Source organism: Acinetobacter sp. 1207_04 (assembly GCF_052850415.1).
Map to the genome: position 1 here is coordinate 1 of NZ_VXCQ01000015.1, position 57,671 is coordinate 57,671.

Here is a 57,671-nt window from a genome sequence, read left to right on the forward strand (position 1 = left end):
ACAAGCAAATCATTATTGCATCGGGTGAAGGTGCGAAAGCGGCATTATCTGCTTTTGATTATATGATGCGTAATGGGCAGTAAGTGTTTAAGTAGAATGTAATTATTTCATTCTCTTTAAAGAAATTAAGCCCATATATAGCCTCCTATTTTAAATTATAGGAGGCTTTTTTAATGCGTGAATTTTAATCTACAAATTAAGATATATTATCCACTCGCAAATACTTTCGTATCCTTATCAATTAAAACTAAAGAACAAAATCAATCATTAAGATAAACCAATCATTAACAAATTTTTATTTTTATTTTTCGTATAACTTGTTTATATTAAATTGTCCATCGTGTTATGGATCACAATAATAGCTCAATAAAGGTAAAATAAATGAATAAGTTACTTGTTGCTTTAGGTCTTGCTGCTACTGTTGCGCTAGTAGGTTGTAACAAAGAAAAGGCGCCTGAAACAGGTGCGACAGCAGGTCAGCACTTAGAAAATGCTGCAACTCAAGCGGGTCAAGATCTTCAAAATGCTGCAAGCGATGCTGCGAATGCAACTGCAACTGCTGTAGATAACACAGCTGCTGCAACTGTAAATGCCGCAGATCATGTTGCAAATGCTGCAGATCATGCTGCAACAGCGACTGTAGATGCCGCTAAAACCGCAACTGCAACTGCTGCTGGTGCAGTTGAACAAGGTGCTGCAGATGTAAAAGAAGCTGCTAAGAACTAATTTTTAGCATTTTATTTTTTATTCATTCAAAATAAAAAAAGGCAAATCTTTATGATTTGCCTTTTTTAATGTATTCAATTTATCATAACTATATCAAAATGTTTCATTTAACTTAAAGCTTAGGATCACGCATTTGTACTAAAGAAGTATTGGCTTTCGCTAAGCTATCAACGACTTTACTCAATATCGATGGAATTAATGTATCTGCCATTTGTACTGCTTGTAGACCTAGCTTTTCACCCAAAGTTGGTTTACGGCGTGTTTGAATTACATACACATCATGTTGTGCCAGTAAACCCAACAAATATTCATCAGATGTTTTCAATTGATCCACAAGATTTAAGCCTTTTGCATCTTGCCCATACCAATGCTCACCTGTTGCCACTTTTTCAACATTCAATTGTGGACGGTATTTTTCGATAAAATGCTTAAATAAAACATGCGTTTGTTGCAATTCTTCTTCGAACTTAGCTTTACCTTCTTCAGTATTTTCACCGAACATAGTCACTGTACGTTTAAATTGCCCTGCCGTATACAGTTCAAAATCGACATGATGCTCTTTCAATAAACGATTAAAATTCGGTACTTGTGCAACTACACCAATAGAACCAACGACAGCAAATGGCGCCGAGATAATCTCAGTAGCAATACATGCCATCATATAACCACCACTTGCAGCAACTTTATCGACACAAATGGTCAAATGAAAACCTGCATCACGTAGACGTACCAATTGAGCAGCAGCCAATCCATAACCATGCACTGCTCCACCCGGACTTTCCAAGCGAACAACTACACGATCTTTACCTGCTTTTGCCGTGGCTAAAATCAGGGTAATTTCTTCACGTAAATTTTCTACAGCTGATGCTTGTATATCACCTTTAAAATCTAAAACATAGATTTTTTGGTTGTTCTTTTTACGTGCTCGAGCTTCCTTCGAAAGCTGTTGTGTTAATTGTAATAATTCAAATTTAGAAGCAGTTGTTTGTGCAATTTTTTTGCGTTGTTCATTAATACGCTCATTTAAATGACTGATGCGAATTTCCGCAGGAACTTTGGGTAAATGAAATAACATAGAATTTATAATCTCTAAAAATAATACACATATTTAATTTAGATTAGGTCAATGCAGAATTTTTTCAATAGTCATTTGTTTTTTATTCTGTTAATGCAAGTCACTTCGCTCTAGTGCTTGATATTGTCTGTTGATCTCTGCTGAAGCAAATAGTCTAAAGTATAGCCAAAAAACAGCATAATATAAAAGAGCTATCACCCCCGCGCTAATCGGCCACCATGCTTGAATGAATAAACCTCCCCGCCTAGAATTTCCACTCGGTACAATAAACGCGTAGATCATAATCAAACCTACAATCATCAGAATTAAAAATACTCTTTCCGACCACAAACCCACAAGATACTTTTTCTTTCCATGTTTCACAGCCAAATCATGTTTATATTTTTTAAATATTGCATGTGCTTTCACATATGTATACCAATGTTGTCGAACCTTATAATGCTGCATTTTGTGCTTAAAAATAAAATATAGTATTGGTCCCATGCAAGAACTAACAATCACAAAGAGATCATACAACCAACGATGATAATTACTCATACTTTTGCTTTGTGAAGTTGGGAATAACCCTATATATGGAATGAAAATCGCTAGACAAATACTCACAAAAACCATTGCTAAAGCGAAATACTCTGCAACGTATTTTGTCGAAAAAATAGAAATGTATAGGTTGCTTTGTGCTTCCCGCATAATATTCAATCTTTTTTGTTCTTCACTTATTGCAATCACTCTTGTTTATCGCCATGTCAGTAACTTATCCTAACAAAAAACAGAGCCATAAAGCTCTGTTTTTAAATATTTTTAAATTTAAATCATCTAGTGAATTTTTAAAACCACTATATCAGATTAACCAAAACGACCTGTAATATAAGCTTCAGTTAGTTGATGATCAGGAGAAGTAAAGACTTTTTCAGTCGCATTGACTTCAATTAAATCACCCAAATGGAAGTATGCAGTACGGTCTGAAACACGTGCAGCTTGCTGCATCGAATGCGTCACAATCGCAATGGTATATTGTTTCGACAATTCAGAAATCAGTTCTTCCACTTTTGCCGTTGCAATTGGATCGAGTGCCGAACAAGGCTCATCCATCAAAATGACATCTGGGCTGACTGCAATGGTACGTGCAATACATAAGCGTTGTTGTTGACCACCAGATAAACCTGTACCAGGTTGATTTAAACGATCTTTCACTTCATCCCACAAGCCCGCTTTACGTAAACTATTTTCAACAATTTCTTCCATGTCATATTTATCACGCGCAAGACCATGTAATTTAGGTCCATAGGCAACATTGTCAAAAATTGATTTTGGAAATGGATTAGGCTTTTGAAATACCATCCCTACTTGTGCACGTAGTAAAACAACATCTAAATTTGGATCATAAATGTCCTGATTATCTAATAACACTTTACCTGTAACACGACATGAGTCAATCGTATCATTCATACGGTTCAATGTACGTAGGAACGTTGATTTTCCACAACCTGAAGGTCCAATAAATGCAATCACTTCATGTTCATAAATCTGTAAATCAATCCCTTTAATCGCTTCAGCTTCATCATAATAGACATGTACATCATTTGCGCTGAGTTTGACTGTAGGTTGTTTTGCAGGCTGTGGTACAGGTGCATCAAACTGTGAAGCCAAAGATACACTTGCTTGTTTTTGTCTTGTTTCAGCCGAAGTAAATTGCGATGGATCTGAATTCACGTTGTTATCCTGTTCAAGCCTATTCGTATTACCCTGTTCAAGGGCGTTTTTAGTGTCTACGCTATTCATAATATGCTCTCATTTACCAACGAACTTCAAATTTCTTACGTAACCAAACTGCAAGACTGTTTAAGCCCACCATTAGTGCAAGTAAAACAATAATTGCCGCCGCTGTACGCCCTTCAAAGAAGTTACGTAGTTCATTGCCCTGCCATAAATACACCTGAACAGGTAATGCCGTTGCCTGATCCATTGGAGATACAGGAATATTTGCAACAAAGGCACTCATACCAATCAGTAACAATGGTGCCGTTTCACCCAATGCATGTGCGATACCAATAATTGCACCAGTCATAATTCCTGGCATTGCCAAAGGTAAAACATGATGGAAAGTTGTTTGAATACGTGATGCACCAATACCCAACGCTGCTTGGCGAATGGATGGTGGAACAGCTTTTAATGATGCTCGTGTAGTAATAATCACCGTCGGTAAAGTCATTAAACTTAAAACTAAACCTCCGACTAAAGGTGCCGAAATAGGTAAATGCATCCAACCAATAAAGATGGCAGCACCCAATAAACCGAACACAATTGAAGGTACAGCAGCAAGATTATTAATATTGACTTCAATAATGTCAGTGATGAAATTTTTTGGTGCAAATTCTTCAAGATAAATCGCACTTGCCACACCGAGTGGAATCGCGATTGCAATCACGATGAGCATCATAAACAGCGAGCCCATGAATGCACCTGCCAAACCTGCGGTTGCAGGAGAACTGCGAGAATCAGGATTAGTAAATAATTGAGTGTTAAACGTCCGCTCAATAATACCTTTGGCAGCCAAATCATCTGAAAGTTTACGAATTTCAGGACTTAATTGTTGCTGCTCATCGGGTAAAGTACGGTCAATATTTCCAGCGAGCCAAACATCAATATTGGCATCGGCAAGGAAATTGATATCAATTTTTTTCCCAATCATCGCAGGATCTTTCATCACCATATCACGGACACGATAGGCTTCTGAACTCGTATAAATTTCACTCAGCTCATCTCGTTGCTTTTCAAGTGCAGGATCTTTGGCAATAATACCATTCACAATCAAAGCATCCCAATCGACCATACCCATTTTGGTTTGCCAATCGACAAAGCGCTCTTCAAACTGTGCAGGACTTTCACCCACTTTCTGTGTCGGTCGTGGTCCAACATCAATTACAGCAGGATCAAAATATACAGGAACAGTCATACTTGCTTGCCAAAATGCAGGCATTCCCTTGTACATAATGCTAGTAAAGAGTATTGCGACAAATGCCAAACCAATAATGACCGAACTCAACCCTACAATGCGGAATATTTTTTCTGTACGATGACGCTTTGCCAAAGATGATGCAATTTTGGCTTTACGCTTTTCTCGTTGCTCTGCCGCAACACGTGGGTCAAATACCTGATCCACGGAAGATGTATTTGATGTACTCATTCGTATTGCTCACGGTATTTGCGCACGATGTACAGTGCAATAATATTCAGACATAGCGTAATCACAAACAAGGTTAAACCGAGTGCAAATGCGACCAATGCTTGCGGACTTGCAAAATCTGTATCACCAGTTAACTGTTTCACAATGGTCACTGTAACTGTTGAAACTGCTTCAAATGGATTGGCATGTAGTAAAGGGCTGTTCCCTGCGGCAAGTACCACGATCATGGTTTCACCGACCGCACGAGAAACAGCAAGTAAAAATGCCCCAGTAATGCCGGGCAAAGCCGCTGGCAAAACAACGCGACGAATGGTTTCAGACTTGGTTGCGCCTAAACCCAATGAACCATCACGCAGTGAACGTGGCACTTGGGTAATAATGTCATCTGATAATGATGAAACAAACGGGATAATCATAATGCCCATGGCAAAACCTGCAGTTAATGCACTCGTGGCATTAATTTCAAGTCCAACCGTTGCGCCCAATGCTTTAAATACGGGTCCAAGCACCATCATGGCAAACACGCCATATACAATGGTTGGAATCCCCGCTAAGACTTCAATGGCAGGCTTCGCCCATGCACGAAAGCGTGGAGATGCATATTCAGCCAAATAAATTGCAATCATCAAACCCAATGGCACTGCGACCAAAAGTGCAATCGCACTGATCATCAAGGTACCCCAAAGCAGGGGAAGCAAACCATAACTACCTTCAGCATTACCCGAGGTACTAAAACCAGGATTCCACTCTGTACCAAAGAAAAAGTCAATTGGACTAACAAATTTAAAGAAGTGCAATGCTTCAGAAAACATTGACATCACAATGCCAATAGTGGTCAAAATAGCCACGCTTGAACATAAAATTAGAGCGACATTAATTGATTTTTCAACCTGATTACGGGCACGATATTGTTGGGATATTTTTTTCTTTGCCCATAATAACCCACCAATGGCAACACAAATCACCACCGCAAATTTGGCATAATTACCAATCTGCTGAATGTTTGAAAGTTGTTGCGCCGCTGCAAGCTCATAAGCGGCAGGAGTATCGGTGACACCAAAACCTGAAGCAATCGCCTGAACACGATCAACCAAAACATTAACACCCGCTTCATCGAGTCCTGATGCAATAGTCGCAGGTACATTTTGTAAAATATAATGTTGTAAAATGCTCGGTTCAATAATGTTCCAAACCAACAAAATTAGAAATGCTGGAATACCACACCACAATGCGACCAAAGCACCATAGTAGCCTGGTCGTGAATGTAAAATTGCCGAATTATTTCCTTTGCCCGACAGGCTTAGACTTTTTCTCAGTCCAATTTGATATGCAACTGCCACCAAAGCCAGCAAAACACCAATGAGGAGCAGATTCATATATTCTCCACTATTTTTCTACTTAATGTTTTAATGACTTGATGCTTTAAATACGTCATGTCCTAAATACTCAAAGTTGAAAAATGCTACTTAGCAAAAAAGCTGATGGCTCATCATTCAACCATCAGCTTCGTTATTATTTCTTACTTCACGCCTTGACCCGCTTTAAACGCTGCAAGTACTTTTGCACGTTCTGCATCAGACATTGAAATTAGACCTGCTTTATCTAGTTTTGAACCTTTACCTGAAACCTTTTTATTTAAGAAGTATTCAGTGAACTGAGATAAGCCCTTAATTGATTTCAAGTGTTCACCTTTTACATAAAAGTATAAAGGACGAGATACAGGATAAGAACCATTCAAAATGGTTTGCTCAGAAGGAACGACATTATTCACTGTTGCCACACGTAACTTGTCACGGTTTTGATCATAGAAACCCAAACCAAAGACACCAACTGCACTTGGAGATGTTTTCAAACGTGCCAATGTTTCTGTGTAGTCCCCTGCAATTTCAATTACTTTACCGTCTTTACGGAAGTTTGAGCAGGCTTTCTTCTGTGCATCTTTATCTAGCTTTTTGAAGTAATCGTAAGATTCACATCCTGCTTCAACCATTTTTTCTTGGAACACTTCACGTGTACCGTGATTCGATGCAGGAACAACTAAAGTAATCGGTTCATTTGGTAATGATTTATCAATTTGATTCCAACGCGTATATGGGTTTGGAACAAGTTTACCATTGGATGGTAACTCAGCGGCTAAAGCTGCAAATACATGCTGTGGACGTAATTTATAGGCAGCTTTTGTTGAGTTCGATGCAAATACAATACCGTCATAACCAATTTTAATTTCTAAAATTTGATTCACGCCTGCTTTTTTACATGCTGCAATTTCAGTATCTTTAATTTTACGTGATGCATTTGCGATATCAATTGTATTATCACCCACGCCTGAACAGAATTGTTTCAAACCCGCAGAACTACCACCTGAGCCAACTACAGGTGCTTTAAACTGTGGAAATGTGTTACCAAATTCTTCCGCTACAATACTTGCATAAGGAAGTACAGTCGAAGAACCTGCAATTTGAATGGTATCACGAGCTGCATTTGCTGCAACGGTTACCCCAGAAACTGCCAAAGCAAGTACGATATGATTTAAGCGCATTCTTTTCTCTCTTTATCAATTGCGGTATTGAAGTACGCCACGAATAATTGTTGTGTACTTTTCCATGACCACATTTTGATTTTAAAATATGACAATTAAGTGACAGTTCTATGACGCTTTGATGATGGATTAATTTTTAAGATGACTATTGGATTTCTAAGACCAAATAAGATTAAAAAACAATCAAATAAAATCCATTGATATACATCACACTATGAAATATTAATATTTTAAATTACATTACATCTAACACTAAATAGTGTAGATAAACTAAATAAAAATATAGACCAACATAACTCATTTAATTTTTATACAATTAAATCAATAGTGTAAATTCAAACAAATATAATATAAAATTTATTTTTTAATAAAATTAAAAATATAATAAGTTATATTTGAAGTATATGAAAAAGCGTAGGTTAAACTGAGCATCGAGCAGATGTAATAATTAGTGTATAAACTTTCTTGTAAGGTCATACCATTATCGGCATTTTTTGGTCAACCCACTTCCAAAGCAGCACCAAAGATTGATTTTATTGAACTCTTAATCTCTGAAAAGTATAAAACTTCACCTGAATTTTTTAATGTTATGGATTTCACATTAAAATATGAAAATATTCATCCAAATAAAAAACTCATTAATAAGTTCAAACAAATTGGGATCATACTAGGGCAACTTTTAGCTAGTAAAAATAAATACCAACTGACTTCTTTAAAGGTCAGCTACCATCTACAAAATCATTTTGATCAATGAGCATGTACGCTATACTACAAAGTCTATTTATGCGAATGAACTGAATCATGATTTAATTAACTCATCTATGATTCCAAATCTGACAAGAAATATAGATAGCTCAATCACGCCATACTTACAAAATGAAGCACCAAGTTCGGATAAAAAAGCCCACTAGCTTCCTACAACTATTGGAGCATTTGCATCCATCATACGTATTTCTTGACCTGAGCAAAGTGTTATTGATGGCACATGGAAAGAACCATAGTTGGTAAAAATACCATAATCATATAGATCTTAATCTGATACGCTATAAAAAAAGGAGCTCTATAGAGCTCCTTTTTTATGTTCTAAAACAACAAAGACATTAATCTAATGCTGTCACATAAGTACCATCAGCAATTGAGCCTTTAATACGATCAGCCTCTGCAAGCACAAGTGCAAGCAAGTTTTTCACGTTATCTAAAGTTGCTACTGGGCTTAAGGTCGTCATTTTCAAAGATTGATTTTGACCGACCTTAGTCACACCAATGTTTGCTTCGCCACGAGCAAACAATTCATCTGCTACGTTTTGATTGAGTGTATCTAATAATTCAACAGGATAACCTGTAGGAATCACACGGAATAACACCGATGCAAACTGAGGATCAACGAGCATTTCTAAGCCATCTGTTGCAGTAATATAGGCTGCAACATCACGCGTTAAAGTTACACCATGATCAATCATTGAACCATAAAGCTCTTCACCTAATGCTTCCACCGTCATCCACAATTTCAACGCATCGAAACGGCGTGTTGTTTGTAGTGATTTCGACACAAGGTTCGGTACGCCATGCTCTTCATCATAAGCCGAGTTCAAGTACTCAGCTTCATAATGCATGAAACGATAGTTCGCTTCATCTTTAAGCAAGAATGCACCGCACGAAATAGTTTGGAAATAATGCTTATGGAAATCAAGCGTAATCGAATCAGAAAGTTCAATACCACCTAACATATCACGGAAATCATTCGATAAAATTAAAGCACCACCCCAAGCCGCATCGATGTGCATCCATGCGCCATATTTGTTGGTGATTTCACGAATTTCTTTCAATGGATCAATAGCACCTGCATCAGTTGTACCTGCAGTTGCCACTACACATGCCACAATCTTACCTTCTGCTTGAAGATGAGCCATGGTTTTTTCGAGTGCATCAACATCCATCTGAGCATTTTCGTTCACAGGAACAGTTACGACAGATTGGAAGCCCATACCCATCATCGCCATATTCTTTTGTACTGAAAAATGTGCATTTTCAGAACAAATAACTTTGACGTTACGCATTGCGTCACCTGGTACGCCATCACGCTGAACAGACCACGGATCACCGTTCTCATCTTTCCAGTTTTTTGCGATGCATGCATCACGTGCTAAAAGTACGCCCATGAGGTTTGACTGTGTACCACCCGAAGTGAATACACCTGCCTGACCTGCACCATAGCCTACTTTTTGACGTAACCAATCAATCAACTGAACTTCCATCAAAGAACCCGCAGGACTTTGATCCCATGAATCCATCGATTGGTTCGTCGCATTGATGAGTACTTCTGCGATTTGGCTCGTCACCATTGTTGGACAATGCAAATGCGCTAATGAATGCGGATGGTGAACCTTTAAACTTTTGTTTAAAAATAATTCCACCATACGATCAAGTGATTTTTGTACACCCATACCTTCTTTTGAAGGGTTAAATGCAATTGCACTACGTAGCTCTTTTATGCTACCACCAGTATACATTTTATCGTTTTGCAACCATGCAGAAACGGCTTTTACCGCCTCGCCCATCACTGACTGATAGTCAGCAATGGATTGTGCATCATTGCAGAATAACGCTTTACGATGTTCTGCAAAATCAACCATATTATGCGCCTCGAGTAGCAACTAGAGCTTCAGCAATTGCTTTCTTAAAGCGAGCCACAGCTTCTACACATTCATCATGTGTAATAATCAATGGGCAAAGTAAGCGAATGACTGTGCCTCCACGACCACCTTTTTCTAACAACAATTTGTTGTTAAAACAAGCTGTTTGAATCGCTGCTGCCAATTGTGAGTCACCTGGAAGTGAACCCATATGGTCTGCTTTTTGGCGCTCATCTACAATTTCAACACCAAGCATTAAACCACGACCACGAACATTACCAATACATGGGAATTCAACCGCTAATTTTTTAAATTCAGCTTGTAAGAAATCACCACGTTCTTGCGCATTTTGTGCAAGGTTTTGTTCTTGAATGGTTTTGATCGTAGCAAGACCTGTACCCATTGCAAGTTGGTTACCACGGAAAGTACCTGTATGGCCAGCAGGCTGCCAAGCATCAAACTTACGTTTAATTCCTAGCACTGCAAGTGGTAAGCTACCACCCACTGCTTTAGACATCACCACAACATCAGGCTCAATACCCGCATGCTCAAAGGCAAACATTTTACCTGAACGTGCAAAACCTGCTTGTACTTCATCAAGAATCAGTACGATGTTATGACGCTCAGTCACTTCACGGATTTTTTGCAACCATTTTACAGGTGCTGTTACCACACCGCCTTCTCCTTGAATCGCTTCAAGAATCACAGCTGCAGGTTTAGTTACACCGCTTTCAACATCTTCAATGAAATTTTCAAAGAAATACGTTAAAGCGTCCACACCCGCTTCACCACCAATGCCGAGTGGGCAACGGTATTCATGTGGATACGGCATAAACTGTACGCCTGGCATTAAACCATTTACGGCATTTTTAGCAGATAAGTTACCTGTCATTGCCAAAGCGCCGTGCGTCATACCATGGTAACCACCAGAAAAACTGATGACCGTGTTACGACCTGTATAGGTTTTTGCCAATTTAATTGCAGCCTCTGTACCATCTGCACCAGATGGACCACAGAACTGTAAGCAATACTCAGCTTTACCACCTGGCAATTGCTCAAGTAGTGCTTCAGTAAATGCATCTTTTAAAGGCGTTGTTAAGTCCAAAGTATGCAACGGTAAACCGCTTGCAAGTGTGTCTTGGATACTTTGAATTACCGCAGGATGATTATGGCCTAATGCCAATGTTCCTGCCCCAGCTAAACAATCGAGGTACGTTGTACCTTCAACATCAGTAACCCAACACCCTAAAGCTTTTGCTATGGCCAACGGCAATTTGCGTGGATAGCTACGAACATTGGATTCCATCTGACTTTGGCGAGTTAAATAGTATTCGTTAGTAGAATTAGGGGCAGGATTTACAGAAGAAACGCTCATATCGAATTACCATCTCTGATATGGGTTGAAAGAAATAAGTCGGGTGACTTGCGGTCCTTTGACTCGGTGCTTTATAGAGAACTTAGTTAAAAAATTTGTATGTTGTTTTTAACCAAGAGCGCGATGATACAGTTTTTTGCAAAAAAATAAATAGCATTTATCTACTTATCTCCCTGAACTTGATTGAAAAAAACATTCACTTCAAGCCGAACTCTCATTATCTTTTAAATAGATGACAATAGAACGAAAATATTAAAACAGAATATCTTCAACTTTTCACCTTCACAACTTGATCAATATTACGTCAATTTTAGAATAAACAAATGATTAAAAAGTAAATTTCAAATAAGTCATCTTTGCAAAAGAAGACCATTCTGAAACAAATTCACCACAAAATATGCATCGATCCACCTTCAATGCCAATTAATATTTCAATCAGTTTACTACGATTATCTGTGTATTTTTTAGGAAATTTTTTATGCGTTTACTGACTGCTTTCACTGCACTACTTAGCATTGTTACTGCAACAAGTGTTTTTGCCGATGACAACTCGCTCAATTACAATATCGCAAATGTTCAAGCAGATGCGACACGTCAAGTCTCTAATGATGAAATGCATGCTACCCTTTTTGTTGAAAAAAGCCATAAACAACCTGCCGAACTATCTGCTCAAATCAGCCAATTGATGAACCAAGCTACGGCTTTAGGTAAAAAATTTCCAACAGTTCAATTGAAAACAGGCTCACAAACCACTTACCCGATTTATGACAATGACAATCAAAAACTAAAAGAATGGCGTGGTCGTGCTGAAGTCCAAATCGAAAGTAAAGATTTCAAAGCTGCAAGCCAACTCATTAGTGAACTGCAACAAAACTTTCAAACAGCTTCAATTAACTTTACTGTTTCAGATGAACAGCGTAGCAAAGTTGAAAATGAGCTCATTGCAGAAGCATCAAAAAACTTTCAACAGCGTGCTCAGCTCCTAGCTCAAGCGTGGAATAAATCGGGCTATAACCTTGTCAGCATTAACCTAAATACAAGTAACTTTTATCCTCAACCGATGATGATGCGTGCAAGTATGGCGAAAATGGAAATGGCGGACTCAGTACCTGTACAAGATGTTTCTGCTGGAGAATCAAAAATTACCGTGAGTGCAAACGGATCTATTCAGTTTAAATAAAACAATACATAGCATCATTTCAGTGTATAGCTCTCTCTGATGTCAATATTTAAAACAAAGACCGCACAATATGCGGTCTTTGTTTGCTTTTAATGATAAAAAAATCAATAAGACTCTAAACTTATCGCTAATCATCGAGTTTTCAGTTAACTCAATCTAATTCATTAGGTTTTTCGCATGAATAATATTTTTAATGCTCGATTAAATCTATATAAGCTAAAGTAAAATATAGCATTGCTAGCTTTTTGCATAAAAAGTAACTAAATGACAAGAAAGTACAGTCATTATTTATAAATTGTATTGCCAAAAGCCTTTTTTATTTATATTATGGCGCCCATGGAAGCGTGGCAGAGCGGTTGAATGCACCGGTCTTGAAAACCGACGAGGGTGTGAGTCCTCCGTGAGTTCGAATCTCACCGCTTCCGCCAAATTTAAAGCAAAAAAGCCCTGACAATGTCAGGGCTTTTTTGCTTTAAATTATCCTTTAATTCATTTATACATACTAATTATTATTATTTTTTTTATAAATTGATCACAAGAATATTCAAATGACCGTCTTAATCCATTTCTATAATAAAAAAGCCACTTTCAACAAGAAATCATTAAAAGTAGCTAAATATTTGAAAAATGTTTTACTTTTTAAATGGAAAGGCATATTTCACAATGCGACCAAGAACTTGACCATACTGCTTAAATAAACTCGCATTGTTATAATTCAATCCATATTTTTCACATACAGCTTGCACTTTTGGTGCCATTTTACGGTAACGACGTGCAGGAACTTCGGGGAATAAATGATGTTCAATTTGATGACTCAAATGACCTGTCAAAATATGAAAAGCTTCCGAACCTGTAAGATTTGAAGAACCTCTAATTTGACGCATATACCAATGCCCACGACTTTCATTTTGTAAAACAGATTTAGGAAAAACCTCGACATCTTTGGTGAAATGTCCACAAAAAATAATACTAAATGTCCATACATTCCGTATGCCATTGGCAACCATATTCCCCGTCAAAACAGGTAATGCTGCGGGACCTGCAATGAGTGGGAAAAAGAAATAATCTTTAAAGAATTGTTTACCAATTTTCTTTTGTGTTGGTTTCCATTCTTCTTTCAATTGCGCCCAAGTTTTACGTTTGTAAAAAACTTTACCAATTTCTAAGTTTTGAATGGCAACCCCCCATTGGAACAACAAGCAAAATGGAATGGCATACAAAGGTTGCACCAAATACCCGGGCTTCCAACGTTGTTCAGGAAATAATCGTAGCAATCCATAACCAATATCATCATCCATACCTTTAATATTGGTATAGGTATGGTGTTTAAAGTTATGGGTTTGACGCCAATTGTCTGCTGTACCGACAATATCCCACTCATAATTAGTACCATTAAAACGTGGATCATTCATCCAATCATACTGTCCATGCATGACATTATGACCAAGTTCCATGTTTTCCATAATTTTAGCAAAACCGAGTAAACCCGTACCTATAATCCATGCTGGTGGGAACCAACCTGCAAATAAACATGCACGACCTAAAATACTGCTATAACGGATTGCAGCATAAACTTTCTTAATATATTGGGCATCTTTTTCGCCAATATCATCTAAAACCTCTTGCTTAATAGCGTCCAACTCTCGTGCTAAGCCGTCTAACTCAGACTGAGTGAGCTCACGATTTTTAGGATTGGTAAAATATTGAATTTTAACTGGCATATTCATGATAAAGCTCGCTTAACTTTATAAAATTAAATATCGATAACTAAATCGGTTTGTGCTGAATTCACGCAAATTCTGAGCAAATTGTTGGGTTCCATATTTTCCTGACCATTGACTAGATTTTTCGTTGAACCCTGTGCTTTATTACACGCACATTTATTGCAAATACCCATGCGACAACCGTGCTGTGGTTTAATATTTTGCTGCTCTAAACCTAATAAAATGGACTGACCTTTTGGAATCGCCACTACTTTATTTGACTGCGTTAATGTCACATTAATGAAGCCAGTTTCTTCCGAAATAATTGGTGTTAAACTAAATGCTTCACTTTTAAATTGTTGTGCTTTTTTAAATAACTGTTCTGCTGTCGTTACAAAACCCGATGGCCCACATACATAAACTATACTTTTTTCTAATGATTGAATTTGATCTAAATACTCAGCATTCAATCGAGCATCGCTAGGATTTTCTTGAGTATAAAATACGCCAAATTTAAAACTTGGATATTGCTCGGCTATTGTTTCGAATTGCTTTTTAAATACAGCATCTTGATTCTTTTTAACCCAATACATTAACCGTACAGATTTCTGTCCTAAATGACCAAGTTCAGCCAACTTTTTGACCAAGCTATACATTGGTGTAATACCGCTGCCTGCCGCCAATAAAATTAGCGGTTGCTCAGTCTTTGGAATCAACATTTCACCATAAGGTTGACCAAATTCTAGGACATCACCAATTTGAGCAGTTTCAGTCAACCATTGACTAACAATGCCTTCCGCGACTTTTTTAACCGTTAATAAAACACGATGAGCATCTAGTTGCGTCAAACTATAAGTGCGTTCATAGCGACGTCCATTTACTTCTACTATTACGGGATGGTGCTGACCTGCTTGCCCCATTTTAAAATGACGATTGACCTCAATCGTTAAGCTAATAGTGTCTTGAGCAGATTGATTCTTCTCAATAATTTTTCCAAGTGCCTGATGAATTGACCATAATGGATTAATTTTTTGTAACCAAAAGTTAGTATGGTGACGTCCAACAACCATTTCAAATATTGAATTTACAGGAGATTTTTGCTTAGCAATAGCGTGCATATCTGCTCATTATTTGACTGAATTTTAATTATTATACACATGTATATATATTTGTATATACATGTGTATTGTATCATTCCATTTCATATTCTCTGTTCAGAAGCTATAATGCCTTAATTCTATGAATCTCTTATATATATGAACCGCATGTCACCATCTAGCCCTTCTGATATTTCCATTTCTGATGAAACAGATTTAGAAAAGTTGCCACCACGTACTGTGGGTCGAAAAGCAACAATCACTAAAGAAGAGCTGTTCCAGGCTGCGCTTAATTTAATTGGTTCACAGAAAAGTATTGCATCTCTTAGTTTGCGTGAAGTCGCTCGTGAAGCTAGCATTGCACCAAACAGTTTTTATCGACATTTTAAAGATATAGATGAGCTTGCGATTGAACTTATTGAGCGTTCAGGTTTAGTTTTACGTCAGATTTTACATGAAGCACGCTTGAAAGCATCGCCGAAAAACAGTGTGATTCGCAGTTCGATTGAAGTATTTCTTGAACAATTAGATGCCGATGAAGGTAATCTTAGTCTACTATTGCGTGAAGGTTACACTGGTTCGACATCATATAAGCAAGCTGTTGATCATCAGCTTAGTTTCTTTCAACAAGAATTACGAGATGACCTAATTCGCTTAGAGCGTTTGAATAATGGTAAATTGGCTTATCCTGAAATTGCAGCAAAAGCCATTACTCAATTGGTATTTAATATGGGGGCAAAAGTCATCGATTTGGCAGCAAACGAACGTAAGGAAGTAGCTGAACAAACCATTATTATGATTCATATGATTTTAGAAGGTTCACGTCATTTAGATCACTCAAGGACGCGTTAAAATCAATCATCATTCTTATTTAATAGATGAGACCTTTATTGTTTTTGCAACATAAATAGCATTGGTTTGTGAGTTTACTTCAAGTTTTGATCAATATTTTTAATATGTGAATTCATTTTTAAATTAGTGAAATGTTTAAATATAGCTCTACTTAACCTACAAACTTGCTGGTAGAGTAAACTCTTTTTTTCGTGTCCAACTTCGTTTATGTAATGTCTTTGACATAATGTGATAGCCAACAGCGTAAGTAAAATATTCTCAAATAAGGAAAGTATATCCTTGGCTTAAGAAAATATTGTTGTTCCTATAAGGTTATTAAAATATTAAATACGAGAGCATCTACCTGTGTAGTTTGATTTAATTGTTCGGTATTTGTCTCAAGTAAAGTCCAATTATCCAACATTACTCTAAAAATATGGAGCACCCTACATACCATAGATATATGATGAACTTCTTTATAGAAATGCATCATTTTTTTGCATAAATCGACTGCATCAGTTTTAGTATTTCTTGGAAAAGAATATTTTTATATCGTAGCGTATATTGAATAATGAGTTATATAGACGCATTAAAAATTTCAGACAGCACTCTACTCTGTTCTTGATCACGACTCAATAAATACAAAAATCGTAAAGTTGCCCTAATTTGAAATATGGCTAAAGCCAATTTTCAAAACATCAAGCTTTTTTAATTATTACAGATGTTTGTATCATTACAAGCAATCCAACCAGTAATTCTATTACCATTTTTATTGGTATAACTTATATTTAGCCATTTAGAACTGATATCTTTAACGGTGAATTCATCATTTTTTATCAGATACCCTAAATGACTAAATGAAAATTGACTATTCTCATTAATATATGTTTTTTTAATTACTTTGCCTTGAATTTTTTTATTATAAATCCATTTTTTAAATAAACTTGACTTAAGTTCATTTTTAATAGATTTCTCACTAGAGTAAGGAAATTTATATATTATTTTATTAGTATATATATTAATAAGATCACCACCATTCCCAAAAAAATTTGATATTTTTTTATTAAATTTACATTGTGTTTCACATTGATAAACATAATTTAGATGATATGTATCAGCATAATTTATTTTATTATTCACATCTCTATAGCTATCACTATATGATATTGAGAAGAAAATATTTTTTTTATTACTTATTTCTTCTTGAAAAACAAAATCAATTTTAGGAATATCATTTGGCACTTGAAATGTATCCAATAAATATTTTTCTTTTTTACAATCACTTTTATATACAAGTAGTAAATCATTTTTAATGTCTGACATAATACAAATATTATCTGTTAATTTATACTCTGTAGCATAACTATTACAACATATAAAAAAAAATGTAATACAAGGTATTAATTTTTTTAACATTATTTGCACACTCCATATTTTTCAATAAATTTCTTTGCTATAGATTTTTTAGCTGCTTTACGTTCTGCTAGCTTCATAGATCCACCATTAACTAGGGAAGTAATAGCAGTCGTTACACTATCTGAATTTATTTGTATACTTTCACTCGCGGTAAGCTTGAGAATTGCACCATTATTTTTATTTTTCCAAAACCATGTTCCAGTTTCTATAGCAATGTTATAGTTTTTTTCTAGCAAGCTCGGATTCTTCACAACATCTAATCCTGTACCATCTGCACAATCTTTATAACCAGCAAAATGCGTTAAATGTAGTATTCCACGCCCTCTATAATCATTATTAGGATAGGACTCATTCCCATATAAGTGAAAACCATATGCTTTATCATTATCCGCAAGATGTTTCCATATATAATCAAGTTTTTGTTGCTTTGTATATTTTCCCATCCCCCTTCTTACAAATCCTGCATTCATAGCAGTTGGAGAAATTGAGTATATATTTTCAGGAGTTTTAAATGTTTTTTTAGTATAGTTAAGAGATTCTCTTACAGCAGTAAAGTCTAAAGTTTCAATTTGCCCTTGTGCTAAAATATTAATTAAGTCCCTACAAGTATTGCTTGAATACTTTTTTAAATAATTGGGAAGCAACAACAATGCCTGTTGAAAGTCTTTTTTCGCTTTTGGCGCAACACTCTTAATAAATTCAATATCAATTTTTAATGATTTATCGCAAGTTAAGCATTTTACAACTCCAACTTCAGGAACTATTACAGGTAAGTTTGGCTCATCAGGTGTTGTTATTGCTTTGCTACTCCTAATATCAAAATAAACAGGTAAATTTATAGGGGTAGTTGATCTAGGTATATATCCTTGTGATGTTGTAAACGGACTATTATCAGGCTTATATGGATGAACTTGTATTCGACTATGTAAAATAGAAGTAATATTCAATTCACCATTCTTTACTTCTTGAATAGCTTCAATAAACCTAGGAGAAGTTTTCGCCTCACCAACTAAATAAGAGACTTTTACGGTAAGTGGTACTGAATAAATTTTCTTATCTTGTTCATTTTCATAAAATATGAATTTTGTTTTTGCAATCCCATAGTCAGTCAAAAAATAAGGTGACTTAATGGTGGGTGGTAAATTTCTAGATACATTAATAGTTGTAATTTTATAGTAAGCATTATCATTGTCGTTATCCTCCTTAAATTTGGTCATATCAGGTAGACCATTTTTATCAATAGGAGTTAATACGAATATCTCTACAGCTCGCCCATCAGATTGAAAAGTTAATATTCCATCAATATCATCTGTTAATTTATTATTTTTTTTATCCCCACCAACATATTGTGTAGCCATAGGAAAATTTAACAAAGGCTTATTATTCGCATCGATAACTTTAATTTTATATTCCGTTAATGCCATTTCACTTATTCCTTACCGTTCGGTTTAGAAATATCAGTATCAAATGATAGCTCTTCATCAACTTCTTCTTCATTGAAAAATGGATCATCAGGTCGATCCATTGTAATATTTTCACTGTTGAACAATAATGCTGTAAATGGTTTCGCTTCTGATGTATAAAATCGTAATGTTGTATCTTCCGTGGAATTATTTAAATTTCTTTTAGCAATTAATTTAGAAGTACCTTCTTCTAAAACGAAAACTTGTTTTTGTATTTCATCAGGAGTAGTAATTATACTTCCTGTACCATCTGTATATTCAAACTTATAGTTTACTTTATGACTATAGTCATTTGGTGCTGTAGGTAACACGGTTACAGGTGACACAACTTTTTCACCACTTTCAAATAAATGCTGCCCAGCTCTGACTACAAATTTACCACCCATTTTTTATCTCTCTATTTATAAAATTTTTATTATTATTTAAATTATACTTAACAATAAATATTTCATTGTGATTTTTATGTCTTTAATTGTAGCCTTTAACTTAGATAACTATGCCATCCTCGCAACAGATAAAAGAGGAGTCTTAAATTACATCAATAAGAATCAAGAAAATCATGTCATAAGAACAGATGACACCTACCAAAAACTTAGAAAAATTCCTTTTGGATTTTTCGCTTCAGCAGGCGACTACCTCATAACAGAATGTTTCTATGCTGAATGTATGGCACAGACACGACAAAAGAGAAATTTAAATCAAATTTTGGAAGATACTTACTACAGATATTGTAATTTAAAAGGTGTTTACCACTTTACGGAAATGACAACTATCCTACTCATTGCAAAGGAATTTAATCAAAATAATCAAATACAAAAAGACACACTGCTGGAAATAAAAATTCAATTCCAAAGTATAAAAATTCAAGTAGTACCCCCTATGAATCTTGTTGCCTTAATGGCGAACATGAATCCTGATCAGAATTTTTGGGAAAGAATGGGAAGTTACTTACGATCATCAAAAGATTTCAGCAATTTTGAAAATTTCTTCAATTACCAAATTCATCTCATAAAATATATCTGGCAAGAACAACTCAAGTTTGATGACCTAATTTCGCATCATATCGACTTTTATTTCCATGATAAAAGAACAAGCAAAGGAATATTGCTTTCAGCAGAAGAATTTAAAATATTACCGACGGGGCTTATACAACAATTTTCCATAGGTACAGAACCAGTATATACGAGCGACCATCTGCTATAAAAATCTCGTCTTAGCTTTTCCCAAATTATAAAGTCTACCTTTACAACTCAACTAGATTAAGCGAGCAAAGTGACTACACTCTCTGCTACTTTTAATTTTCAACTTTACTAAGAGAATTAGCAAACTTAGCCCCCGAATCGAACTTAAGCGAACTTCAATAGCGTACGAATGAAGTAACTACCTAGCACAGTTTTAGTACTTCCCTCTTTTTAATCATTTTTATAAAAGGTCTAAGAAGCTAAAGAGGATTTTCCGAAGTAGTTTAAGAAAATTGAGATACAAATTACTATGCCGATGATTGAAGCGATACGCTAATAATCCTTTATTATGTAGTTTTAGAGCAATCAGGTATAATTTCTGTTAGACATTACTTCCACATTTTAGTAATTCCAAACGATCATTTTTCTGCTGCGCTACATTCACGTTTGCTACAAACACCACGTTCCCCAAAGTAGGAATCATCAAATCCAACAATACCTTCAACAGATGTAAATGTTCACATACTTTAGCAATTTTGTGACGATCGTTGATAAAGATGGCGTTGGTGAAAGGGACATAAATATTGGTCAATTTTGCAGTATCAGTAGCTATAAAATCCATGGAAAAAAGCGAATAATCTTCCTAAATTTTGCTTCTGTGATTTTAAAACGTAAATAGTATTTATTTTTCATATTAGTAAACTACTCTTTATTTTAGATAAATTCACACTATAAACTGTTAATTTTTTTCATATCCCTAAAAATAAATACTTTTTTAAAATTCTACTTATATTTATCATTAAAGTATTGCCTTCGATTATAAATAACTCTCAATAAATTACCCAATCGAGTCATCAAGGTGCCAAATAAAACTTTATTTTAGTTAATTTTCTAAGGTAAATTTAATCTAAAAGTCTTATGATTAAAGCTGATTTTTCAGACCTACTGCATTTACGCAAACTGAAGCATGAATACACACCAAGAAAAATACAGTATTTATATTTCCTATGTTTTAATGTTCATCGTATTGATGGCATTAATTCCACTTCATTTACTCGCAAGTTTTTTTGCGGGTTTCGTCGTGTTTGAAATCATTAATAGTTTGGGGAATATTACTGAACGCTACATTGATGGGCAACGTGCGCGAATTTCAATTAGCGTGATTTTAGGTATTTTAATTATTACGTTCATCACGCTATCTATTACAGGTTTATATAGTTTTGTACAACATGATTTACAAGGTGATGGAATTACTTTGCTAAGTCAACAAGTGGATCAAACCTTACTGAAATTACAAGAAGAAATCGCTCAGTATATTCCTGGTTTTATTCCCTACACACTCAATGAATTAAAAGATCAAACCTTTGATCTTCTACGTGATAATTTATCTTTACTTAAAACTACAGGTACAGACGTTCTACACACACTCGCAACCATGCTCATTGGAACAATTATTGGCATATTGGTTTCGCTTAATCAATTACATCCTAAACATGAATATCCAATTTTTAAACGTGCATTGATTCAACGGATTGAGAATCTTTCTATTTCTTTTAAGAATGTTGTTTTTGCTCAATTTAAAATTTCACTCATCAACACCGCACTCTTTATTATTTTTGCACATATTATATTGCCTCTCTGCGGTATTCATCTGCCTTTTGCAAAAACACTGACTATTCTTACTTTTATCTGTGGGCTCATTCCTATTGTTGGTAATCTTATTTCCAATACCATTATTGTCCTTACAGGTTTAACCATTTCAGTCACAACAGCTGGAATTACACTTATTTATTTGATTTTAATTCATAAACTCGAATATTTTATCAATGCTCGAATTATTGGCACAAAAATTCATGCCGCATCTTGGGAAGTTCTTTTAGCCATGTTGGTCTTTGAATCGCTCTTTGGGTTAACAGGCTTAATTGTTGCACCCATCTTCTATGCTTATTTAAAATTAGAATTAAAAGAAGCAGGCATGATTTAACATCTTTTATTGTTACTCAATTTAAATCTAAGAATGTTTTATTCATATGCATGAAAAGCTCCCTCAGGAGCTTTTCAAGATCATTTATTTTCAATATAGATATACAATATAATCATGATTCCCAAACGACTTCCTGTTTCAGTGCCGCCCATTGGTTTAAAAATGGCTCATAATGACTTTCAATTTTATTACGCTTAATTTTTAAAGTGGGTGTCAGTAAATCATTTTCCATTGTCCAAGGCTCATTCACCACAACAAAAAAACTAATTTTTTCATGTGATTCAAGTGTCTCATTAATACTATTACGCAATAATTTCAATGAACTTTCAATCTCATTATTTTTACTATTTTCTTTTAGCTGATGACGAATTTCTTCAGGAAGCATAATAAATGCAACAGGTTGAGGCTGACTTGAACCACCTACACATACAGACTCAATAAGTTCATGATTCCCTAGTTTTTGTTCCGTTGGCACAGGCATAATATATTTCCCTTTCGAGGTTTTAAATATATCTTTAATACGCCCTGTAATTTTTAATCGACCACTCGCATCAATTTCCCCTAGATCACCTGTACGTAAAAATCCATCTTGAGTCATATCTTCTGCTGTTTTTTCAGGATTTTTATAATAACCCAACATCGTTCCCGGACTTTTAACTAAGATCTCACCATTTTCATCAATTTTGCATTCAACCTTCGGTTGCGCATTACCCACATAGCCTGCTGCAAAGTTTCCTTCCTGAGTGACATGAGAATAACCACAATTTTCTGTCATACCATAGACCTCAAGTAACTCTAAACCCAAATTGCGATACCATAAAATAATATCAGTGGGTAAAGGGGCAGATGCCGTAAAAGCATAACGAACTTTATTTAACCCCAATTTGGTTAATAACTTCTTTTTTAAAATTTTACCTAAGACTGGAATTTTAAAGAGTATCTTTTGTACATGTAATGGTATTTTTTCATTAATACCTAAATAAAACTTTGTCCATAATCTTGGTACTGAGAAAAATAATGTCGGTTGTGCACGATTCAAATCTTCAACAAAAGTTTCGATTGAATTTGCAAAATAAGCTGTAAAGCCACTTATCATTAAAGTACATTCAATAAAAATTCGCTCTGCAACATGCGCAAGCGGTAAATATGACAGTGCTCGGTCTGCTTCTGTTACTTGATATTTCGTTTGTAATTCACGAGCACCTGCAAGCAGAGTACCAAAGCTTTGCATCACCCCTTTTGGTAATCCTGTACTTCCTGATGTATAAATAATGGTTGCCAATTGGCTTGGCTCAGGCAAGATCACTTGATCAAGTGGGGCTGTATTTTCAACAATATCATCCCACTTTGGTGCATCAAACTCTGGTGCCAAAGCCAGACAAATACAGGTTAAATGTGCTGGAATGTGGTCTTTAACTTCATTCCAACTATCTGTTTTCCCATCTAACTTACCAATAAATAATACTTTTGCATCACTATGTTCAAGCACATAAGTTGCCCCTTCGGCATTCAATGTCGGATATAAAGGAACGGAAACATGCCCTGCCATCCATATCGCTAAATCCGCCATAATCCAATGTGCACTATTTTTTCCATAGATCGCTATCGATGTGCCTTTGGGTAAGTTCAATGACAATAAGTAAGTCGCCATACAGCGAACTTGCTGTGCGACCTCCATCCAAGTATATGAAATGACTTCTCCATTGGCTAAGGGCTGTACCAATGCCTTTTTATTGGGTAAGTTTTTTTCCCAATGAAGCAAACCATGCACATGACTGATATATACATCTGCGTTTTCCGTGTTTTGCATCTCATTCTTCCTTTATTTTAAGTTTTTTAAATCCTATTTTTGTCTTTCACCTGATTTATCACAAATCTAGTGTTTTCCTATGCAAATAAAATATGACATTTGCATTATGGATAGCATAAATTTGACCACTCTGTATAGATTGTTTTTTAACCTTTTTTAATTTATTCATAGATCGATATTGAATTTTTTCTCTAAAACCAAAAAAGCTCCCGAAGGAGCTTTTTATCCATAAATGAATTTAATTAAATTCGTTTATTATGGCTTAACAACAACTAGAACTTGAATCGCTTCAGGGGTTACAGATAGACCTTCAAGTAAACCTAAACCTTCTTTCTGCAATTTTTGTAAACGTATAATTTCATCTTCACGAATACTTGAGTTGAACTGTTTCAAGTACGTTAAACGGTCAATTTCATATTGCCATTTACTGCCATACATTTCTTTGGCTTGTTCTTTCAATTGTGGCAATGCACTTTTTGCGATGTCGAGTGCTTGCGCATAACGCTGTTCAATCACATCACGGCGCGCTTTAACAACTTGACGGCAACTGTTGCTGTCTAAATGACTAACATAAGGCGATAAAATTTCAGGGCTCAATTTTGTTGAAATATCTTGACCTGTCTCAGTCAATAACACTCGAATCAATTGTGTTGGCAAGCTTGAAGGCAAGTTCAAAGCTTTTGGTGCAACCACATCCACTTTAAACCACACTTCAAGCAAGACTGAACCTTGTTTTAAAGCATTGGTTTTTAAAATTGCAACATTGGTACTACCGAAAGATTGAGTGCGGATCATTTCCATTACGCTTTCAGTAAATGGATGCTCCAAAGTCAAATATTCTGCATCTTCACGAATTTGAGCTTGGTCACGATAAAACGTTACAGTCATACCATCTTCATCAAGATCAAGTCCTTGAACTTGCATTTGATCAGTTGGTTTAATGATGACCGTACCGTTACTTTGCTCATCAAAATCGATATTGGTCGATGCCATGAAACGCTTCATGAACATTGGCAATAAAGTATTGTCATCATAGTCTTCAAGTGCAGTCACAATTTCTTGTGCAACGATTGGACGACAAGAATTGTATTCGAGTAAACGGTCACGGCCTTCTTGCAATTCATTTTCAAGTGCTTGGCGTTGTACATTCACTGCTTCAAGCAATTCTTCAAATGCTTGACCTTTATCGGTAAGTAAACAATCTTTTAAATCAACAATAAAGTTTTCTTGTAGCGTTTGTGCTGTCGGTGAAATGCTACTGAAAATATTTAACGCTTCATTGTACCAACGGAACATACGCTCTTGCGCCGTACCCACCAAGTATGGCACATGAATTTGAATACGATTTTCTTGGCCAATACGATCTAAACGACCAATACGTTGTTCAAGCACATCAGGGTTGGCAGGTAAATCAAACAATACAAGATCAGATGCAAATTGGAAATTACGACCTTCTGAACCAATTTCAGAACACAGTAAAATCTGTGCACCATAGCTATCTTCTGCAAAATATGCAGCCGCTTGGTCACGCTCAAGTAAACTCATACCTTCATGGAACATTGCAGTACGAATACCCGCATGAATACGTAATGCACTTTCCAATGCTTCAACCACAGGACCACTACGTGCAATCAACAACACTTTCTTGTGTTTTAAATCGGTACGTAATTTTTCCATCAACCAGTTAACACGTGGATCTGTTTCCATCCACGAGCCATCAAGTTGTGTTTCTTCAGGCCACATTTGTTCACGTAATTTACCATCTTTTGACCAATTTTCAGGTGCAGGTAATGGCGCAGGTTGACAGTCACGACCAGGGAAACCTTGAATCGCTTCACGAGTATTACGGAACAATACACGCCCTGTACCATGACGGTCTAACAACTCATGAATGGCGCGGAAGCGCTGTTCGGGTTCATCGGTAATTGGATGACCTAATAATTGTTCAACAGCAGCCAAATGCTCAGCTTCAAGCGGGAAGTCAGACATCAACACTTCTGCAATTTTTGCAGTGTGATGATATTTTTCTTCTTCATCCAAGAAACGATCTAAAGAATTAAAACGTTGCGGATCAAGTAAACGTAAACGTGCAAAATGACTTTCTACACCCAATTGTTCAGGTGTTGCAGTTAATAACAATACGCCTGGCGTTTTTTCTGCAAGTTCTTCAACAAGGTCGTAACGATCGTTACCACCGTCTTCTTCACTCCACATCAAATGATGTGCTTCATCGACTACCAAAAGATCAAAACCGGCTTCAACAGCTTGTTCACGTAGGTCTTCATGGTCAATCATCAAATCGACCGAAGCAATAATACATTGTTCTGTTAAGAATGGATTGAGCTCAGGATCATGTTCTTTGATTGCCGCAGTACGAGTCAAATCAAACAATGAGAAGTTCAAATTGAAACGACGACGCATTTCAATCATCCACTGATATTGTAATGAATCTGGTACTAAAATCAGGATGCGTTCAGAACGACCTGTTTTGAGTTGCTGATGAATAATTAAACCAGCTTCAATCGTTTTACCTAAACCCACTTCATCGGCAAGTAAAACACGTGGCGCAAAACGTTTGCCAACTTCATGTGCAATATAGAACTGATGTGGAATCAAGCCAACACGAGCACCAATCATGCCTCGTAATGGACTATTTTGCATATTGGCTTGCATTTGCATTGCTTCAATACGCAAGTCATACCATTCTTTATAATCAATTTGACTTGCAAGAATACGGTCTAGCGGTTTAGACAACTGAATGGTCGCGCCAATACGGGTTTCATTTAAAGACTTACGTTCTTGCGTACCATCTTCAAGGGTACGAATCACATCATAACGTAATACACCATTACGGTCTTCTACATGTTCTACCGTCCAACTTGTTCCATCTTGATCGTGCAAGGTGTCATTGACGTTAAAAACAATTCGAGATAATGGTGCATTATTACGTGCATAGACACGTGTTTCATCACTTTTTGGGAATAAAATACTGATTGAACGTTCATCAACATCAATCAGCACCCCCAAACCAAGTTCAGTTTCTGTATCTGATAACCAACGTTGACCTATAGCGAATTGTTGCAATTTTTCCACCTTTATCTCAAATAGGACTGAAAATTATGGTTCAAATTAGGAGAATATTTGAACCATAATTTCATACCTTAATGCAATCTATTTTGACATAAAGCCCACCAAAAAAGGGCTTCATTTATAACTTTAAAATCGGTATGACTTAAAAAGGAACTGGACAATCAAAATGTACAGACTCCTGTGTTTCAGGATGATGAAAACTTAGCTGTGCTGCGTGTAAACACAGTCTTGGCATCAATTGTTGCTGTTCTGCTGTGGCATATAGGGTGTCGCCAATAATCGGATGACCTAGATATTGCATATGCACACGGAGTTGATGAGATCGCCCTGTAATCGGTGTCAATTCGACACGACTTACAGCTTGTCCCTGAATTTGAAAATTTTCGATCACTTTATAGTGCGTAAGCGCAGGTTTATTATGTGTAGGATCGGCAATATGTAAAGGTGGATGTTCAGGATCATAAATCACAGGCACATCAATTGTACCTTCGCCTTGAAGCGTTCCTGCAACAATCGCTTGGTAGGTTTTAGACGTTTGACGTTCTTGAAACTGACGAGAAATATTTTTTTGCCCCCAACGGCTTAAACCAAAAACCAAAATACCTGAAGTATCTCGATCAAGTCGGTGAATCAGCAGTGTTTTAGGTTCAACTTTTAATAGACGATTGATGACACAATCCTGTAATTCTTCTGTTTTTCCTGGAACGGTGAGTATACCTGGGGGTTTGTGGATGACCATAAAATCATCTTCACGATGTATCAGGTTTTCGGTTAGAAAATTACTCAAGGTTCAGTTCCGCTGATCGTAAAAACAAGCGAGCAATGATAAGAATGCTAGCCATAAATTACAATCAAAATTATCATTTTTATGCAATATATCTGCATATTTCAGCCGAATATAAAATATTCATATTTTTAGCACGTTTAATTCCGCTAATCTTCATTTCGAAATCTAATGATAAAACTCAATCGGATACTGAACTTCACTATCAATTTGCTCAAGCCAAGATACACATTGAATTATATATGCTTAAGCAAACAAAAATAATTTAACTTTATAAAAGTTAGCTAATTACTTTTTTAAAGTTTTAACTATTTTTTCTAATGTGCAATATGTGAGAAAATCTTCATAAGTTATATTTGCTCCATTGGCACGCCATAAAGCAATCAACGTGACCATTGCAACCGAATCTAAACCATAATCACGTAAATCTACCTCAGGATTGATGTCTAAAGGTGCAAGATCAAGTTGCTCCGCCACTGCCAATAAAATGCCTCGATCGGACAGAATCAGTTTTTTGGCGCACTCAAAGACCATAACCGAGTCAAAGTCGCTGTGTTTATGTGATGGATGCCTTGCCCTGTCCAAACATCCACACTTTGAATATGTTGTTCAGCAGTTGTCATCAGCACTGCATCATCCACCACACAAATTTGTTCAATCATACTCAATGCATGTTGAATCATTTGCTTCATCATTGGACTCATCTTGCCTGCAACCGTCAATTGAGCATGAGCAACAGATAAGTATTGCCCAAGTTGCATCATGCCATGTTGAGGTTCTGACTGACTTAAAAATATGATTGGAATATCGAGCGCTTGTGCTTTTTTACATAATTGATCAATCTGTTCAGCTAGTCGACTTCCATTCCATTCAATGTGTTGTTTAAGTTCATCTAGACCAACAATTAATAAAACACTGTGTGTCGATTGAACAGACCATTTGGCTTGAGTTGGTTGATATTGGATTTTCTTGGGAAATGGATAAAACATAAAACTGATTCTACTGAACCATCAAGAATGAACTCACTCTTGATGGAGATAAAAATATAAATACGTGATAACAACTTAGTCATTCATCGCTACGTGAGCAGCAGCTAAAAAACTTAATTCTTCAGCATGCGAAAAAAGTAACATTTAATATCATGATGTGTAGTCTTTCCACCTAATTCATGTGCAACGATATTCAACATGTCTAAATAATAACTATAAAATTCTTGATCATCAAACTTATCCCATTGACTCAAGGTAGGCTGAATTTTAATTTGAAAAAAATTAATTAGCGTATTTCGACCTTTAAGAGGTGGAAAATATTTTGCATCATCAATACTGTCAATAATTTGTAATGCATTTAACGACATTGCCACCCGAGCATCATAAATTGCATAGCGTGCAGGATCAATAACCGTCAAGGCTTTTGACCAAGATGCGATTCCTTTCGAGCCTTTTATAATTAGTTGTTCAGGAGATGTTTCTGTATATTTACGCAGTGTATCTTTACTATTCGCCTTTACACCACCCCCAATGATAAATATACCATTCAATAATCTTATACTTTTCATCAAATATTGTCGTAGCTAAATAAGCTTGATGTAATTTATGACGTAACTCAATATTTTGTTGATAAACATTCTGCGCTATAAGATTTAGTTGAATAGGCAAATGATCTAAACTCACTTGCCAAGTATAATTTTCATTTAAATGATCAATATTTTTTTTTGAAAATGCGAATAAAGACTGATAAAGATTCATTTATTCCCCTATCGATATTGTTAAAATAAAACAACTAAAAATATTTAATTGTATAAAAAATTTATTTTACTTGCGCTAAAAAGGTCTGAATTGCCCATTGTGCAATCGCAGCATCTTCAAAAGCTTTCACCCCTGAAACACCCACTGCCCCAACCAACTGTCCATCATAAAGAATCGGCTCACCGCCTTCCAACAAACCGACAAAGTTCGAAATTGAAAGAAAACCACTACGACCATTTTTAATCATTTCTTCAAATACTTTAGATGGCTTAGTACTTAAAGCAGAACACTTGGCTTTTTCTTGGCAAATTATCGCACTAATAGGTGCTGCACCATCCATACGCTTCATTGCCAATAGATTGCCTGTTTCATCGACAATCGCAATACTGACATTAAACTGCTGCTGAATCGCATATTGATGTGCTTGATTTAGAAGAAACTCAGCATCAGATAAGGTTAAATAATATTTAGTTTTCATTTTTAAAAATTCCTTTTATATTATAAAAAAGCTCGTAGTAAACTACGAGCTAATCTTAAATGAAATCAATATATATTTAATACACTTTTATTGTATTTTAGCAAAAACTTCTTTCGCCATTGCAATGGTAAATTCAATATCTTCATCACTATGTGCAGCAGAAATAAAGCCAGCTTCAAATGCAGAAGGCGCAAGGTTCACACCACGACTAAGCATACCATGGAAGAATTTACGGAAAGCGTCTACATCACATTTCAACATTGAATCAAAACTTGTGATGTCTTGTTGATCTGTGAAATATAGACCAAACATACCACCCACTTGTTGAGTTTTAAATGCGATACCCGCTTCATCCGCAGCATTTTGTAAACCATCAAGAAGTTTAGCCAATTGCGCAGTTAGGTTTTCATAGAAACCTTCAGCACGTAGATGCTTAAACATTTCAATTCCAGCACGCATTGCCAATGGATTACCTGATAATGTCCCCGCTTGATAGACTTTACCGAGTGGCGCAATGCATTCCATCACTTCACGTTTACCACCAAAAGCACCGACTGGAAGCCCCGCACCAATAATTTTACCTAAAGTGGTTAAATCAGGTGTTACACCATAATGTGCTTGCGCACCGCCTAAACCGACACGGAAGCCTGTCATGACTTCATCAATAATAAATACTGAACCATATTCATCACATACATCACGAATCGCTTGCAAGAAACCATCAATCGGTTTCACTAGATTCATGTTCCCTGCAACAGGCTCGACGATTACGCCTGCAATCTCTGAACCAAATTTGGCAAAGCATTCCTTTAATTTCGCAATATCATTGTATGGAAGCGTTAAAGTGTGCTTAGCAAAATCTGCGGGTACACCTGCAGAAGTTGCCTCACCTTCACCATTCGTCAATAAACCTGAACCAGCTTTCACCAAAAGCGAATCTGAATGACCATGATAACAACCTTCAAATTTTACAATTTTGTCACGACCTGTATAACCACGCGCTAAACGAATAGCAGTCATGGTCGCTTCTGTACCTGAGTTGGTCATACGCACCAATTCAATTGAAGGCATAATTTCACAAATCGTATCGGCAAGCGTAGTTTCATGTACCGTTGGCGCACCAAAACTTAGACCATCAACAGCCGCTTCTTGCACCGCTTTGATAATTGCAGGATGCGCATGACCTAAAATCATCGGCCCCCAAGAACCAACATAGTCGACATAACGTTTACCATCAACATCATACAAATATGCGCCTTTGGCTTTTTCAATAAAAACGGGCGTACCACCCACACCATTAAACGCACGTACAGGTGAATTCACACCACCTGGAATATGTTTACTTGCTTGTTTAAATAATTGTTCTTGCTTTGGAGATAAGCTCATCAATCTACTCAACTAAAATTCAATACAAAATAAAAATAGCGTTTAAGCGGTTGCTTTAAAAAGCTCAGACCACTCATCAATGCGTTCAGGAATATGATTCATTGGGCGACCTAGAATATCGCTAACCACAGCGCATAAGTCCGCACCTGATTCAATCACTAATTGTGAATTTTCTACCGTTAAACCACCAATCGCGCAAATTGGCACATTCAATTTGGCTTTAGCAAGTTGTAACGTTTCTAAACCAATGTTGCCTGCTTCAGGTTTGGTATCGGTAGCATAAATTGCACCAAATGCCACATAATTTGCACCATCTGCAATGGCTTGTTCGGCCAATTCAAGTGAATTATTACAGCTACGACCAATCAAAACTTTTTTTGGTAAACGTGCAACTGCATCTACAATTGAGCCATCATCTTGCCCTAAATGTACACCTACACCGTATTTTACCGCCAACTCTAGATCGTCATTAATCACGAAAGGCACTTTATATTCAGCACATAAGGCTTTCATATATTCCACTTCATAAATTTGATCTTCTTTTGCCACTTTTTTACGACGATATTGCAATACTGCAACGCCACCATTGGCAAAAGCACCTTCTAACTTGGCAAGTAAAACTTCTAAAGGATCATCATTGGTAATGAGGTATAAACCACGCATTGTCTTTCCACAGCTCAATTTCATGCTCTGAGTATACCGTTACCGACTCGAAAATGGGGGCATTTCCTCGATTTTCTATTAGCCGATCTACAAATAGAAACCTTTCCAAACATGAAAATAAAAATTGCAATAAAAACAACCCAAACAAAAAATTTGCTTGGGTTATTCGATCAATCTGAAATATTCATAGACTTACTTTACAAAGTCTTATATCAAAAATTTAAATTTTGCACTATATATGGCTCAAACAGTACGGATGACACTAACATGTATCCAAACACATTGAATGGCAAAATATAATTTTCATGTGACTGCGTAATATCGGTCATTCAACATGTTCAACCAGCTGTTTCTGTCCAACTGCGAAAACCGTGGCTAACTTTTTTTCAAAAGCAGTGTTATCCGTTTTCCATTGTGGATTTTTGTCTTTATCTATCAAAAGTGCACGGACACCTTCAATGAAATCACCCTGTTCTAGCCAGATGTCCTGCACATCACGTTCAAGCTTCATACATTTTTCAAGCGATAGACTTTGCCCAATTTGTTGTAATTTCAAGCTTGTTTGCATTGCCATTTTTGGACGTTGTTGAATGGCATGTAAAGTTTTTTGTGCCCATTCGATGTCATTAGGATATTTTTCATCAGCAAGACTTTTTTCAATTTCATCAAGCGTAGCAAAACCAAAATGCTTATTTAAACGCTCTGCCATGGCTTGCAGTTGACTAGGAGCAGGGTCGGTAATAAAGCCACCAATAATTTCACGAATACGGCGCTCATTCAGTGTTTGTGCTGAGCTCAAAGCAGTTTGTAATGTAGTAAACTGTTCACTCGGCACATGATAATCAAGTAAATCTAAGTAAAGTGCATCACTGCTACTGATCTGTTCACCCGTCAATGCCATATAAACACCAACTTCATCGAGGCGTGATAAAAAGTGCGTTGCACCGACATCAGGGAAGAAACCAATAATCGTTTCAGGCATCGCAAAACGTGATTTTTCACTGCTCACCTGAATATGACAAGCTTGAGCCAAACCAAAACCGCCACCCAAAACAAAACCATCAAGCATGACAATAATCGGTTTTTTATACTGTCGAATGTATTCGAGCAATGCATATTCTGCTGCAAAATAATCTCGATAATCATTTTCATCCGTTTGGAAACTATCGTACAAATAGCGAATATCACCACCTGCACAAAATGCCTTCGGACTATTTGAATGAATTAACACAGCCTGTACTTGATCTTGCTCAAGCCAAGTTTCGAGTTGTTGATAAATACCTTGCACCATCTCTATAGACAAAGCATTCAAATGCTTCACTCGATCAAGGGCGATCATGCCTAACTGCCCCTGAATTTGAATACTTAAATCATGTTCTGATTTTGCTTCATGTTGTGTCTGAGCGTTCATAATTTATTCCTGACAGCATGTTGATGCGTTCATTTTTAATTTTTTATCATCATTGAAACTTTACTGATGCGTAAACTTTGCTGGACGTTTCTCCACAAATGCTTGCATACCTTCTTTTTGGTCAGCACCTGCAAAAATTGAATGGAATACACGGCGTTCAAAACGTAAACCTTCCGCTAAACTGACTTCAAATGAACGATTAATCGATTCCTTAATCATCATGACTGCAGTCAATGATTTTTCAGCAACTTTTTCCGCAACCAATAGTGTTTGTTCAAGCAGTTCTTCTTTGGCAAAAATACGCGCGACTAAACCACTTTGCTCTGCTTCTTGCGCACCCATTTGCCGCGCGGTCAAACACATTTCCATGGCTTTAGCTTTACCAATCGCTTGCGTTAAACGCTGTGTACCACCCAATCCAGGTAATACGCCTAAAGTTACTTCAGGTAAGCCAAATTTTGCATTGTCTGCACAGTAAATAAAGTCACACATGAGTGCCAATTCACAACCACCGCCAAGCGCATACCCACTCACCGCGGCAATCAATGGTTTACGGCGCTGTGCAATGCGATCTGCAAGACTAAAAAAATCATCTAAATAAATTTGTGGAAAATGAAGTCCTGCCATTTCCTTAATATCCGCACCTGCGGCAAAGGCTTTTTCTGAACCGGTAATAACAATACAGCCAATGCTTGTATCACGTTCAAGCTGATCTAGTGCTTGATTAACTTCTATAATCAATTGATTATTCAGTGCATTTAAAGCTTGTATTCGGTTTAAGGTAATCAAACCCACACCATTTTTTTGTTCAAGTATAATTGTTTGCCATTGCATAAAAATATCCTTATCTATCACTGTGTTTCTATCTATTTGAAAGCGGTTTTATTGATTTTTTATGCTGATGCCTAAGTGCTAAGCATCATATTCATTCAGTTTGATATTTTTTCAGTTTGCTTAATTCGCCATGCTACGTGCAATCACAAGACGCTGAATATCACTTGTACCTTCGTAAATTTGGCAAATACGGGCATCACGGTAAATACGCTCAATTGGGAAATCTTTTAAGTAGCCATAACCGCCAAAAATTTGTAGCGCTTGTGAGCAGACACGTTCCGTCATTTCAGATGAAAAAAGTTTCGCCATAGACGCTTCGGTTAAACATGGCTCACCTGCTTCTTTTTTACGTGCTGCAAAGTGGACTAACTGACGTGCCGCTTCAATTTCTGTTTTCATACTGGCTAAACGAAATGAAACTGCTTGTTGCTCAAAAATAGTTTTACCAAAAGCTGTACGTTCATGTGCATAACGAGTCGCTTCTTCTAGTGCTGCACGTGCCAAACCCACTGCTTGCGCTGCAATACCAATACGACCGCCTTCCAAATTTGCCAAGGCAATTTTTAAACCTTCGCCCTCCGCACCTAGACGCATACTTTCGTGCACACGTACATCGGTCAATGCAATTTGACAGGTATCCGAAGCATGTAAACCTAATTTTTCTTCGACACGAATGACTTCATAACCCGTTGTATTACGTGGAATTATAAAGGCACTCATACCCTTTTTTCCTGCACTTGGGTCGGTCACGGCAAAGACAATAATCATGCCTGCATTATGCCCTGAAGTAATAAACTGCTTCGCCCCATTAATAATATAGTGATCGCCATCTTTTACCGCACGAGTTTTAATCGCTGCCGCATCTGAACCTGTATGTGGCTCTGTCAATGCAAATGCACCTATCATTTCACCGCGCGCCAAAGGCATTAAATATTCTTGCTTTTGTTCTTCTGTACCAAATTTTAAAATTGGTACGCAGCCCACAGAGTTGTGTACGCTCATAATGGCTGAGGTTGCACCATCGGCTGCGGCCACTTCTTCAAGTGCCAAAACATAGGCTAAAGTCCCTGTACCCGAACCGCCCCATTCCTCAGGAACAAGCATGCCTAAAAAACCTAACTCACCCATTTTTGCCAAAGCATCTTTCGGAAATATGCCTTTTTGATCCCATTCACCTGCATTTGGCTTAATTTGTTCTTGTGCAAAACTTTTTGCCATGTCCTGAATCAGTTGTTGTTCTTCCGTTAAATGCATCGCTTTCTTCCTATAAACAAACGTCTTATTTCTAACTTGCTTAACCTTAAAATTTAAATCATTAACTTTAAATAGTGATGATTTAAAAAGATTTTACAGATGAATCTTATGATGATATGGGATTGGCTGAAATATGCCTTCAGTCCAATCCATATCCTATTTTTTGAAAATAGTCAGTCCAATTAACCTGCTTGACCCAACTGTGTTTGCTGTTTGCTGATTTCTTGATTACGCAATAAAAAACGCTGAATTTTGCCACTTGGAGTTTTTGGCAACTCACTGACAAATTCAACCAAACGTGGATAAGCATGTGCCGATAAACGCTTTTTCACAAATTGACTGAGCTCATCTTCAAGTGCCTTACTTGCTGTGGCATGATTCGATAAAATCACAAAGGCTTTAATAATTTCTGTCCGCTCAGGATCAGGTACACCCACCACAGCTGCTTCAATTACAGCATCATGTTCAAGTAAGGCACTTTCTACATCAAATGGTCCTACCCGATAACCCGATGTTGTAATGACATCATCACTACGCCCAACAAAGCTCATACTGCCATCTTCATGAATTTCAGCAGTATCACCTGTTAAATAATAATGCTTTAAGAAGGGGGATTTGCGACTTTCCACATAGCCTGAAAACCACATCATTGGGGACTGGCTGATATCCACCGCTAAAATTCCTGATGTATCCGCAGGCTGTTCATTACCCTGCTCATCTAATACCGCAATCCTATAACCAGGACTTGCAAAACCTGCCGATCCAGCATGTACAGGATGTGACAATGAATGATGATTACATACCACCATTCCGACTTCAGTCTGACCATAATGGTCAAAAATTGGGGCATCTAAAACCTGTTCAAACCAGCGAATCACTTCTGGATTGAGCGGTTCACCCGCACTACTCACCACACGGAATTTACCTTTTAATGGTGCCATTTTTTCAGGTTCAGCCGCCATCATCATACGATACGCTGTTGGTGCACCTGCCAAATTGGTAATTTGATATTCCTGCACAATTTGGCAGACATTGTCGACGCTAAATCCCCCCTCATAAAACAGCGTTGCATGTCCCAATAACAATGGTCCTGTTATACCGTAATACAAACCATACGCCCAACCTGGATCGGCAATATTCCAAAATGAATCGGTTTCAGTCAGTCCAATGGCATTTTTCATATAAGTGCCAAAAGCTACCAATGCTTTTAATGGCACTTGCAACGGTTTTGCAGGACCTGTTGTACCTGAGGTAAACATCAATAAAAATGGATCAGAACTTTTCATCAGTATGGTTTCACACTCATCCGACTGTGCCTCAAGGACTTGCCAAAAACTCAAATCTTGCGGATATTCTGTTGCCATGTTTTCAACATGCACCGTTACAATAGGCGGACAATCTTGTAAATCAACCAATTTTTCCCGATTACCCAAATCGGTCACTACAAGTTTACTCCCTGCGAGTTTGAGACGATGTTCAATCGCCTTTGGACCAAAAGCAGTAAATAACGGTTGATAGACCGCACCTATACGCCATGTTGCCAAAATCGTAATCACAAGTTCAGCCGTGCGAGGTAAAAGTCCCGATACTCGATCACCAGCGTGGATGCCTTGTGATTTGAGAAAATTGGCATATTGGCTTGAATATTTTTTCAACTGTGCAAAGGTATATTGTTCCTTACGACCATCTTTGCCGTGCCAATACAATGCGACTTTGTCCGTATCTGCATAGCGATCACAGCACTCATAACAAGCATTCAGAGCATCTAATGAACCCGACAATACATTGTTTGCAACCGTATTTAAATCAAATGTCTGAACCGCATCCTGATAATTCAACATCTTAAGTACCTCAGTCTAAATATTGTTATTACTGAATTTTTGAGGTAGCAAATCCATGCTACCCTTTTTGCACATTAATTTTTTATGTATATTGTTGAATGATGCTCGAAAAATCTAATCGTGCAGCATCCCCTTCACTTTGTTTCTGATACATTTCTTGAACTTTAATGCCCAATGTAACTGGCTGATCAACATGCTTTGCTGCATCGACTGCGAGTCCTAAATCTTTCAACATCAGTTGTGAAGCAAAGCCATCCGTATAACCACGAGATGCCGGTGCATTTTCACAAATACCCGGCCAAGGGTTATAGATTTCTGAACTCCAACAACGACCTGTTGAACTGTTAATCACGCCTGCCAATGCTTTAGGATCAATACCCAACTTCACGCCTAGCGCCATACCTTCAGCCACCGCAGTCATTGAAATCCCTAAAATTAGGTTATTACAAATTTTAGCAACTTGACCTGTACCCACAGTACCGCAATGCACCAAATTTTTACCCATTAAACTGAGCACTGGCTTGGTTGCTTCAAAAGTCACTTCATCTGCACCGACCATAAAGGTCAATGTGCCGTCTTTTGCACCGAGTGTTCCACCTGAAACAGGTGCATCACATACTGCAATATTTTTTGTTTTGGCAATCTCTGCAATTTCTTGAATGGTTTGCGGGTCAATCGTGCTGCTATCAATACATAAACTGCCTGATTTCAAGACACTGAGCACACCGTGCTCACCCAAATATACTTCTCGAACATGCTTTGCAGCAGGTAACATCGTAATAACAATATCTGCCTGCGCGGCAGCCGCTGTCGGGCTCTCACAAATCACGCCGCCTGCATCGGCAAAATGTTTTAAAGCGACTTCACTTAAGTCATAACCAAAGACTTGTTGACCCGATTTCAACAAGTTTTGCGCCATTGAGCCACCCATATTGCCTAAACCAATGAATGCAATTTTCATATGAATGCTCCTTAGCGTAGACTAATTGTGGTATTAACAGCACCTGCGTCTTGTGAGTCTTCAAACCAACGGCTAGTGATGGTTTTAGTTTGGGTATAGAATTGTACCGCTTGTTTACCATATGGACCTAAGTCACCCAATTTCGAACCACGAGAACCCGTAAAGCTAAAGAATGGCACAGGGACAGGGATTGGAATATTAATGCCGACTTGACCAATATCAATATTGTGCTGGAATGTACGCGCCGTCATACCACTTTGGGTAAATAGACCGACACCATTACCAAATGGATTGGCATTGATCAGCTCAATGGCTTCTTCAAGAGTATCGACATGCATAATTGCAAGAACAGGACCAAAAACCTCTTCTTTATAAATGCGCATATTGGTTTTTACACTATTAAAAACAGTTGGTCCAACAAAATTACCCTGCTCATAATCCTTCACTTGAACATCACGACCATCAAGTAACAGTTCTGCACCTTGCTCTACACCGCTATTAATCAGATCAAGTACACGTGCTTTGGCTTTTTGTGAAATCACTGGTCCAACATCGGTATTCGGCTCATGTCCTGCATTGACTTTCAGTGTTTTTGTTTTTTCAACCAACTCATCGACCCATTGTTTAGACTCACCGACCATCACTGCAACAGAAAGCGCCATACAGCGTTGACCTGCCGCACCAAATGCTGCACCAACCAAAGCATTCAAGGTTTGCTCTTTATTGGCATCGGGCATCACCACAACATGGTTTTTTGCGCCCATCATCGACTGCACACGTTTACCATGCTGACCTGCAAGGTTATACACATGCGTACCCACCGCAGTTGAACCAACAAAAGAAATTGCTTTAATATCTGTGTGAGTACACAGCATATCAACCACTTCTTTACCGCCATGTACTACATTGAGTACGCCTGCAGGAACGCCCGCTTCAAGTGCAAGTTCAACCAACATCATGGTTGAAAGCGGATCTTGTTCAGATGGTTTCAAAACAAAGGTATTGCCACACACAATTGCCATTGGGAACATCCACAATGGAATCATCGCAGGGAAGTTAAATGGGGTGATCCCTGCACATACTCCAAGCGGTTGTTGTAATGTATAAGTATCTACACCACGAGCTACACCTTCAACATATTCACCCATTTGCAGTGTGCCAATTGAACATGCATGCTCAACGACTTCAAGTCCACGCTGAATATCACCTTCTGCATCTGCAAGAGTTTTACCCTGCTCAGCCGTGAGTACTTGCGCAATCGCTTTGGCATTTTGGCGAATCAAATCTTGTAGTTTCAACATGATGCGCATACGTGCTTGAATTGGTGTGTCTTTCCAACTTGCAAATGCACGTTGTGCCGATGCAATTGCAGCATTCACTTCTTCAGGTGTTGCAAATGGCACACGACCTAAAACTTCTTGCGTTGCAGGATTGATAATATCTTGCCATTGCGCGGTTTCAGACTCAACAAATTGACCATTGATGAGTAATTTTGCTGTAGTCAGATGTGCGCTTTGCTGTGGTTGATGTATAGCGTTCATGATCGCTCCATGATCCTTGTTCTTGTTGATTTTTTTGCCCGATGGCATATCTATTTTGCGTATTTTTTACTTCATTTTTACGCTGTTTCAACAGACTAACAAAGAAAACTTTGACCCACTAGCCAAATTGTTGCACGATGAATGTGCAAATTTGCACAAACCTTTTTAGTATCTAATAGATTTGATTTAACAGGACGTTAAAGCACATATGAAAGTTGATTGGGATCATTTACGCTATTTTTTAATTCTTGCACGTGCCAAAACACTCACTAATGCGGCACGAATCATGGGCGTTGAACACAGCACTGTGGCAAGACGTATTCAAGCGCTTGAGCAATCGTTAGGTATGCAACTATTTAAACGTGAAGCGACAGGTTATGAGCTTACCATTGAGGGTTTAGCACTCATTCCTCGAGTGGAACAAATGGAGCAATCTTTTTTACAAATTGAAAAGCCCAATCCACTGCAAGGACGCGTCCGAATTGGTGCACCTGAAGGTTTTGGAACAGCATTTTTAGCTCAACTTCTGGCGGAATTTTCACAGCATTATCCCTTGCTGACCATCGACCTAATTCCTGTACCCAAAACCATTCGCTTATCGCACCGCGAAGCCGATATTGTCATTTCAATTGAACGTCCAAAATCAGGACCTTTTATTATCACGCGACTGACCAATTACAGCCTTAAACTGTACGGTAGTCAGCAGTATTTACAGCGTAACTCGCCTATTCGCCGTGTAGAAGATTTATCGGAACATCGTTTTGTCGATTATATTGATGATTTAGTTTATAGCTCTGCGCTGTATCGCTTGGAACGTCTACCTTTGCAGTTAACCGCATGTTTTCGCAGTAACAGTATTTTAGCTCAACAAATTGCTGTCAGTGCAGGTGCAGGTTTAGCTATTTTGCCGAGATTTATTGCGGTAGATCAGCCTGAATTACAAGAAGTCTTAAGTGAGGATGTCAACTTTACCCATACGTTTTGGATGCTAACCTTGGTCGATTTGCAACATGAACCTAAAATTAAATTAGTCTGGGATTTTTTACGTAAACAAGCCGATTTACAACAGGAATTATTGATGGGCTAAAGAAAGATCTATTTTTATGTATTTTTAGATATATTAAATTATTGAGGAATATATTTACGCCAATCACACTCCTGTAAATGCTGTGGTACTAAATCGGGTCTGTGAATATAAATTTTAGAACTAATATTGAGTAAGCAGGAATGTATTTTAGCTACTTCGACTAATGTAAATCAGGATCTAAAGTATCAGCATGAGTCAAATTATCTGCTAGCTGCTGTACAACTCGTCCAATATCTAAAACCTGATAATACAACTTTTCAAAGTCCTTTTCATCCATAGATGCTTCTTCTGAATTCTGCTTGATGGTCAAATATTTTCAAAAAATGAAGTACGATCAGTTAAAATTAATTGTGCTTCATTTATGAACTAATATTTTAACAATCAACTGTCAATTTTATCGAATTTACGATCACGTAAACTCAAATTTCCACGTAAAATATCTGACAGCATACGCCAATCTGAAATGAAGCTATAAAACGGTTGTTTAAAGCTCGCGGGCTTATTTTTTTCAAAGACAAAATGACCAACCCAAGCACAGGCATAGCCTGAAACTAAACCATAAACAAAATATTTTGCTTTACGTTGACGTATAGCTTTGCTAAAAAAATAAATTCCAACACTGCTACCTGCCGCATGCAAACGACGGCTCATAATGCTACGGTGTTCAGTCAAATAAAAACGATAAAATTCCGAATAGTTCTTAATGGGTAACTGAAATTGTGGCGCTTGCTGCAATTCGCCTTTCGGCACTACCTGTGCATTCATGTTATTTTCCTTGTAGTTTCCATCCACAATAATCCAAAATTTGCACAATGCAAAGAAGATTTATGCTTTCCTTACGATTCATAAATCCATTCACAAACAAACACTCAAGCAAATCTGTTCAACGTTCATGATAAAAATTGCGTTACAATAATCGATTGCAAAACTTCTCCGATTTCAAAGCTACGTTCAGTATCGGAACTTGCAAATAAAAATTCAAAAGATTGCATCAGGATTTAGACATGGTAGAAGTTGAATTAAAATTTCAGATTCCCGAAGCACGTCGCAATGCTTTACTCAAAGCATTAGACCCTAAAAAGTCAGAAATAATTCAATTACAGGCAAAATACTACGATACTGAAGATCGTTTACTTTCAAAGAATCATGCCGCACTGCGTCAGCGTTTAGAAGGTACTCGTTGGATTCAAACCTTGAAAGCGGCTGGAAAAAGCCATTTACACCGTTTTGAAGACAATGCTGATTTGGGCGAGCTTGAACAAGCACCCAATTTAGACCTCTCTCTTTATGAGACCAATCCTACGGCAAAAGAGATTTTGAATCAGGCACTAGGTCAGCAAGCTGACCAATTAAAATTGCAGTTTGAAACTGATATTCAACGCACCCTTCGAGTCATTACTTTTGAAGATGCTGAAATTGAAATTAGCTTAGATATTGGCGAAGTTCGGACTGAATCTGCGACTCAAGAAATCCATGAAGTTGAATTTGAGCTTAAAAGTGGTTCGATACAATCTTTATTGGCTTTTAGTTTTGAATGGGTTAAAAAATATCAACTGTGGCTTGATGTTCGTAGTAAAGCTGAGTTTGGTGCTTTACTTGTGGCACAAAAACACGTTAGCCCTGCAACTGGGGCAAAAGAAGCTATTTTTAATAAAAAAGATTCCGCCGATCAAAATTTACGATTATTGATTGCAAATCATCTACAGCATTTATTGCCCAATATTTCGGCTATTTCTGCACAAGTTGCCGAAGATGAACATGTACAACAAGCACAATTGGCACTGCATCATTTACATTTAAGTTTATCTTTGCTCAGTGATTGGACGGATCACAAAGTCGATAAATGGGCACATCAATTATCAGCATTTGAAAGCCATTTTAAAAATTTGCAACATTTTGAGCATATGCAACGTACTTTAGGGGCTTTATTACAAAATCCTAAAACGGCAGAAAGTCTTGATAAAGATATTTTATATGCCAAAGAAAAGCTTAATAATTTGGTCAAATCGACACAAAATGTACAGCATTATCTTGAATTATTAATGTTTAGTTTAGGCAATAGTGAAAAAACTCAAACACATGATTTGAAATGGTTTGCACAAAATACACTGCAAAATCAGTATAAGCAGTTGCAAGAAAGTTTAACTCAGGCAGATTTATCAGATTTGGAAAGCTTAGAAAAATTGGCTCAACATTTAAATGAGTTAAAGTTTAGCTTTCCACTTTTAACCTCAATTTATGATGTTAAAAATTTGCAAAAATATGGCAAGTCTTTAAATGATGCTCAACAAGCCTGTGAACAATATCAAGTGCTTGCCTCTTCATCTTCTTATTTACAGCAAAGTGAACTTGAAGCAAGTGATTGGTTTGCACTCGGCTGGCTTACTGCAAAACAAGAAGTTTATGCTGAAAAATTGCTTGAAGCGACTGAGCAATTCTTAGTAAGTCGTAAATTCTTGAAGTAAAAAATTAAGGTTGCATCAGTTTTATCCAATTGATGCAACCGTTCTTAAACCTGCAAATCAATACATCAGCGATATTTACCAAAAACTTTCCACGTTTCGTTATCTGCCAAAGGATCACTATAGCTGTCATTGCGTTGTTTTCGTGGTTTATCACGTGCATCAACCAATTCAAAATCATCTTCAACGCTCAATACAATGCCATTTACATAAAAACGAGTGCGTGTATATTCACTTTGTCCATGCTGAAATACATAGGTACGTAGATCGATAAATTCTCGGTGCGCAACTAACGCAGCCGTATCATCACTGTTTAACCACTGTGACATGATGGCAATTTCACTCGGATCAAACTGCCCACATTTATCGATTAAACTTGCAATACCACGAAAAGTTTTTGACTCTTTGGCACGAGTTTTATTGATCCGTATGCGATCGACATGAAAGAAAAATAACGGTAAATTTAAATGACTTGGCAACTGAATTGCATCCAAAACCTGATCTTCCATAAAAGGTTGGAATAAGTCTTGTGCCCGTTCAATGAGCCCTGTCCATTGTCGGTAATACTCATCGATCTGCCGTTTTGTACCATAATAAATGGGTAAGCCTTCAACATTGGCAAGTTCTGCAGGTGGCCAAGTATTTTGACGTAATAGAGCAATATCACTTTTTAGACTTTGCACAGCAATCGCATCTTGCTGAACCGCTTTAGTTGTACTTTTTTGAATCGGATTTCTCTTTAAAACGAGCATTTCTGTTGTATCTGACATCGCGACATCCCTATTCATAACAATAATTAAATAGATACTTAGGCTATTTTAGATTAAGTCAAAGGTTTTGTTTCTGCAAGGCTTTGCTTATAATGATGCAGTTATTTATTTGTGGAAAAAAGTCATGTCTCAAAAAATCAATGCGACTGATGTTACCGATGAAGAAGCCTTAAATGCTGTATTTTTTGAGCGTGCTGACGAATTCATTAAACAAGCCAATGAATTTTGCCGTCCACCTAAAGGTCAAAAACCAAACCCTGATGAACTACGTGGTCAAGTTAGTTCAGCAATGCTATTTGGGACTGCTCGCTTTAACACTTGGGTTGCAGCCAATACCTTTAAAGATGGCGATGAAATGCGTGATGCGAAACAACAAGTGATGTCTTATATCTTGCAACAGTTTCAAATGATGCTTGAAGACAATTATGATGAATATTGTGAGCAATTTGAAAACTATTTACGCTTCCGTAAAAATGAAGATTTTCATACGCATAAACATGATCTTGACAAAGATGGACATAACCATCAACACTAATGTTTAAAGAGTCTCTATGAATAATAAAAGCCCTTCTGGGCTTTTTTTATTGCGCATTTTTTTGATAACTCCAAAATATGATGATTTTTTACACTTACCAAATCATACAATTTTGAGCATTTTTATAGATTTACCCGTATAAAAAATACGCTATATTCGAGTCATAATAATGAAATATATGGATGACTTATGCAAAATCTTGGATTTGCCCTGATTGACCCACACATTCATCAATGGGATCCATATAACACGCCACATGTAGCCTCACTTGCCGTCAAGCTATTAGGCAAACATCCGTTTTTACTCGATAAAATAGTACGCTTAGTCAAATCCAAAGACCTCATCGAAACAGTAGGTTTAACTACTCACATCACCCGTCCGTATTTGCCACAAGACTACAAACAAGATATTGGACAATATGCAGTCGAACAAGTCGTACATGTCGAAGCAAGTTGGGCTGATTCTAAAGGTAAAGGTGTAGTTGCTGAAACACAGTTTATTGAGTCACTTCCCTTTGGCACCAACACTGTTCAACTCGGTGGTATTGTTGCCACTGCCGATCCGACTGATAGCAATTTCAAAAAGATTTTAGCCTTACATCAAAAAGCATCTAGTCGATTACGTGGTATACGACGTATGGCTGCACATCATGAAGATAAAGGCATTCATGCTTGGGCAAATGAGCCTCACTTATATACCAATAAGAAATTTCTAAAAGGCTTTGAACAAATTGCACGTCATCATCTCAGCTTTGATGCTTGGGTTTATTCCACCCAACTTGAAGATGTTATTGCGCTTGCGAAACGCTTTCCTGAGACGTCTATTGTTCTTGATCATTTAGGTACACCCGCAGGACTTTTTGGCAAAGTGGGACAAACTACAGGGCTGACGCAAACTGCTCGTGAAAATATTTTTTATCATTGGCAAGACGCCATCGCTGAACTTGCAACCTACCCCAATGTCTATACCAAAATGTCTGGGCTTTTTATGCCTGTACTTGGGCATCAATTTCATAAGAAAAAACAACAGGCATCTAAACAGCAAATTATTGATTTGGTTGCACCACTCATTACCCACGCGCTCGATAGCTTTGGTCGTTATCGAGTAATGTTTGCCTCAAATTTTCCAATGGATCGTGTTAGCACATCCTTGGTAAATATTATTGATGCGCTCAGTGACATCGTACATGACTATGATGATGAAACTTTACAGCGTGTTTTTCATCATAATGCCAAACAATTTTATCGTTTATAAAGCATAGTTTTTAAATCATGATATAAAAAAGCCACGCTCATTTTTCAATCAGCATGGCTTTTCTCAATTAGATGCAATACAACAATTATTTCTGTACTTGACCGTATTGATCCGACATCACTTCAACTAATTGATCAGGTTTAATGTATTTTTTAATCACCGCATTCACATCGGCAACAGTTAAATTTGCCAAAATTTGATTACGCTGTTTGCTATACAACAAATCACGACCACGCTCTAATTGTGGTGCAAGCATGCCATGAATACGACGTTCATCTTCAAGCGCTGTCACTTTTTTCTTCATTATATCTGCTTTAGCTGCTTCAACTTCTTGCTCAGTCACTCCTTTGCTGATCATATCTTGTAAAACTTTATGCACAGATTTTGACACTTCTGCGGATTTACCTGCAGTGTAATTTGCACTAATGCTCAAAGCACCTGAGTCATTCCAATCGGCAAGTTGGACACTGCTACCAAAACCATAAACCAAAGCATTTTTTTCACGTAACTCTTGTCCTAAACGTGAAGAGAGTTGTGATTCACCTAAAATATAGTCAAAGACCATCATGGCTGCAGTTTCAGGACTATCTGCCCCCATTGGGAATGTTTGAATGGCTTGATAACTACCAAACTCACGTTGTTCTGCAAGTGCATGAACTTTTTGCCCTTTATATTCAAAATAATCATCCGCAATACGTTGATAATTTTGTTTGCCATTCCATGTTGAAAATTCTTTTTGAATCATTTTCAACATTTTTTTAGCATCGTAATCACCCGTAATGGCCAATTGCGCATAATTCATTGCAAAAAATACTGTGTATAGCTGTTTGACTTGAGCATTATTTGCATTTTTTAACTGCGTTTTCGCAAGTTCAGGTTCAAAATGATAACGTAAATCACCTGGTTGATATTTTTCAAGTAAGCGTGCAATAGTCAATGCAGATACAGTTGCTGGTTCAGTATAAGGACGATCTAAACTGGATAAACTTTGTGATTTAATTAAATCAAATTGAGATTGTTCAAATGCAGGATTTTTCATTACAGAGAGCATGTACTTGAAATAATGTTCAAATTGATCTTTCTTTGCTGAAATCTGAATCACCATACCATTGTCTGACGCAGATGCCGAAGCAGATCCACTTACTTCAATGGTTTTATCTGTAATATCTTGTAGGCTATATTTATCTGATGCACGTAAAAGTAAATATGCAGTTAAATCAATAATTTCACTCTTATTCATCAATGATTGTGCTGTACCAAAATTGACAAACAATGTCGCATAGGTTTTATCATCTCGGGTTGTCGTTGGAAACAATGCATACTTCATGCCGTTCTTTAATGCACCACGTTGAATTTTCTTTTCAATCTCGACATATTTCACATCTGTGGTTGCTAAATACTGACTTACTTCCTGCTTATACACACTCGCATCTTTTAATGGTTCAACCGCGTCACTTTGCTGATCGAGTGTTTTTGGTTGTTCCGATGCTTTTTGTTGCTGTGCTTTTTTTTGATCTTCGGGTGTGGGTAAAACCTCACCTTCTATACGATTAGGTTTTACCAAAAAATCTTTAAGTGTCGTGTTTAAATCGGTCACTGATAATTTTTGAATCGCTTCTTGATCTCGGAAATATTGTGTCCAATCACCTTTTGAACTCACCACATAATCACTCAGCATCGAACCGACTGAAACAGCATTTGTAAATAATGTTTCCTGACCATTTTTCATCATATTTTTGACACGATTTAGCTCAGTATCAGTAAATGATTTGTTTTGCTCGACACCATCAATCAGTGATTTTTCAATTTTATTTACATCATGGTTTGGTGCATAAATTGCCCCAAGAAAAACCAAATTAAAATTATTATCAAGCCAACTTGTAGATTGTACATTTGTTGCAATGCCTGTTTCCACCATCTCAGAATACAAATGACCACTCGGCTGTAAAGTAAATAGATACGGTGCTACGGATAATGCTGGCTGAATACTGTCATTTTTACCATTTAAATAAATATTGAATCGAGCAAGATCACTGCCCTTTTTCACTTGAAATTTACGAGGTTCAATTTTGCTCGAATTGAGTAACGGAACAACCGCTTGTGCAGGCAATTTACGCGCTGCAATTGGGCTAAATTTTTGATCAATTTGCTTTAAAACCTCAGCTTTATCAAACTTACCTGAAATGACCATCACGGCGTTATTAGGTGCATACCAATTGCGATAAAAAGTTTGTAGCTCATTCATTTTAATTGATTTTAATTCAGGTAAATCACCAATTGGTAAACGCCCAAGTGACTCATTACCATATGCTGCTTTCCACATTTGATCCATCAACACGGCGAACGGCTGATCCATACGCACTTCACGTTCACGCATGACAATATTGATTTCAGAAGGTACAAATTTTTCTTGTAGTACCAATTTATCCATGCGTTCAGCTTCAAGATGGATAATTTCATTTAGTGCATTTACTTCAGGTCGCACAATATTGGTATATTTGGTCGAGTAATAATCGGTACTCGCATTGGTCATTAACGTATGCTGATCAAGTCTGCGCTGAAATTCTTCACCTTTGACATTTTCTGTACCTTTAAATGCCAAATGTTCAAGTAAATGCGCTAAGCCCCCTTTACCTTTAGGATCATTCAATGCACCAGTGAAATAAATCGTATTCACTAAGACTTTATTTTCTTTATCATTTGGTGCAAGAAGTACACGAAAACCATTATCGAGTTTATATTCTTCAATTTGATGTTCTGATTTTACAAGTACCGTTTGAGCGAATGTCGATGTACCAAAACCCAATACACATAAAGATAACGTCAGTTGTTTCAACTGCATAAGCATAAATTAATCCAGCTTTTTAAAGTTCTAAAGGTTATATGCCCTACATCTTAAAAAAAGCTGAATCAAATTTATAGTTGACTTTTGAAAACAAATTGCTTTATTTATATACAATCAATGATTATCCCCATCATACAAACTGGGTCTGCCCCTTAAATTTTAATCAACAAAAATATCAGCTTGCATATAAAGTTTCGCATAACCTGAAATTTCGATTCGATTTTCAGGTAAAAGTGAGCAATACAGTGCCCCGCCTCGTAGCGATGCCTGATACCCAATCAGTTGAGTTTTCCCTAACTTTTCCGCCCACAATGGCGCAAGTCCTGTATGCATCGAACCTGTGACAGGATCCTCATCAATACCTTTTTGTGGTGCAAAATAGCGAGCAACATAATCATACTCATGATGTTGCGATGAATTTGCCTGTGCCGTAATGGTCAAATCCAAATCATCATAATTTGCGGTAATAGCGGTACTAATATGGTGCTCTAAGGCAAGTTGACGAATGATTGTTAAATTTGGCGTTGCCTCAATCACATCTTGTGCAGATTCACACACCAAAATAAACGCCTGAGCATTGATATAAACCTCTTTAAAAGGTCGATCAATCACTTGATTTAATAATGCAGGATAATTGACTAATTTCTCAGGCTTACGCACAGGAAAATTCATTTCAATTTTTCCATCTTCTGCCTGACGAATAATAAAAACACCTAAATTTTTCACATGAAAATGAATGGTCTTTGCTTGGGTAAAATCCTTAAACAAAACAAAAGCCGATGCCAAAGTAGCATGACCACAAAAATCTACTTCAACAGTGGGCGTAAACCAACGGATTTCATAACTGTCCACATTTTCTTGGGTAGATGCTATTTTTTTCACAAATGCCGTTTCAGCTAAATTATTTTCTAAGGCAATATTTTGCATTTTGGCATCATCTAACCACTGATCAAGCACTAAAACCGCAGCAGGATTACCTTTAAATAATTCGCGACTAAACGCATCGACCTGATACATTTTCATAATATCTCTCCTTTGATTGTATTTTAAATTACTGCTATTTTGAGTACAGACACAATTTCAATTTAAAAATGGTTACAGCAAAAAAAAAGCGCATTCACATTGAATGCGCTTTTTGATCAATCACAATATTGCCTAAAGCAACATACAAATTAACGATGATTCAATTCTAGATCATCATCACTGAGTAAAATGCTTTTATCAGTTTGTCCCATCACTTGACTCGTCACCATACCAGCAGTCATTGAGCCATCGACATTCAGTGCAGTACGCCCCATATCAATCAATGGTTCAATTGAAATGAGTAATGCCACCAAAGTCACAGGCAAGCCCATAATCGGCAGAACAATGAGTGCTGCAAAGGTTGCACCTCCACCCACACCAGCAACGCCAATTGAACTCAGTGTCACAACACACACCAAAGTCAAAATCCAGAGTGGATCAAGTACATTAATACCAACAGTTGGTGCAACCATCACTGCCAACATGGCAGGATATAAACCTGCACAACCATTTTGACCAATAGTCGTACCAAATGATGCAGCAAAACTCGCTACAGATTCAGGAATACCTAAACGTTTGGTTTGTGCCTCAATACTCAGTGGAATACTTGCAGCACTTGAACGACTGGTAAATGCAAAGGTTAGTACAGGCAAAACCTTCTTAAAGAAGCGTAATGGATTGACGCCACTCAACAATAAAACAAGAGCATGTACCGCAAACATAATGGCTAGACCCAAATATGAGGCAACTAAAAAACCACCAAGTTTAGCAATATCCGCAGCATTAGAACTTGCAACGACTTTGGTAATTAATGCAAAAACACCATATGGTGTCAAAGTCATGACCAAACGAACCAACTTCATAATCCATGCTTGTAAAGTTTCCACAGCACTGACAATACGGTGCCCCTTCGTCGAATCATCGCGAATGAGTTGAATGCCTGCGATTCCTAAGAAAGTCGCAAAAATCACCACGCTAATAATGGATGTTGGATTTGCACCTGTCAGCTCTGCAAATGGATTGTTTGGAATAAATGATAAAATCATATCGGGTACATTAATATCTGTAACTTTGCCGACATAATCTGCATTAATTTTATCCAAACGGGCATTTTCCTGTTCACCTTGTACGAGTCCTGTCGCAGTTAATCCAAAAAGCTGCGTAACCATAACACCGACAAAAGCAGCAATTGCTGTTGTACCTAATAAAGTTCCGATACTAATCGCACTAATTTTGCCAAGAGATGAGGCATCATGTAATTTAATGACCGCACTCAAAATGGAAATGAAAACTAATGGCATCACCACCATTTGTAATAGCTTGACATAACCATTACCAACAACGTTAAACCATTGAATGGATTCCTTTAAAATTTCAGAACCTGCACCGTAAACTGCATGTAAACCCAAACCAAAAACAACGCCCACGGCTAAACCTGCCAAGACTTTTTTTGCTAAACTCCAATTTGTACGACGAGTTTGCAACAGCAAAATAATCAAGCCTACAAATACAGCGATATTGATGATCAAAGGATAATTCATTCTTATTCCAAGTATTTCTATCTGTCTATTATAAGCCAAATTGAATGATCACCGTAAAATTCGGTTTTTAGCTGATTTTATTCTCTACACATCTTCTCTTTATAATAAGCAATAAAACAACGTTATAGCGACTAAATCAGAAAAACTGCAATGCTTTTCTTAATTTTTTATAAACAATCTATATTTGTCTCCTTAATTAATTACTTACATTAGATGCTACTAAAATCATCCATTGATTTATTTAATAGCTTTATTAAGCATGCTTTTGGATAAAGATCCACCAAAGTCGTATTGTGAGCAACGGCTCAGTTATTTAACGTTCAATAAAATTTGTCTTTAAGCCACGAGTGAACAGGATGTTCCCCAACAAAATACAACTCAGCCTTTTCCTGTGTCTAAGCATGTGTTTGGGCATTGGCATTTTACGTTTTTCCTATACCGCACTGTTACCTGTCACTCGTGAGGCTTATGATTGGACAACTAATTTTGCAAGTTTACTCGGTAGTGCGAACTTATTGGGCTATTTGATTGGTGCATTTTGGGCTTTAAAACTACCACAAAATCAAAAATTACCTTTCTATATTCAAATGGCAGCAATTACAGGCTCACTCAGTTTATTGGCATGTGCATTTTCTACTTTTTCTGCAAGTTGGTATATCGGTTGGCGTATTCTTTCGGGCATAAGTGGTGGATTATTAATGATTTTATCACCAAGTGTAATTGCGCAATGTTGCCAGCCCGAAGATCGCTTAAGCATCAATTTCATTGGCTTTAGTGGAATTGGTTTAGGCGTTTTGATGGCAACGCTGTTTTTGCCGTGGCTTGATCAGATTGCAACCCAAATAGCTTGGTTATTATTATTTGCTTGCTCAGCGCTCATTTGTATGGTGCTGATTTTTTTATTGTATCAATTCAAACCGTATTTAACTGATCAATCTACACAGACAACGACAATACCTGTATTTAATGGTTTGTTTTTGGCATTATTAATGGTGTATGCAAGCAGTGCCTTTGCTTACGTACCGCACTCGTTGTTTTGGATTGATTATCTGAGTAATACACTAAACCTCAATTTGTATTGGATCAATTTCAATTGGATTTTATATGGCATTGGTAGTGCTTTAGGTGCATTTGTGGCATTTTTATTGGCACGAAAATTTGGCAATTTCACCGCTTTAAAAATTCTTTATAGTATTTATGTACTTGCAATTTTAATTGCTGTGCTAAATGTTTATCCTATTTTTACCTTTGTATCTTCTTTTCTAACTGGAATGCTTAATCCTGCGGTGGTCTTTCTCACCTCTTATACTATTTTGCAATTATTTAATCAGCAATATAAAAAACTTTGGAGTATTGCTACCCTAGTCTTTGCCACAACACAACTCATTGGTGGTTTAACTTTCAGTACATTACAAAAATTTGGTGCAAGTTATCACCACCAATTTATGTTGGCATCCTTTATCTTACTCATTGGCACACTGATTTTAATGGGCTATTTGTATCGTCACCCAATAGTCCAAATAAAAGCCAAAGATAAAAAATTCAAACATTCAATCAAGAATTTATGAGCAATGGTTATAGCGCATACGTTTAATAAAACTTTTCAGAAAAATAAAAAAAGCCCTCAATCGAGGGCTTTCTCAAACAACGTTCGTTCTACAACTCGTCTATTCACAAGTCTTTGTCTATAACGAATTTATAAATATAGTCATGGAAAATGAATAGTCACAAAGAAACCATGATAGTGCGCTGAACCCCATCATGGTTTCATATAATACATAGGTACTTATAGGTAAATTTAAAGTATTTCACATAAGGTGTTTAATGTTAATTTTTGGGGAAATTAATAATTTTTATACCTATTTAGTAATTAACAGTATAGCTTACTGCAAAAGTTCTCCCCTCAGCAGGAATAGCTAACAATGAGTTAACATTTGTCACTGCTGCTTGTTGTGCAAAAACCGTCTTATATTGATTACCCCATAAATTATAAACACCAAAATCTAAACGACCTTTTGCCACAGGAAAGTGCGCTAACACATCCATAATTGTGTAACCTTTAATCTCAGCCGCACTATTGGCATCAGTAATTCCAGCTGCTTTTAGAGCAAGGTCGTCTTTATAGGCTTTATCAGTTCCTTTGATCGCCAACATTTGGGCACGTACGCCATAGCCTGCAGTATTATTCCATTCAGCGAATAATGTACCTTTCACTGGTGAAACAGCAAAGGTATTTAACTCATGCCAATTATTGGCAGCATCCTTATACTGACCTTGTGTATATCCTAAAGTACCGCCCACTTTGTAGTTCTCCATGAATGGGTAACTTACTGTTGCTTCAACACCATAAACTCGCTGATCTGTGTCAACAACATTTACAGATCGATCCGAGTTAAATTGAACGACTTTATCAGAGGTATTATAGAAACCTGTTAAGCCCAAATTTAACCCTGTGTCTTCGTTTAAGCGCCAGCCTAATTCATAGCTATTTACCGTGATCGGAGCGACACCAGAAGTGGTTAATGTATATGCTGCAACATCACGTAATACACGTTGTACATCTGGATAGCTATAACCTTGTGAGAAGTTAGCATAAATTTGCTGCGCGTCTGTCAACTTATAGACCATACCTAAATTAAATAGGAATTTATCAGAATCTGTCGAATCAGCAGCCATTAAGGTATATGGTGTACGCGCAGTTAAATAGCTATCTGTATCTGCCTGAACATATTGATAACGCACCCCAGCTTGAATATTAAGGTGATCTGTAAATGCATAATCCCCTTGTACAAATGTGCCAATATTCTGAATTTGTGTATCTGGCCCTGAACCTTGTTTTTCACCCGTTGGGATATAAACTAAACCATTATTGCTTGGTGTGTAGTAGTCCGCCCACTGATGATCTTTTTCCCAATCATAATCTAGACCATAGGTAAGTTTTAGATCTCGATCTGCCACTGTCATATCTGACTGTAAGGTTGAACGAATACCCGCATAGTCCACATTCGACTGGCTTTGTTTTACATTCGTACCATCTTTTGAATAACCATAAGGTACGAAGCGTGACTTCTCATTGCGATAGTAAGCTTCGACATTCAAAACTTGCCCTAAGAAATCCTGATTTTGGTACTGTGTATTAAAGGCATAGCGTTCTGTAAAAGGCTGATTATCTAAGCTCCAACCTTTTATCGCTTTATAAGATGGATCTGTTTTTGTGAGTAAATATGAATAATCAGGACCGTATTTTGTATCTTGTTCATCTTTATAATATTGAGCACCAAAACTTAAACTCTGACTATCAGTTAAATTAAAGTTTAAACGCCCATTCACATCAATGGTGTCAGTATTTATCGTGCTGCCTTGCCAAGGGCTTAATGAAATACGATTCCCATTACCATCAAATTGAGATCCACGATTGGTATAATCAATGCCAAAAAAACCATCGACTTTGTCATTTGCAAATGAAGCAGTTTGCCCAACTTGATAAGCGAGGCTGTCACCACGGAAATTATCAGCAGATGTCACACCTACTTTGGTTTGAAAACTGAATGGTTTTGATTTATCCGCACGTTTGGTAATAATATTAATAATTCCTCCTGTTGCGCCTGAACCATAAATACTGGTTGCACCTGAAACCACCTCAATATGATCAATCATATTCGGGCTAATACTATTCAATTGACGCGCCACATCACGAGAACCCGTTTGTGACACACCATCAATCATCACTAGTACATTACGTCCACGCATGGTTTGACCATAATTACTACTTGTTCCACTACTTGGTGCTAAAGATGGTACAAGTTGCGCCAAAATATCAGCGACTTTACGCCCAGGTCCTGCCTGTTGAGCTATTTCATCAGCAGAAATTGTTTGCACGGTTCCTGCAATTTCAGAAATACTTTTGGGTGTACGAGTTGCTGTCATCACAATAGTTGGAAGTTTGGCTTCGATATTTTGTGTTGTAGAGCCAGTTGTTATAGTAGTGTCTTCAGCATAAAGTTGGGTACAAATAGCTGCTGTAAGCAGACAAAGACTAAAGTGTGACAAACGCATTTTTATTTCCTTGGTAGTTTATGTTATGAATAATGATAATCATTATCCATTGTGATGTAAAAAATTTTACTATTTAACATTATGGTGGTTATGTGAAAAAGTCCTCAATTGAGGGCTTTCTCGAACAATTCTCGTTCCACAACTACTCGTTGCTGATCAAAAGCTTGGTGGGTATCCTTTATGAATTGCATTTGTTTGCACCAACTGCTCAGATACTTTCTGTAGTCGATCCGATACTTCGTTTAATCTTTTCCACAGTGATAAACTTGGTTCATTCACATACGCCCCATTATTTTTGGCAATAAAAAAGCACCCTTCCCGGTGCTTTTAGATTTACTTTTCAATTTGGTATATGTTGAATAATATCTGTAATACATACCGCCAAACCGATAAAACTGAATAATGTTAACAAATAGATAAATATGTATGATTCGGATAACTTGTATTTAAAAATCATAAAACCTTAAATGGCTAAACTTTAAGTATAGTAATAATCATTATCAATTGAAAACACAATACTATTGATCTACTTTCTAGTCATTTTTTCATATAGCTTTATCTGAAATGAAGAAATGTATTTGAGTAATTTTTTCAAGACATTAAATTTGAAGATAAAACAAGTAAATAGCAATATAATTAAATTCTCAATCATGCCAAGAATGAAATTAGTCGCAATGTGATCAGGATTATGAAGTATACCTCCAATAGTTAGAAAGCTTTTAATCACTCATTCTTTGAAATCCACGGCAGATTCTAAGCAGATGGTTTCTTCTTCCTCTGCTCAATCAATTAGATCCATGGGTGGAAATGATCTGATCTTTTCACCTTTTAATCTATTAACTGCATTTTAATCCAATTAATCGTAAAACCTGATTAAATTTGATGAGGCTCAAGATGTACAGTTGATCCCCTTTCTTCGGACAAATCATATTTATACAATACAATTGCTATCTTTTTGCCACCATGCCCCACTGACCATGAGCTGCCAGCAATTTCTAGCTGATTCAAATTGAAATTTTCTGCGATAACCAATGTTGTTTTCTTCTAACTCTTGAAATAAAGATTTTTCAGCTTCAAAATATTTTTATTCTTTAGCAAATTGCTTAGTTCTTAGTTTGGTTTTAAGTGGGCGTTTCTTGGTTTTCCAAAAATAGCTGTCTTCATCCATAAAGTACGCCCATTAAAAAACCACCAGAAGGTGGTTTAAACATCTAATGAAGCTACTTGCTCTGAAAGTCGTGAAGCTGCTTCTCCGCATCCGTAATAATTAACCGAATCTCAGCTTCTCTTTTCTTCTTACTATCCTGATGTGCAATTACACCTAAGAAATAAATAACTACAGTCAAGCCTACAAGTATTGAAAAAATATAAGTTTTAATTTTCACCACCGTTTTATTGTAGTTTATTAACAATCTATTTTATTAATTTTTTTATATATAACAATAGTATTTTTTTACTATTTGATAAATTTTGTATTTTCAACAATAAATAGAGTCTCGCATAATTTCAATAAACGCCATACATAAAAAAGACACCTAGGCACCTTTCATCATTTGCCTTTGTCGCCTAACTAAACCAAGTGCTTCTTTACGCTCATAGATTTCATCATCGGAATAAGGGAGTAATACTTTTAAATCCTTATTAGTCAATGAGCTGTTTTCAATTAATGTACAGTCTTGCTCAGTAGTCCAACAAGACTTTGGAAATTCAGATTTCTTACTTTGTCTTTTCATAACTTTATTTTAGTCAAAATTCAGGCATAAAAAAACCCTAATAAGCACGAAGCTAGTTAGGGTATTAAACTTTAATTTCTTTTCGTTGGTAGCGGGAGCTGGATTTGAACCAACGACCTTCGGGTTATGAGCCCGACGAGCTACCAGACTGCTCCATCCCGCATCAACGAAGTGTCT

49 protein-coding genes, 2 tRNA genes and 2 pseudogenes are annotated in these 57,671 nt (G+C 36.9%); 13 read left to right on the plus strand and 40 right to left on the minus strand.

Annotation, left to right across the window (positions count from 1 at the left end; all coding sequences use genetic code 11):
• A pseudogene (locus FW754_RS13330) lies at nt 1-83 on the plus strand (FAD-dependent oxidoreductase); the annotation flags it as partial.
• Nucleotides 84-381: 298 nt separating this feature from the next.
• The gene (locus FW754_RS13335) at nt 382-726 is read left to right on the plus strand and encodes a hypothetical protein (protein WP_409512888.1); all 345 of its coding nucleotides are present in this window, start codon (nt 382-384) and stop codon (nt 724-726) included.
• A 112-nt stretch (nt 727-838) separates the two neighbouring features.
• Here the strand turns inward: FW754_RS13335 and sohB are convergent, their stop codons facing one another.
• The 6 genes from sohB to FW754_RS13365 all read right to left on the minus strand — a co-directional run bounded on the left by sohB (nt 839) and on the right by FW754_RS13365 (nt 7,524).
• Nucleotides 839-1,801, minus strand: a complete 963-nt coding sequence (gene sohB, locus FW754_RS13340; protein WP_409512887.1) for a protease SohB — start codon at nt 1,799-1,801, stop codon at nt 839-841.
• A 90-nt stretch (nt 1,802-1,891) separates the two neighbouring features.
• Nucleotides 1,892-2,527 (minus strand): hypothetical protein, encoded by a 636-nt coding sequence (locus FW754_RS13345; RefSeq protein ID WP_409512886.1) that lies wholly within the window; start codon nt 2,525-2,527, stop codon nt 1,892-1,894.
• Nucleotides 2,528-2,644: 117 nt separating this feature from the next.
• Nucleotides 2,645-3,580 carry a phosphate ABC transporter ATP-binding protein PstB gene (pstB, locus tag FW754_RS13350; RefSeq protein WP_409512885.1) on the minus strand — a complete coding sequence of 312 codons (936 nt, stop codon included), beginning with the start codon at nt 3,578-3,580 and terminating at the stop codon, nt 2,645-2,647.
• Between the two features lie 13 nt (nt 3,581-3,593).
• Nucleotides 3,594-4,985 carry a phosphate ABC transporter permease PstA gene (gene pstA / locus FW754_RS13355; protein ID WP_446324903.1) on the minus strand — a complete coding sequence of 464 codons (1,392 nt, stop codon included), beginning with the start codon at nt 4,983-4,985 and terminating at the stop codon, nt 3,594-3,596.
• Entirely contained in the window at nt 4,982-6,361 is a 1,380-nt protein-coding gene (gene pstC, locus FW754_RS13360) for a phosphate ABC transporter permease subunit PstC (protein ID WP_446324904.1), read from the minus strand. The genes pstA and pstC overlap by 4 nt, the downstream gene beginning before the upstream one ends.
• Before the next feature lie 143 nt (nt 6,362-6,504).
• Nucleotides 6,505-7,524 (minus strand): substrate-binding domain-containing protein, encoded by a 1,020-nt coding sequence (locus tag FW754_RS13365; RefSeq protein ID WP_409512882.1) that lies wholly within the window; start codon nt 7,522-7,524, stop codon nt 6,505-6,507.
• A 451-nt stretch (nt 7,525-7,975) separates the two neighbouring features.
• Here FW754_RS13365 and FW754_RS13370 point away from each other — a divergent pair, with 451 nt between their 5' ends.
• A complete protein-coding gene (locus tag FW754_RS13370) occupies nt 7,976-8,278 on the plus strand; it encodes a hypothetical protein (protein ID WP_446324905.1) in 303 nt (100 codons plus the stop codon).
• Between the two features lie 346 nt (nt 8,279-8,624).
• Here FW754_RS13370 and FW754_RS13375 read toward each other — a convergent pair whose 3' ends face one another.
• Nucleotides 8,625-10,157 carry a pyridoxal phosphate-dependent decarboxylase family protein gene (locus tag FW754_RS13375; RefSeq protein ID WP_446324906.1) on the minus strand — a complete coding sequence of 511 codons (1,533 nt, stop codon included), beginning with the start codon at nt 10,155-10,157 and terminating at the stop codon, nt 8,625-8,627.
• Between the two features lies 1 nt (nt 10,158).
• Nucleotides 10,159-11,532 (minus strand): diaminobutyrate--2-oxoglutarate transaminase, encoded by a 1,374-nt coding sequence (locus tag FW754_RS13380; protein WP_409512880.1) that lies wholly within the window; start codon nt 11,530-11,532, stop codon nt 10,159-10,161.
• A 478-nt stretch (nt 11,533-12,010) separates the two neighbouring features.
• On the opposite strand from FW754_RS13380, the gene FW754_RS13385 reads away from it, so the two are divergent.
• Nucleotides 12,011-12,712: an SIMPL domain-containing protein gene (locus FW754_RS13385; RefSeq protein WP_419349637.1), complete on the plus strand. Its 702-nt coding sequence runs from the start codon at nt 12,011-12,013 to the stop codon at nt 12,710-12,712.
• Between the two features lie 338 nt (nt 12,713-13,050).
• Nucleotides 13,051-13,140 (plus strand) — tRNA-Ser (locus tag FW754_RS13390).
• Between the two features lie 204 nt (nt 13,141-13,344).
• Here FW754_RS13390 and FW754_RS13395 read toward each other — a convergent pair.
• Both FW754_RS13395 and FW754_RS13400 read right to left on the minus strand, forming a co-directional pair.
• Nucleotides 13,345-14,439: a fatty acid desaturase family protein gene (locus FW754_RS13395; protein ID WP_409512878.1), complete on the minus strand. Its 1,095-nt coding sequence runs from the start codon at nt 14,437-14,439 to the stop codon at nt 13,345-13,347.
• 26 nt (nt 14,440-14,465) lie between these two features.
• Nucleotides 14,466-15,533, minus strand: a complete 1,068-nt coding sequence (locus tag FW754_RS13400) for a ferredoxin reductase (protein ID WP_419349640.1) — start codon at nt 15,531-15,533, stop codon at nt 14,466-14,468.
• 147 nt (nt 15,534-15,680) lie between these two features.
• Between FW754_RS13400 and fabR the strand changes: the two genes are divergently transcribed.
• Nucleotides 15,681-16,364 carry an HTH-type transcriptional repressor FabR gene (fabR, locus tag FW754_RS13405; protein WP_409512876.1) on the plus strand — a complete coding sequence of 228 codons (684 nt, stop codon included), beginning with the start codon at nt 15,681-15,683 and terminating at the stop codon, nt 16,362-16,364.
• A gap of 687 nt (nt 16,365-17,051) precedes the next feature.
• On the opposite strand, the gene FW754_RS13410 is transcribed toward fabR, so the two are convergent.
• From FW754_RS13410 to FW754_RS13420, 3 genes are read right to left on the minus strand one after another with little or no spacing between them, the layout of a single operon-like run.
• Nucleotides 17,052-17,759, minus strand: coding sequence for a hypothetical protein (locus tag FW754_RS13410; protein ID WP_446324907.1), 708 nt, complete (start codon nt 17,757-17,759; stop codon nt 17,052-17,054).
• Nucleotides 17,759-19,183: a glycoside hydrolase family 19 protein gene (locus FW754_RS13415; protein ID WP_446324908.1), complete on the minus strand. Its 1,425-nt coding sequence runs from the start codon at nt 19,181-19,183 to the stop codon at nt 17,759-17,761. The genes FW754_RS13410 and FW754_RS13415 overlap by 1 nt, the downstream gene beginning before the upstream one ends.
• Before the next feature lie 5 nt (nt 19,184-19,188).
• Nucleotides 19,189-19,608, minus strand: coding sequence for a hypothetical protein (locus FW754_RS13420; protein WP_446324909.1), 420 nt, complete (start codon nt 19,606-19,608; stop codon nt 19,189-19,191).
• Between the two features lie 76 nt (nt 19,609-19,684).
• On the opposite strand from FW754_RS13420, the gene FW754_RS13425 reads away from it, so the two are divergent.
• Nucleotides 19,685-20,425, plus strand: coding sequence for a hypothetical protein (locus FW754_RS13425; RefSeq protein ID WP_446324910.1), 741 nt, complete (start codon nt 19,685-19,687; stop codon nt 20,423-20,425).
• Nucleotides 20,426-20,785: 360 nt separating this feature from the next.
• Here the strand turns inward: FW754_RS13425 and FW754_RS13430 are convergent, their stop codons facing one another.
• The gene (locus FW754_RS13430) at nt 20,786-21,025 is read right to left on the minus strand and encodes a hypothetical protein (RefSeq protein WP_446324911.1); all 240 of its coding nucleotides are present in this window, start codon (nt 21,023-21,025) and stop codon (nt 20,786-20,788) included.
• Nucleotides 21,026-21,370: 345 nt separating this feature from the next.
• On the opposite strand from FW754_RS13430, the gene FW754_RS13435 reads away from it, so the two are divergent.
• Nucleotides 21,371-22,387 carry an AI-2E family transporter gene (locus FW754_RS13435; protein ID WP_419348027.1) on the plus strand — a complete coding sequence of 339 codons (1,017 nt, stop codon included), beginning with the start codon at nt 21,371-21,373 and terminating at the stop codon, nt 22,385-22,387.
• Nucleotides 22,388-22,499: 112 nt separating this feature from the next.
• Here FW754_RS13435 and FW754_RS13440 read toward each other — a convergent pair whose 3' ends face one another.
• From FW754_RS13440 to FW754_RS13515, 16 genes are all read right to left on the minus strand, one after another.
• Nucleotides 22,500-24,197 carry an AMP-binding protein gene (locus tag FW754_RS13440; protein WP_446324912.1) on the minus strand — a complete coding sequence of 566 codons (1,698 nt, stop codon included), beginning with the start codon at nt 24,195-24,197 and terminating at the stop codon, nt 22,500-22,502.
• A gap of 255 nt (nt 24,198-24,452) precedes the next feature.
• Nucleotides 24,453-27,290, minus strand: a complete 2,838-nt coding sequence (gene rapA, locus FW754_RS13445; protein ID WP_446324913.1) for an RNA polymerase-associated protein RapA — start codon at nt 27,288-27,290, stop codon at nt 24,453-24,455.
• A 139-nt stretch (nt 27,291-27,429) separates the two neighbouring features.
• Nucleotides 27,430-28,074 carry an RluA family pseudouridine synthase gene (locus FW754_RS13450; protein WP_409512012.1) on the minus strand — a complete coding sequence of 215 codons (645 nt, stop codon included), beginning with the start codon at nt 28,072-28,074 and terminating at the stop codon, nt 27,430-27,432.
• A gap of 285 nt (nt 28,075-28,359) precedes the next feature.
• Nucleotides 28,360-28,605, minus strand: coding sequence for a phosphopantetheine-binding protein (locus tag FW754_RS13455; protein WP_419348034.1), 246 nt, complete (start codon nt 28,603-28,605; stop codon nt 28,360-28,362).
• Nucleotides 28,578-29,060 (minus strand): hypothetical protein, encoded by a 483-nt coding sequence (locus tag FW754_RS13460; RefSeq protein WP_419348036.1) that lies wholly within the window; start codon nt 29,058-29,060, stop codon nt 28,578-28,580. Before FW754_RS13460 ends, FW754_RS13455 begins: the two co-directional genes overlap by 28 nt.
• A gap of 113 nt (nt 29,061-29,173) precedes the next feature.
• The gene (locus FW754_RS13465) at nt 29,174-29,629 is read right to left on the minus strand and encodes a hypothetical protein (protein ID WP_446324914.1); all 456 of its coding nucleotides are present in this window, start codon (nt 29,627-29,629) and stop codon (nt 29,174-29,176) included.
• Complete coding sequence (locus tag FW754_RS13470) at nt 29,568-29,819, minus strand: hypothetical protein (protein WP_446324915.1); 252 nt, start codon at nt 29,817-29,819, stop codon at nt 29,568-29,570. The genes FW754_RS13465 and FW754_RS13470 overlap by 62 nt, the downstream gene beginning before the upstream one ends.
• A 61-nt stretch (nt 29,820-29,880) precedes the next feature.
• Complete coding sequence (locus tag FW754_RS13475; RefSeq protein WP_409512015.1) at nt 29,881-30,297, minus strand: GlcG/HbpS family heme-binding protein; 417 nt, start codon at nt 30,295-30,297, stop codon at nt 29,881-29,883.
• A gap of 87 nt (nt 30,298-30,384) precedes the next feature.
• A complete protein-coding gene (hemL, locus tag FW754_RS13480; protein WP_446324916.1) occupies nt 30,385-31,683 on the minus strand; it encodes a glutamate-1-semialdehyde 2,1-aminomutase in 1,299 nt (432 codons plus the stop codon).
• A 42-nt stretch (nt 31,684-31,725) separates the two neighbouring features.
• On the minus strand, nt 31,726-32,346 hold the full coding sequence (gene thiE / locus FW754_RS13485) for a thiamine phosphate synthase (RefSeq protein ID WP_419348044.1): 621 nt from the start codon (nt 32,344-32,346) through the stop codon (nt 31,726-31,728).
• Between the two features lie 325 nt (nt 32,347-32,671).
• A complete protein-coding gene (locus FW754_RS13490) occupies nt 32,672-33,757 on the minus strand; it encodes an enoyl-CoA hydratase/isomerase family protein (RefSeq protein WP_446324917.1) in 1,086 nt (361 codons plus the stop codon).
• 60 nt (nt 33,758-33,817) lie between these two features.
• Nucleotides 33,818-34,591, minus strand: coding sequence for an enoyl-CoA hydratase (locus FW754_RS13495; protein WP_446324918.1), 774 nt, complete (start codon nt 34,589-34,591; stop codon nt 33,818-33,820).
• 120 nt (nt 34,592-34,711) lie between these two features.
• Entirely contained in the window at nt 34,712-35,845 is a 1,134-nt protein-coding gene (locus FW754_RS13500) for an acyl-CoA dehydrogenase family protein (protein WP_419348053.1), read from the minus strand.
• 182 nt (nt 35,846-36,027) lie between these two features.
• Nucleotides 36,028-37,686, minus strand: a complete 1,659-nt coding sequence (locus FW754_RS13505) for an AMP-binding protein (RefSeq protein ID WP_409512021.1) — start codon at nt 37,684-37,686, stop codon at nt 36,028-36,030.
• An 82-nt stretch (nt 37,687-37,768) separates the two neighbouring features.
• The gene (mmsB, locus tag FW754_RS13510) at nt 37,769-38,647 is read right to left on the minus strand and encodes a 3-hydroxyisobutyrate dehydrogenase (RefSeq protein ID WP_409512022.1); all 879 of its coding nucleotides are present in this window, start codon (nt 38,645-38,647) and stop codon (nt 37,769-37,771) included.
• A gap of 11 nt (nt 38,648-38,658) precedes the next feature.
• Entirely contained in the window at nt 38,659-40,188 is a 1,530-nt protein-coding gene (locus FW754_RS13515; protein WP_446324919.1) for a CoA-acylating methylmalonate-semialdehyde dehydrogenase, read from the minus strand.
• Between the two features lie 208 nt (nt 40,189-40,396).
• Between FW754_RS13515 and FW754_RS13520 the strand changes: the two genes are divergently transcribed.
• Complete coding sequence (locus tag FW754_RS13520) at nt 40,397-41,275, plus strand: LysR family transcriptional regulator (protein WP_409512024.1); 879 nt, start codon at nt 40,397-40,399, stop codon at nt 41,273-41,275.
• A gap of 160 nt (nt 41,276-41,435) precedes the next feature.
• Here the strand turns inward: FW754_RS13520 and FW754_RS13525 are convergent, their stop codons facing one another.
• Together FW754_RS13525 and FW754_RS13530 are read right to left on the minus strand one after the other, a co-directional pair.
• Nucleotides 41,436-41,585 (minus strand): hypothetical protein, encoded by a 150-nt coding sequence (locus FW754_RS13525; protein ID WP_446324920.1) that lies wholly within the window; start codon nt 41,583-41,585, stop codon nt 41,436-41,438.
• Between the two features lie 71 nt (nt 41,586-41,656).
• Complete coding sequence (locus FW754_RS13530; RefSeq protein ID WP_446324921.1) at nt 41,657-42,040, minus strand: Mpo1-like protein; 384 nt, start codon at nt 42,038-42,040, stop codon at nt 41,657-41,659.
• 239 nt (nt 42,041-42,279) lie between these two features.
• Between FW754_RS13530 and FW754_RS13535 the strand changes: the two genes are divergently transcribed.
• The gene (locus FW754_RS13535) at nt 42,280-43,740 is read left to right on the plus strand and encodes a CYTH domain-containing protein (RefSeq protein ID WP_446324922.1); all 1,461 of its coding nucleotides are present in this window, start codon (nt 42,280-42,282) and stop codon (nt 43,738-43,740) included.
• A gap of 65 nt (nt 43,741-43,805) precedes the next feature.
• Here the strand turns inward: FW754_RS13535 and FW754_RS13540 are convergent, their stop codons facing one another.
• Nucleotides 43,806-44,489: a hypothetical protein gene (locus FW754_RS13540; RefSeq protein ID WP_446324942.1), complete on the minus strand. Its 684-nt coding sequence runs from the start codon at nt 44,487-44,489 to the stop codon at nt 43,806-43,808.
• A gap of 142 nt (nt 44,490-44,631) precedes the next feature.
• Here FW754_RS13540 and FW754_RS13545 point away from each other — a divergent pair, with 142 nt between their 5' ends.
• Both FW754_RS13545 and FW754_RS13550 read left to right on the plus strand, forming a co-directional pair.
• On the plus strand, nt 44,632-45,042 hold the full coding sequence (locus FW754_RS13545) for a DUF3144 domain-containing protein (protein ID WP_409512028.1): 411 nt from the start codon (nt 44,632-44,634) through the stop codon (nt 45,040-45,042).
• A gap of 189 nt (nt 45,043-45,231) precedes the next feature.
• On the plus strand, nt 45,232-46,296 hold the full coding sequence (locus tag FW754_RS13550; RefSeq protein ID WP_446324923.1) for an amidohydrolase family protein: 1,065 nt from the start codon (nt 45,232-45,234) through the stop codon (nt 46,294-46,296).
• Between the two features lie 85 nt (nt 46,297-46,381).
• Here the strand turns inward: FW754_RS13550 and FW754_RS13555 are convergent, their stop codons facing one another.
• From FW754_RS13555 to FW754_RS13565, 3 genes are all read right to left on the minus strand, one after another.
• Complete coding sequence (locus FW754_RS13555) at nt 46,382-49,144, minus strand: M16 family metallopeptidase (RefSeq protein WP_446324924.1); 2,763 nt, start codon at nt 49,142-49,144, stop codon at nt 46,382-46,384.
• Nucleotides 49,145-49,300: 156 nt separating this feature from the next.
• Nucleotides 49,301-50,164, minus strand: coding sequence for a PhzF family phenazine biosynthesis protein (locus tag FW754_RS13560; protein ID WP_419348072.1), 864 nt, complete (start codon nt 50,162-50,164; stop codon nt 49,301-49,303).
• 149 nt (nt 50,165-50,313) lie between these two features.
• A complete protein-coding gene (locus FW754_RS13565; RefSeq protein WP_419348075.1) occupies nt 50,314-51,705 on the minus strand; it encodes an L-cystine transporter in 1,392 nt (463 codons plus the stop codon).
• A gap of 356 nt (nt 51,706-52,061) precedes the next feature.
• On the opposite strand from FW754_RS13565, the gene FW754_RS13570 reads away from it, so the two are divergent.
• Nucleotides 52,062-53,273 carry a YbfB/YjiJ family MFS transporter gene (locus FW754_RS13570; protein WP_446324925.1) on the plus strand — a complete coding sequence of 404 codons (1,212 nt, stop codon included), beginning with the start codon at nt 52,062-52,064 and terminating at the stop codon, nt 53,271-53,273.
• Nucleotides 53,274-53,568: 295 nt separating this feature from the next.
• Here FW754_RS13570 and FW754_RS13575 read toward each other — a convergent pair whose 3' ends face one another.
• From FW754_RS13575 to FW754_RS13590, 4 genes and pseudogenes are all read right to left on the minus strand, one after another.
• Nucleotides 53,569-55,761, minus strand: a complete 2,193-nt coding sequence (locus tag FW754_RS13575) for a TonB-dependent receptor (RefSeq protein WP_446324926.1) — start codon at nt 55,759-55,761, stop codon at nt 53,569-53,571.
• An 873-nt stretch (nt 55,762-56,634) separates the two neighbouring features.
• Nucleotides 56,635-56,929 (minus strand): annotated as a pseudogene (locus FW754_RS13580) (hypothetical protein).
• 367 nt (nt 56,930-57,296) lie between these two features.
• Entirely contained in the window at nt 57,297-57,494 is a 198-nt protein-coding gene (locus tag FW754_RS13585; protein WP_446324927.1) for an acyl-CoA thioesterase, read from the minus strand.
• A gap of 86 nt (nt 57,495-57,580) precedes the next feature.
• Nucleotides 57,581-57,657 (minus strand) — tRNA-Met (locus FW754_RS13590).
• Nucleotides 57,658-57,671 lie beyond the last annotated feature (14 nt).

What these genes read in the sequence shown, in the direction of transcription:
- FW754_RS13335 (WP_409512888.1), top strand. Translation starts at nt 382, where the DNA reads ATGAATAAGTTACTTGTTGCTTTAGGTCTTGCTGCTACTGTTGCGCTA.
- sohB (WP_409512887.1), bottom strand. Translation starts at nt 1,801, where the DNA reads ATGTTATTTCATTTACCCAAAGTTCCTGCGGAAATTCGCATCAGTCAT.
- pstB (WP_409512885.1), bottom strand. Translation starts at nt 3,580, where the DNA reads ATGAATAGCGTAGACACTAAAAACGCCCTTGAACAGGGTAATACGAAT.
- pstA (WP_446324903.1), bottom strand. Translation starts at nt 4,985, where the DNA reads ATGAGTACATCAAATACATCTTCCGTGGATCAGGTATTTGACCCACGT.
- pstC (WP_446324904.1), bottom strand. Translation starts at nt 6,361, where the DNA reads ATGAATCTGCTCCTCATTGGTGTTTTGCTGGCTTTGGTGGCAGTTGCA.
- FW754_RS13365 (WP_409512882.1), bottom strand. Translation starts at nt 7,524, where the DNA reads ATGCGCTTAAATCATATCGTACTTGCTTTGGCAGTTTCTGGGGTAACC.
- FW754_RS13375 (WP_446324906.1), bottom strand. Translation starts at nt 10,157, where the DNA reads ATGGTTGATTTTGCAGAACATCGTAAAGCGTTATTCTGCAATGATGCA.
- FW754_RS13380 (WP_409512880.1), bottom strand. Translation starts at nt 11,532, where the DNA reads ATGAGCGTTTCTTCTGTAAATCCTGCCCCTAATTCTACTAACGAATAC.
- FW754_RS13385 (WP_419349637.1), top strand. Translation starts at nt 12,011, where the DNA reads ATGCGTTTACTGACTGCTTTCACTGCACTACTTAGCATTGTTACTGCA.
- FW754_RS13395 (WP_409512878.1), bottom strand. Translation starts at nt 14,439, where the DNA reads ATGAATATGCCAGTTAAAATTCAATATTTTACCAATCCTAAAAATCGT.
- FW754_RS13400 (WP_419349640.1), bottom strand. Translation starts at nt 15,533, where the DNA reads ATGCACGCTATTGCTAAGCAAAAATCTCCTGTAAATTCAATATTTGAA.
- fabR (WP_409512876.1), top strand. Translation starts at nt 15,681, where the DNA reads ATGTCACCATCTAGCCCTTCTGATATTTCCATTTCTGATGAAACAGAT.
- FW754_RS13410 (WP_446324907.1), bottom strand. Translation starts at nt 17,759, where the DNA reads ATGTTAAAAAAATTAATACCTTGTATTACATTTTTTTTTATATGTTGT.
- FW754_RS13415 (WP_446324908.1), bottom strand. Translation starts at nt 19,183, where the DNA reads ATGGCATTAACGGAATATAAAATTAAAGTTATCGATGCGAATAATAAG.
- FW754_RS13420 (WP_446324909.1), bottom strand. Translation starts at nt 19,608, where the DNA reads ATGGGTGGTAAATTTGTAGTCAGAGCTGGGCAGCATTTATTTGAAAGT.
- FW754_RS13425 (WP_446324910.1), top strand. Translation starts at nt 19,685, where the DNA reads ATGTCTTTAATTGTAGCCTTTAACTTAGATAACTATGCCATCCTCGCA.
- FW754_RS13430 (WP_446324911.1), bottom strand. Translation starts at nt 21,025, where the DNA reads ATGGATTTTATAGCTACTGATACTGCAAAATTGACCAATATTTATGTC.
- FW754_RS13435 (WP_419348027.1), top strand. Translation starts at nt 21,371, where the DNA reads ATGAATACACACCAAGAAAAATACAGTATTTATATTTCCTATGTTTTA.
- FW754_RS13440 (WP_446324912.1), bottom strand. Translation starts at nt 24,197, where the DNA reads ATGCAAAACACGGAAAACGCAGATGTATATATCAGTCATGTGCATGGT.
- FW754_RS13455 (WP_419348034.1), bottom strand. Translation starts at nt 28,605, where the DNA reads ATGGTCTTTGAGTGCGCCAAAAAACTGATTCTGTCCGATCGAGGCATT.
- FW754_RS13460 (WP_419348036.1), bottom strand. Translation starts at nt 29,060, where the DNA reads ATGTTTTATCCATTTCCCAAGAAAATCCAATATCAACCAACTCAAGCC.
- FW754_RS13465 (WP_446324914.1), bottom strand. Translation starts at nt 29,629, where the DNA reads ATGAAAAGTATAAGATTATTGAATGGTATATTTATCATTGGGGGTGGT.
- FW754_RS13470 (WP_446324915.1), bottom strand. Translation starts at nt 29,819, where the DNA reads ATGAATCTTTATCAGTCTTTATTCGCATTTTCAAAAAAAAATATTGAT.
- FW754_RS13475 (WP_409512015.1), bottom strand. Translation starts at nt 30,297, where the DNA reads ATGAAAACTAAATATTATTTAACCTTATCTGATGCTGAGTTTCTTCTA.
- hemL (WP_446324916.1), bottom strand. Translation starts at nt 31,683, where the DNA reads ATGAGCTTATCTCCAAAGCAAGAACAATTATTTAAACAAGCAAGTAAA.
- thiE (WP_419348044.1), bottom strand. Translation starts at nt 32,346, where the DNA reads ATGCGTGGTTTATACCTCATTACCAATGATGATCCTTTAGAAGTTTTA.
- FW754_RS13490 (WP_446324917.1), bottom strand. Translation starts at nt 33,757, where the DNA reads ATGAACGCTCAGACACAACATGAAGCAAAATCAGAACATGATTTAAGT.
- FW754_RS13495 (WP_446324918.1), bottom strand. Translation starts at nt 34,591, where the DNA reads ATGCAATGGCAAACAATTATACTTGAACAAAAAAATGGTGTGGGTTTG.
- FW754_RS13500 (WP_419348053.1), bottom strand. Translation starts at nt 35,845, where the DNA reads ATGCATTTAACGGAAGAACAACAACTGATTCAGGACATGGCAAAAAGT.
- FW754_RS13505 (WP_409512021.1), bottom strand. Translation starts at nt 37,686, where the DNA reads ATGTTGAATTATCAGGATGCGGTTCAGACATTTGATTTAAATACGGTT.
- mmsB (WP_409512022.1), bottom strand. Translation starts at nt 38,647, where the DNA reads ATGAAAATTGCATTCATTGGTTTAGGCAATATGGGTGGCTCAATGGCG.
- FW754_RS13515 (WP_446324919.1), bottom strand. Translation starts at nt 40,188, where the DNA reads ATGAACGCTATACATCAACCACAGCAAAGCGCACATCTGACTACAGCA.
- FW754_RS13520 (WP_409512024.1), top strand. Translation starts at nt 40,397, where the DNA reads ATGAAAGTTGATTGGGATCATTTACGCTATTTTTTAATTCTTGCACGT.
- FW754_RS13530 (WP_446324921.1), bottom strand. Translation starts at nt 42,040, where the DNA reads ATGAATGCACAGGTAGTGCCGAAAGGCGAATTGCAGCAAGCGCCACAA.
- FW754_RS13535 (WP_446324922.1), top strand. Translation starts at nt 42,280, where the DNA reads ATGGTAGAAGTTGAATTAAAATTTCAGATTCCCGAAGCACGTCGCAAT.
- FW754_RS13540 (WP_446324942.1), bottom strand. Translation starts at nt 44,489, where the DNA reads ATGCTCGTTTTAAAGAGAAATCCGATTCAAAAAAGTACAACTAAAGCG.
- FW754_RS13545 (WP_409512028.1), top strand. Translation starts at nt 44,632, where the DNA reads ATGTCTCAAAAAATCAATGCGACTGATGTTACCGATGAAGAAGCCTTA.
- FW754_RS13550 (WP_446324923.1), top strand. Translation starts at nt 45,232, where the DNA reads ATGCAAAATCTTGGATTTGCCCTGATTGACCCACACATTCATCAATGG.
- FW754_RS13555 (WP_446324924.1), bottom strand. Translation starts at nt 49,144, where the DNA reads ATGCTTATGCAGTTGAAACAACTGACGTTATCTTTATGTGTATTGGGT.
- FW754_RS13560 (WP_419348072.1), bottom strand. Translation starts at nt 50,164, where the DNA reads ATGAAAATGTATCAGGTCGATGCGTTTAGTCGCGAATTATTTAAAGGT.
- FW754_RS13565 (WP_419348075.1), bottom strand. Translation starts at nt 51,705, where the DNA reads ATGAATTATCCTTTGATCATCAATATCGCTGTATTTGTAGGCTTGATT.
- FW754_RS13570 (WP_446324925.1), top strand. Translation starts at nt 52,062, where the DNA reads ATGTTCCCCAACAAAATACAACTCAGCCTTTTCCTGTGTCTAAGCATG.
- FW754_RS13575 (WP_446324926.1), bottom strand. Translation starts at nt 55,761, where the DNA reads ATGCGTTTGTCACACTTTAGTCTTTGTCTGCTTACAGCAGCTATTTGT.
- FW754_RS13585 (WP_446324927.1), bottom strand. Translation starts at nt 57,494, where the DNA reads ATGAAAAGACAAAGTAAGAAATCTGAATTTCCAAAGTCTTGTTGGACT.